Annotated in this window: 51 protein-coding genes and 12 pseudogenes (2 of these 63 cut by a window edge); 37 read left to right on the forward strand and 26 right to left on the reverse strand. The window is 55.1% G+C overall.

Annotation, left to right across the window (positions count from 1 at the left end; genetic code table 11):
• From KVH01_RS22100 to KVH01_RS22115, 4 genes are all read left to right on the forward strand, one after another.
• On the forward strand, positions 1-36 hold the final stretch of the coding sequence (locus tag KVH01_RS22100) for a helix-turn-helix transcriptional regulator (protein WP_217882902.1). The gene continues 681 nt to the left of window position 1, outside the view; 36 of the gene's 717 nt are visible here — the last part of the coding sequence; its start codon lies off the left edge, out of view; its stop codon occupies positions 34-36.
• Positions 37-89: 53 nt separating this feature from the next.
• Entirely contained in the window at positions 90-425 is a 336-nt protein-coding gene (locus KVH01_RS22105; protein ID WP_217882903.1) for a nuclear transport factor 2 family protein, read from the forward strand.
• Positions 426-440: 15 nt separating this feature from the next.
• Positions 441-1,547 carry a cell division protein ZapE gene (gene zapE / locus KVH01_RS22110; protein WP_217882904.1) on the forward strand — a complete coding sequence of 369 codons (1,107 nt, stop codon included), beginning with the start codon at positions 441-443 and terminating at the stop codon, positions 1,545-1,547.
• A 165-nt stretch (positions 1,548-1,712) separates the two neighbouring features.
• Complete coding sequence (locus tag KVH01_RS22115) at positions 1,713-2,204, forward strand: GNAT family N-acetyltransferase (protein ID WP_043051614.1); 492 nt, start codon at positions 1,713-1,715, stop codon at positions 2,202-2,204.
• A 100-nt stretch (positions 2,205-2,304) separates the two neighbouring features.
• On the opposite strand, the gene KVH01_RS22120 is transcribed toward KVH01_RS22115, so the two are convergent.
• The 3 genes from KVH01_RS22120 to KVH01_RS22130 form a co-directional block, all read right to left on the reverse strand.
• On the reverse strand, positions 2,305-2,517 hold the full coding sequence (locus KVH01_RS22120; RefSeq protein ID WP_217882905.1) for a hypothetical protein: 213 nt from the start codon (positions 2,515-2,517) through the stop codon (positions 2,305-2,307).
• 228 nt (positions 2,518-2,745) lie between these two features.
• A complete protein-coding gene (locus tag KVH01_RS22125) occupies positions 2,746-4,488 on the reverse strand; it encodes a phosphoethanolamine transferase CptA (protein WP_217882906.1) in 1,743 nt (580 codons plus the stop codon).
• A gap of 154 nt (positions 4,489-4,642) precedes the next feature.
• A complete protein-coding gene (locus tag KVH01_RS22130) occupies positions 4,643-4,819 on the reverse strand; it encodes a DUF6026 family protein (RefSeq protein WP_156382907.1) in 177 nt (58 codons plus the stop codon).
• 259 nt (positions 4,820-5,078) lie between these two features.
• Between KVH01_RS22130 and gnd the strand changes: the two genes are divergently transcribed.
• From gnd to KVH01_RS22145, 3 genes are read left to right on the forward strand one after another with little or no spacing between them, the layout of a single operon-like run.
• Positions 5,079-6,062: a phosphogluconate dehydrogenase (NAD(+)-dependent, decarboxylating) gene (gnd, locus tag KVH01_RS22135; protein ID WP_217882907.1), complete on the forward strand. Its 984-nt coding sequence runs from the start codon at positions 5,079-5,081 to the stop codon at positions 6,060-6,062.
• Complete coding sequence (zwf, locus tag KVH01_RS22140; RefSeq protein ID WP_043051610.1) at positions 6,059-7,582, forward strand: glucose-6-phosphate dehydrogenase; 1,524 nt, start codon at positions 6,059-6,061, stop codon at positions 7,580-7,582. The genes gnd and zwf overlap by 4 nt, the downstream gene beginning before the upstream one ends.
• Positions 7,579-8,403, forward strand: coding sequence for an HAD family hydrolase (locus KVH01_RS22145; RefSeq protein ID WP_217882908.1), 825 nt, complete (start codon positions 7,579-7,581; stop codon positions 8,401-8,403). Before zwf ends, KVH01_RS22145 begins: the two co-directional genes overlap by 4 nt.
• A gap of 65 nt (positions 8,404-8,468) precedes the next feature.
• Here KVH01_RS22145 and KVH01_RS22150 read toward each other — a convergent pair whose 3' ends face one another.
• Positions 8,469-8,729 (reverse strand): hypothetical protein, encoded by a 261-nt coding sequence (locus KVH01_RS22150; RefSeq protein ID WP_043051608.1) that lies wholly within the window; start codon positions 8,727-8,729, stop codon positions 8,469-8,471.
• Between the two features lie 334 nt (positions 8,730-9,063).
• Between KVH01_RS22150 and KVH01_RS22155 the strand changes: the two genes are divergently transcribed.
• Positions 9,064-10,386 (forward strand): sigma-54 dependent transcriptional regulator, encoded by a 1,323-nt coding sequence (locus KVH01_RS22155; protein WP_217882909.1) that lies wholly within the window; start codon positions 9,064-9,066, stop codon positions 10,384-10,386.
• A gap of 269 nt (positions 10,387-10,655) precedes the next feature.
• Here KVH01_RS22155 and KVH01_RS22160 read toward each other — a convergent pair whose 3' ends face one another.
• From KVH01_RS22160 to KVH01_RS22190, 7 genes are all read right to left on the reverse strand, one after another.
• The gene (locus KVH01_RS22160) at positions 10,656-11,954 is read right to left on the reverse strand and encodes an autotransporter outer membrane beta-barrel domain-containing protein (RefSeq protein ID WP_217882910.1); all 1,299 of its coding nucleotides are present in this window, start codon (positions 11,952-11,954) and stop codon (positions 10,656-10,658) included.
• 50 nt (positions 11,955-12,004) lie between these two features.
• Complete coding sequence (locus KVH01_RS22165) at positions 12,005-12,748, reverse strand: hypothetical protein (protein WP_217882911.1); 744 nt, start codon at positions 12,746-12,748, stop codon at positions 12,005-12,007.
• 37 nt (positions 12,749-12,785) lie between these two features.
• Positions 12,786-13,466 (reverse strand): C39 family peptidase, encoded by a 681-nt coding sequence (locus tag KVH01_RS22170; protein WP_217882912.1) that lies wholly within the window; start codon positions 13,464-13,466, stop codon positions 12,786-12,788.
• A gap of 61 nt (positions 13,467-13,527) precedes the next feature.
• Positions 13,528-14,265: a hypothetical protein gene (locus KVH01_RS22175; RefSeq protein WP_217882913.1), complete on the reverse strand. Its 738-nt coding sequence runs from the start codon at positions 14,263-14,265 to the stop codon at positions 13,528-13,530.
• A gap of 68 nt (positions 14,266-14,333) precedes the next feature.
• Positions 14,334-14,885, reverse strand: a complete 552-nt coding sequence (locus KVH01_RS22180; protein ID WP_217882914.1) for an adhesin — start codon at positions 14,883-14,885, stop codon at positions 14,334-14,336.
• The gene (locus tag KVH01_RS22185) at positions 14,885-15,313 is read right to left on the reverse strand and encodes a hypothetical protein (protein WP_225924321.1); all 429 of its coding nucleotides are present in this window, start codon (positions 15,311-15,313) and stop codon (positions 14,885-14,887) included. The genes KVH01_RS22180 and KVH01_RS22185 overlap by 1 nt, the downstream gene beginning before the upstream one ends.
• Positions 15,314-15,651: 338 nt before the next feature.
• Positions 15,652-16,647, reverse strand: coding sequence for a FecR family protein (locus KVH01_RS22190; protein WP_217882916.1), 996 nt, complete (start codon positions 16,645-16,647; stop codon positions 15,652-15,654).
• 152 nt (positions 16,648-16,799) lie between these two features.
• Between KVH01_RS22190 and KVH01_RS22195 the strand changes: the two genes are divergently transcribed.
• Positions 16,800-17,069: a PepSY domain-containing protein gene (locus tag KVH01_RS22195; RefSeq protein WP_043050707.1), complete on the forward strand. Its 270-nt coding sequence runs from the start codon at positions 16,800-16,802 to the stop codon at positions 17,067-17,069.
• 19 nt (positions 17,070-17,088) lie between these two features.
• Here KVH01_RS22195 and KVH01_RS22200 read toward each other — a convergent pair whose 3' ends face one another.
• The gene (locus tag KVH01_RS22200) at positions 17,089-22,227 is read right to left on the reverse strand and encodes a dermonecrotic toxin domain-containing protein (protein WP_217882917.1); all 5,139 of its coding nucleotides are present in this window, start codon (positions 22,225-22,227) and stop codon (positions 17,089-17,091) included.
• 170 nt (positions 22,228-22,397) lie between these two features.
• Between KVH01_RS22200 and KVH01_RS22205 the strand changes: the two genes are divergently transcribed.
• Entirely contained in the window at positions 22,398-23,432 is a 1,035-nt protein-coding gene (locus KVH01_RS22205; protein WP_217882918.1) for an Ldh family oxidoreductase, read from the forward strand.
• A gap of 39 nt (positions 23,433-23,471) precedes the next feature.
• On the opposite strand, the gene KVH01_RS22210 is transcribed toward KVH01_RS22205, so the two are convergent.
• Positions 23,472-23,792 carry a DUF883 family protein gene (locus tag KVH01_RS22210; RefSeq protein WP_043050710.1) on the reverse strand — a complete coding sequence of 107 codons (321 nt, stop codon included), beginning with the start codon at positions 23,790-23,792 and terminating at the stop codon, positions 23,472-23,474.
• 164 nt (positions 23,793-23,956) lie between these two features.
• Between KVH01_RS22210 and KVH01_RS22215 the strand changes: the two genes are divergently transcribed.
• Positions 23,957-24,211, forward strand: a complete 255-nt coding sequence (locus tag KVH01_RS22215; RefSeq protein ID WP_003190904.1) for a hypothetical protein — start codon at positions 23,957-23,959, stop codon at positions 24,209-24,211.
• Here KVH01_RS22215 and KVH01_RS22220 read toward each other — a convergent pair.
• Entirely contained in the window at positions 24,183-25,061 is an 879-nt protein-coding gene (locus KVH01_RS22220; RefSeq protein WP_217882919.1) for a LysR family transcriptional regulator, read from the reverse strand. The two genes, KVH01_RS22215 and KVH01_RS22220, sit on opposite strands and share 29 nt — an antisense overlap.
• A gap of 748 nt (positions 25,062-25,809) precedes the next feature.
• On the opposite strand from KVH01_RS22220, the gene KVH01_RS22225 reads away from it, so the two are divergent.
• From KVH01_RS22225 to KVH01_RS22240, 4 genes are read left to right on the forward strand one after another with little or no spacing between them, the layout of a single operon-like run.
• Positions 25,810-26,448 (forward strand): hypothetical protein, encoded by a 639-nt coding sequence (locus tag KVH01_RS22225; RefSeq protein WP_217882920.1) that lies wholly within the window; start codon positions 25,810-25,812, stop codon positions 26,446-26,448.
• On the forward strand, positions 26,445-28,310 hold the full coding sequence (locus tag KVH01_RS22230) for a Mu transposase C-terminal domain-containing protein (RefSeq protein WP_217882921.1): 1,866 nt from the start codon (positions 26,445-26,447) through the stop codon (positions 28,308-28,310). Before KVH01_RS22225 ends, KVH01_RS22230 begins: the two co-directional genes overlap by 4 nt.
• The gene (locus KVH01_RS22235) at positions 28,307-29,269 is read left to right on the forward strand and encodes an AAA family ATPase (protein WP_217882922.1); all 963 of its coding nucleotides are present in this window, start codon (positions 28,307-28,309) and stop codon (positions 29,267-29,269) included. The genes KVH01_RS22230 and KVH01_RS22235 overlap by 4 nt, the downstream gene beginning before the upstream one ends.
• A 10-nt stretch (positions 29,270-29,279) precedes the next feature.
• Entirely contained in the window at positions 29,280-30,671 is a 1,392-nt protein-coding gene (locus KVH01_RS22240) for a hypothetical protein (RefSeq protein WP_217882923.1), read from the forward strand.
• A gap of 185 nt (positions 30,672-30,856) precedes the next feature.
• Here the strand turns inward: KVH01_RS22240 and KVH01_RS22245 are convergent, their stop codons facing one another.
• Positions 30,857-32,002, reverse strand: coding sequence for a site-specific integrase (locus KVH01_RS22245; RefSeq protein ID WP_217882924.1), 1,146 nt, complete (start codon positions 32,000-32,002; stop codon positions 30,857-30,859).
• Positions 32,003-32,080: 78 nt separating this feature from the next.
• Here KVH01_RS22245 and KVH01_RS22250 point away from each other — a divergent pair, with 78 nt between their 5' ends.
• Positions 32,081-32,986 (forward strand): DNA-binding protein, encoded by a 906-nt coding sequence (locus KVH01_RS22250; RefSeq protein ID WP_217882925.1) that lies wholly within the window; start codon positions 32,081-32,083, stop codon positions 32,984-32,986.
• Between the two features lie 231 nt (positions 32,987-33,217).
• Positions 33,218-34,065 (forward strand): annotated as a pseudogene (locus KVH01_RS22255) (IS5 family transposase).
• Here the strand turns inward: KVH01_RS22255 and KVH01_RS22260 are convergent.
• Positions 34,062-34,823 (reverse strand): annotated as a pseudogene (locus KVH01_RS22260) (IS5 family transposase); the annotation flags it as partial. The pseudogenes KVH01_RS22255 and KVH01_RS22260 overlap by 4 nt on opposite strands.
• 218 nt (positions 34,824-35,041) lie before the next feature.
• Positions 35,042-35,233, reverse strand: coding sequence for an IS66 family insertion sequence element accessory protein TnpB (tnpB, locus tag KVH01_RS22265; protein WP_318836584.1), 192 nt, complete (start codon positions 35,231-35,233; stop codon positions 35,042-35,044).
• A gap of 77 nt (positions 35,234-35,310) precedes the next feature.
• On the opposite strand from tnpB (KVH01_RS22265), the pseudogene KVH01_RS22270 reads away from it, so the two are divergent.
• A pseudogene (locus tag KVH01_RS22270) lies at positions 35,311-35,454 on the forward strand (IS5/IS1182 family transposase); the annotation flags it as partial.
• 6 nt (positions 35,455-35,460) lie between these two features.
• On the opposite strand, the gene KVH01_RS22275 reads toward KVH01_RS22270, so the two are convergent.
• Positions 35,461-36,258 (reverse strand): hypothetical protein, encoded by a 798-nt coding sequence (locus KVH01_RS22275; protein ID WP_217882926.1) that lies wholly within the window; start codon positions 36,256-36,258, stop codon positions 35,461-35,463.
• A gap of 498 nt (positions 36,259-36,756) precedes the next feature.
• Between KVH01_RS22275 and KVH01_RS22280 the strand changes: the two are divergent.
• A pseudogene (locus KVH01_RS22280) lies at positions 36,757-37,915 on the forward strand (transposase); the annotation flags it as partial.
• 118 nt (positions 37,916-38,033) lie between these two features.
• Here KVH01_RS22280 and KVH01_RS22285 read toward each other — a convergent pair.
• Together KVH01_RS22285 and KVH01_RS22290 are read right to left on the reverse strand one after the other, a co-directional pair.
• A pseudogene (locus tag KVH01_RS22285) lies at positions 38,034-38,586 on the reverse strand (IS91 family transposase); the annotation flags it as partial.
• 135 nt (positions 38,587-38,721) lie between these two features.
• Positions 38,722-39,027: a hypothetical protein gene (locus KVH01_RS22290; protein WP_217882927.1), complete on the reverse strand. Its 306-nt coding sequence runs from the start codon at positions 39,025-39,027 to the stop codon at positions 38,722-38,724.
• Between the two features lie 120 nt (positions 39,028-39,147).
• On the opposite strand from KVH01_RS22290, the pseudogene KVH01_RS30855 reads away from it, so the two are divergent.
• The 4 genes and pseudogenes from KVH01_RS30855 (at position 39,148) to KVH01_RS30345 (ending at position 40,252) form a co-directional block, all read left to right on the forward strand.
• A pseudogene (locus KVH01_RS30855) lies at positions 39,148-39,565 on the forward strand (DMT family transporter).
• Positions 39,489-39,662, forward strand: a complete 174-nt coding sequence (locus KVH01_RS30700) for a hypothetical protein (RefSeq protein ID WP_217882929.1) — start codon at positions 39,489-39,491, stop codon at positions 39,660-39,662. Before KVH01_RS30855 ends, KVH01_RS30700 begins: the two are co-directional and overlap by 77 nt.
• Positions 39,650-39,928, forward strand: a complete 279-nt coding sequence (locus KVH01_RS30705; RefSeq protein ID WP_404822083.1) for an EamA family transporter — start codon at positions 39,650-39,652, stop codon at positions 39,926-39,928. Before KVH01_RS30700 ends, KVH01_RS30705 begins: the two co-directional genes overlap by 13 nt.
• 117 nt (positions 39,929-40,045) lie before the next feature.
• The gene (locus tag KVH01_RS30345) at positions 40,046-40,252 is read left to right on the forward strand and encodes a chorismate mutase family protein (RefSeq protein ID WP_217882931.1); all 207 of its coding nucleotides are present in this window, start codon (positions 40,046-40,048) and stop codon (positions 40,250-40,252) included.
• Positions 40,253-40,287: 35 nt separating this feature from the next.
• On the opposite strand, the pseudogene KVH01_RS30030 reads toward KVH01_RS30345, so the two are convergent.
• Positions 40,288-40,412, reverse strand: a pseudogene (locus KVH01_RS30030) (lysis protein); the annotation flags it as partial.
• A 329-nt stretch (positions 40,413-40,741) separates the two neighbouring features.
• Between KVH01_RS30030 and KVH01_RS22320 the strand changes: the two are divergent.
• Positions 40,742-40,987 carry a hypothetical protein gene (locus KVH01_RS22320; RefSeq protein WP_217882933.1) on the forward strand — a complete coding sequence of 82 codons (246 nt, stop codon included), beginning with the start codon at positions 40,742-40,744 and terminating at the stop codon, positions 40,985-40,987.
• Positions 40,988-41,170: 183 nt separating this feature from the next.
• Positions 41,171-41,490, forward strand: a pseudogene (locus KVH01_RS22325) (transposase); the annotation flags it as partial.
• A gap of 187 nt (positions 41,491-41,677) precedes the next feature.
• Here the strand turns inward: KVH01_RS22325 and tnpC are convergent.
• Both tnpC and tnpB (KVH01_RS22335) read right to left on the reverse strand, forming a co-directional pair.
• Positions 41,678-43,222, reverse strand: coding sequence for an IS66 family transposase (tnpC, locus tag KVH01_RS22330; protein ID WP_217882934.1), 1,545 nt, complete (start codon positions 43,220-43,222; stop codon positions 41,678-41,680).
• A 17-nt stretch (positions 43,223-43,239) separates the two neighbouring features.
• Complete coding sequence (gene tnpB / locus KVH01_RS22335) at positions 43,240-43,599, reverse strand: IS66 family insertion sequence element accessory protein TnpB (protein WP_225924317.1); 360 nt, start codon at positions 43,597-43,599, stop codon at positions 43,240-43,242.
• 81 nt (positions 43,600-43,680) lie between these two features.
• Between tnpB (KVH01_RS22335) and KVH01_RS22340 the strand changes: the two are divergent.
• Positions 43,681-44,373: pseudogene (locus KVH01_RS22340) on the forward strand (IS3 family transposase); the annotation flags it as partial.
• A 39-nt stretch (positions 44,374-44,412) separates the two neighbouring features.
• Here the strand turns inward: KVH01_RS22340 and KVH01_RS30860 are convergent.
• Positions 44,413-44,634 (reverse strand): annotated as a pseudogene (locus KVH01_RS30860) (integrase core domain-containing protein); the annotation flags it as partial.
• Positions 44,635-44,743: 109 nt separating this feature from the next.
• Here KVH01_RS30860 and KVH01_RS22350 point away from each other — a divergent pair.
• Positions 44,744-46,118, forward strand: a pseudogene (locus tag KVH01_RS22350) (IS30 family transposase).
• On the opposite strand, the gene KVH01_RS22355 reads toward KVH01_RS22350, so the two are convergent.
• Complete coding sequence (locus tag KVH01_RS22355; protein ID WP_217882961.1) at positions 46,021-46,704, reverse strand: IS3 family transposase; 684 nt, start codon at positions 46,702-46,704, stop codon at positions 46,021-46,023. The pseudogene KVH01_RS22350 and the gene KVH01_RS22355 overlap by 98 nt on opposite strands.
• Positions 46,701-46,841 carry a hypothetical protein gene (locus KVH01_RS22360; RefSeq protein WP_217882936.1) on the reverse strand — a complete coding sequence of 47 codons (141 nt, stop codon included), beginning with the start codon at positions 46,839-46,841 and terminating at the stop codon, positions 46,701-46,703. The genes KVH01_RS22355 and KVH01_RS22360 overlap by 4 nt, the downstream gene beginning before the upstream one ends.
• 312 nt (positions 46,842-47,153) lie before the next feature.
• Here KVH01_RS22360 and KVH01_RS30035 point away from each other — a divergent pair.
• The 10 genes and pseudogenes from KVH01_RS30035 to KVH01_RS22405 all read left to right on the forward strand — a co-directional run.
• A pseudogene (locus tag KVH01_RS30035) lies at positions 47,154-47,327 on the forward strand (IS110 family transposase); the annotation flags it as partial.
• Between the two features lie 1,283 nt (positions 47,328-48,610).
• Positions 48,611-49,195 carry a hypothetical protein gene (locus KVH01_RS22365; RefSeq protein ID WP_217882937.1) on the forward strand — a complete coding sequence of 195 codons (585 nt, stop codon included), beginning with the start codon at positions 48,611-48,613 and terminating at the stop codon, positions 49,193-49,195.
• Positions 49,196-49,239: 44 nt separating this feature from the next.
• Positions 49,240-50,430 carry a hypothetical protein gene (locus KVH01_RS22370; protein WP_217882938.1) on the forward strand — a complete coding sequence of 397 codons (1,191 nt, stop codon included), beginning with the start codon at positions 49,240-49,242 and terminating at the stop codon, positions 50,428-50,430.
• A 138-nt stretch (positions 50,431-50,568) separates the two neighbouring features.
• Entirely contained in the window at positions 50,569-51,027 is a 459-nt protein-coding gene (locus KVH01_RS22375) for a phage tail protein (RefSeq protein WP_217882939.1), read from the forward strand.
• A 53-nt stretch (positions 51,028-51,080) separates the two neighbouring features.
• Positions 51,081-52,298 carry a phage tail sheath family protein gene (locus tag KVH01_RS22380; RefSeq protein ID WP_217882940.1) on the forward strand — a complete coding sequence of 406 codons (1,218 nt, stop codon included), beginning with the start codon at positions 51,081-51,083 and terminating at the stop codon, positions 52,296-52,298.
• Positions 52,299-52,398: 100 nt separating this feature from the next.
• On the forward strand, positions 52,399-54,054 hold the full coding sequence (locus KVH01_RS22385) for a phage tail sheath family protein (RefSeq protein WP_217882941.1): 1,656 nt from the start codon (positions 52,399-52,401) through the stop codon (positions 54,052-54,054).
• 120 nt (positions 54,055-54,174) lie between these two features.
• Positions 54,175-55,515, forward strand: a complete 1,341-nt coding sequence (locus KVH01_RS22390; protein WP_217882942.1) for a hypothetical protein — start codon at positions 54,175-54,177, stop codon at positions 55,513-55,515.
• A gap of 2 nt (positions 55,516-55,517) precedes the next feature.
• Positions 55,518-56,048 (forward strand): phage tail protein, encoded by a 531-nt coding sequence (locus KVH01_RS22395; protein ID WP_217882943.1) that lies wholly within the window; start codon positions 55,518-55,520, stop codon positions 56,046-56,048.
• Positions 56,045-56,236, forward strand: coding sequence for a DUF5908 family protein (locus KVH01_RS22400; RefSeq protein ID WP_217882944.1), 192 nt, complete (start codon positions 56,045-56,047; stop codon positions 56,234-56,236). The genes KVH01_RS22395 and KVH01_RS22400 overlap by 4 nt, the downstream gene beginning before the upstream one ends.
• Positions 56,233-56,353 carry the 5' end (the start) of a CIS tube protein gene (locus KVH01_RS22405; protein WP_217882945.1) on the forward strand. 458 nt of this gene lie beyond the right edge of the window, so the window shows 121 of its 579 coding nt (coding positions 1-121); it begins with the start codon at positions 56,233-56,235; its stop codon lies off the right edge, out of view. Before KVH01_RS22400 ends, KVH01_RS22405 begins: the two co-directional genes overlap by 4 nt.

Genomic DNA, 56,353 nt, shown 5'->3' on the forward strand with positions numbered 1-56,353 from the left:
CAAGAGTCCGCGCCGTTTACTCCTGACAAAAACTGACACACCCGTGGCTTAGCATGGCATCACAAATCATCCAGGCAAGGAGTTGTGCCATGTCTTTTCCCGAGCTGGCCCCGGCCATCGTGGCTTATATTGCAGCAACCAATACCGGCGACATTACCGCGATCGACCGGTGTTTCGCCGACGACGCCAATGTATTCGATGAAGGCGAACATCAGGTGGGTACGGCCGCCATTGCACGCTGGATGGAAGATACCGGCCGCCGCTACCAGCCACGGGTCGAGGTGCTTAGCGTGCAGCAACGCACCGGCAAAGTGCTGGTCAGCAATATCGTCTCCGGTAATTTCCCCGGCAGTCCGCTGGAGCTGCGCTACACTTTTCGGCTGAACGAACAGGGCAAGATTTCACGGCTGGATATCTGCGCGTAAGTCATACTGACGGGCATGACTTTCGACTCGCCGCTCGCCGCTTACCAACATGCCATCACCCAGCAAGGTTTCGTTCACGACGACGCCCAGCGCCGGGCGGTGCAAGCCTTGCAAGCTTGCCACGAGGCATTGGACCAACGCCGCTCGCCGGTGACCGGGGTTTACCTGTGGGGGCCGGTAGGCCGCGGCAAGACCTGGCTGATGGACCAGTTCTACCAAAGCCTGCGTGTGCCTGCGCGGCGCCAGCATTTTCATCACTTCATGGGGTGGGTGCACCAACGTTTGTTCCAGCTCACAGGAACCCATGATCCGTTGCAGGCGCTGGCCCGGGAGTTGAGCCGGGAGGTGCGGGTGCTGTGCTTCGATGAGCTGTTTGTGAATGACATCGGTGACGCGATCATCCTCGGCCGCCTGTTCCAGGTGATGTTCGAGGAGGGCGTGGTGATGGTGTGCACCTCCAACCAGCCGCCCGACCAGCTGTACGCCGATGGCTTCAATCGCGAGCGTTTCCTGCCGGGCATCGTTGCACTCCAGCGGCACATGCAGGTGGTGGCAGTGGACGGAGGCGAGGACCATCGCTTGCATCCCGGTGCTGGCATGCAGCGATACTGGGTGAACCAACCCGCTGCGCTGGCTGCGGTGTTCAAGCAATTAAGCCTGGGCCAGCGTGTGGTCAGCGGGGCAGTGAGCGTAGGTCACCGCTCCATTGTGGCTGTACAGGCCAGTGACAGGGTGCTCTGGTGTCGTTATGCCGAACTGTGCGAGCAACCCCTGGCCGCCATGGACTTCATGCTGCTGTGTGACCGCTACCAGGCCATCCTGTTGGGTGACGTCCCCAACCTCAGCGCACAGAGGCGTGCCGGGCGGATTGCCCGTGGCACCGAGGACGGCGTCGAACGTGTAGTGGCGGGGGACCGCGAATTGCCGCAGCTGTCGGTGCACGATGACAGCGTGCGGCGCTTTATCGCGTTGGTGGACGAATGCTACGACCGTAAGGTGCCGCTCTTTATCGATGCCGCGGTGCCATTGGATAGCCTTTACACCGAAGGCTATCTGGAATTTCCTTTTCGTCGCACCCTGAGCCGTTTGCAGGCGATGCAGTTACAACGCTTCGCCACCTAGGAAAAATCGTCGTTTCAGGGGTGTTTGCGGGTTTTGATGCGTTCAACCTTCGCGATTTCTGTCGGGCATTTGTAGTTAATCTCCTTCATCTGTTGCCGACTCCGCGCTTACAATCGCAGCTCTCAAAGGGAAACGAATCCCTGGTTGTCGTTATCGAGGAAGGAAATGGACACCCCAGACATCCTGGTGCTGCAAGCCAGCTACACCAACGCCGTGCATGCCGATGCCATCGGCCTGTTGCTCAATCACTATGCTGAAGATCCGATGGGCGGCGGCCACACCTTGGCGGCTGATCTTTTGCAGCAGTTGCCTGCCGAGTTGGCCAAGCGCCCACACGCGTTCAGCGTACTGGCGTTTGTCGGTGGCGAGCCGGCGGGGTTGGTCAATTGTTTTGAAGGTTTCTCAACCTTTGCCTGCCGCCCGTTGGTCAACGTCCACGACGTGGTGGTGATGGATAGGTTTCGTGGCTTGGGGTTGAGTCAGAAAATGCTGCAGAAGGTCGAGGAAATCGCTCGGCAGCGCGGCTGCTGCAAAATCACCCTGGAAGTGCTTGAAGGTAATGAACTGGCACAGTCGGCGTACCGAAAGTATGGTTTCGATGATTCAGTTTTTGATCCGGATCATGGGCGTATGTTGTTCTGGAGCAAGTCGCTTTAATAAATACCGTGCAAAAAAAGGGCGCCATTAAATGGCGCCCAATACACTTTGCCAACGGAGCAGGATGGCGCAGGGTGTTGCAGATTAAATAAACATTAAATCAACTGTTCGGTTGTTCCTCGTTGACGGTGTCGACCTTCAAGGTCTTGCCGTCGGCGGAAGCCATTCGCTGCTCAGCTGCGCCATGAGTTTGTTGCTGAATGAAGCTGAAGTTCTGGTAGAACTCCTTTGAGCGCTCTGAACCGCCCTCTGCAAAGGCCGCGGCGGAGGTCAGTGACATGAGGCTGGCAAACATCAAGGTTGAGAGTTTCATCGCAGTATTCCCATTAAGAGTGATAGGTGTCTGGCCGTTCCTTGATCAGAATCATGGAGCGACTATGGCCGTATCGTATTAAGTGGGAGTTAACGCAAAGTGCCTGCGAAGTTAACACTTTCGTTAACTTCGCAGGCACTTTGCGGGGCAGAGTTCAAACACGCCAGGGGATGAAGAACGTCAGGCCAGGACGAGAATGATTGTATCGTTCTGTCGCCTGACCCAGGTTTACTTCAGTACCACTTCACTGCTATCGACCTTCTTCGGCTTGATCAGGCTGAAGTCGATCAACGCCTTCTGCTTGGTTTCGTAAGGGTTGCCGATCAACAATGGACGCGGTTTGAAGCTGTCGCTGACCAGGCTCTTGCTATGGTCCAGCTCGTCAAAACTCAAGCCGGCCATGTCGGCCCAGGTGTGGATCAGCTGTGAGCTGCTGTAAGGCCGCTGCAGGTCTGCGGCGAAGCTCCAGTCGTGGCTTTCGCGCCACTTCGGTGAGGCGTAGGCCATGAACGGGATAGTGTACATCGGCGCAGTCGGCTTGCCTTCGTTGCGGCCCAGGGTGTCGTGGCCGGCAGAATCGAACACGTCTTCGCCATGGTCCGAGAGGTACAGCAGGAAACCGTTGGGGTCGGTCTTGGCGTAGTCCTTGATCAGGCTGGAGACCACGAAGTCGTTATACAGCACGGCGTTGTCATAGCTGTTGTAGGTCGGCAACTGCGCATCGCTGACACCCGCGGGCACGCCCTGGCGGTCAGTGAACTTGTCGAAGGTCGGTGGGTAGCGGTACTGATAGCTCATGTGAGTGCCCAGCAGGTGTACCACGATGAACTTGCGCTCAGCGGTATCGGCCAGGGCCTTGGAGAACGGCGCCAGCACATCGCCGTCGTACTGACGGGCGTTCTGGTTGCGGTTGTTGTTCAAGTACACCTGCTCGTCAGCCTGTTCGGAAAAGGTCGTGAGCATGGTGTTGCGCTTGGTCATGGTCTGCTGGTTGGTGATCCAGAAGGTCTTGTAGCCAGCCTGTTTCATTACGCTGACGATCGACGGCGTCTTGAGGTACAGGTCCGGGTTTTCTTCGTCGGCAAAGGTCAGCACCTGTTGCAGCGCTTCAATAGTGTAGGGGCGCGGGGTGATGACGTTATCGAACACGGCCAGTTGGTCGCGCAGCTTGTCCAGTTCCGGCGTGGTATTGCGCGGGTAACCGTAGAGGCTCATGCGCTGGCGGTTGGTGGATTCGCCGATCACCAGCACCAGGGTGGACGGCTGGCCGGCCATGCTGTCCTTGAGGTTTTTCAATGGCGGGATCTGGCTGGCACTGGTCAGCATGCCTTGCATATTGTCCAGCTGTTCGGTGTAGCGACGGTAGGCGACGATCATCTGCCAAGGCACAGCCGGTTCGATACGGGTCTCGAAACGGTCGATGGCCAATTCCATGGTTTCGCTGGTAGCGATCTGCTTGACCAGCGGGTAGCCCACAACAGCCAGGACGATGGCCACCGCTGCCACGATCGACTGGCCGCGCGGCAGGTATACAGGGCGCAGGCGCGTCCAGAGGAAAATGGCGAAGGCGGTGTGGGCAATAAATGCCAGCACGATCCACCAGGCAAAATATTGGGTCGCGTATTCGCCGGCTTCAGAGATGTTCGATTCGAACATGATGAAGATGACGCTCTGGGAAAATTCCTGCTGATATATGAAGAAATAACCCAGGCTCGCCATGGAGCAGGCCCACAGCACCACGCCGATCAGTGCGGCGAGCAAACGCGTACGGCGCGGGAACAGCAACATCGGTGCCAGCCACAGCGCACTCATGAAGAAGGCTTGGCGGAACCCACTGAAACCGGAGGTGCCGGTCAATTGGATAAGAAGCTGGGTGATACCCGAGAAGTACCAGAAAAACAGGAATAGCCAACCCAGGCCGGCCCAATCAAAACCTTTCGCAGTCGTCGTGCTGCGTTTGAACATCGCCATCCAGCGCCCCATCAGAGAATGATTGTCGCGCGTAGGCGCACGACATCGGGCCGCTCAGGGAGTGAGCGGCATCGCGGGCGGGAGTATCGGGATAGGCGTGTGAAAACTTTGTGAGTTTTCTGTAAGTATTGCCTTACAAACTAACCAGAGGCGTTCAGCAAAGCGCAGGCTTGGCGTCAGACGGCAATTCGAGCTGGCTTTGAAGGTACGAGCGCAGGCGCAGGACTTCCTGCTGCAACTGATCGCGCTCATCTTTCAACTGACGCAATTCATCGCGGCGGATGCTGACGTAGAGGGTCTGTGGCGGGCGGGTCATCTGTGCTGTGCTCATTGCTTACCTCGCAAATAGCCGGTAGATCGCGGTGCCGGAACAGGTTTCCAGCAACAGTCGGAAGCAAGTTTGAATTCTTTTTCGAGACAAGGGAACTTTTTTATTTTTCGCGGTCGTGTGACTTTTCCGAGGGTGATGGTGAAACGATGGCAATTTTTTTGTCATGAAACTACACGGATCCGCTCTGGACTAACCCTCATTAGCCTCATTGCGCTATAAACTATGTCACACATTTTTTAGCAGTTAGGAGCATCAGCACATGCAACTGGGGATTATCGGACTAGGCCGCATGGGCGGTAACATTGCGCGGCGCCTGATGCTCAATGGGCATACCACCGTTGTATACGACCGTAACAAAGCCTTTGTCAAAGCCCTGAGCGAAGAGGGCGCTACCGGCGTCGCCGACTTGAATGCCCTGGTGGCCGGCCTGCAAAAGCCACGTGCCGTCTGGGTAATGCTGCCGGCGGGCGCGCCCACTGAAGACACCATCAATGCGCTGAGCGAGCTGCTGGAAGACGGCGACGTAATCATCGACGGCGGCAACACCAACTACAAGGACGACGTGCGTCGCGGCAAGGCCCTGGCGGAAAAGGGCCTGCACTATGTCGATGTCGGCACCTCGGGCGGCGTCTGGGGCCTGGAGCGCGGCTACTGCATGATGATCGGCGGCGACGTCGAGACCGTGCAGCGCCTGGACCCGATCTTCAAGAGCCTGGCGCCGGGCCTGGGCAACATCCCGCGCACCAAGGACCGTTCGCCTTCTGCCGACCCGCGTGCCGAGCACGGTTATATCCATGCCGGCCCAGCGGGCTCCGGTCACTTCGTCAAGATGATCCATAACGGCATCGAGTACGGAATGATGCAGGCGTTTGCCGAAGGTTTTGACATCCTCAAGACCAAGAACTCAGAAAACCTGCCGGAAGACCAGCGTTTCGACCTCAACGTTGCCGATATCGCCGAAGTCTGGCGCCGTGGCAGCGTGGTCTCGTCCTGGCTGCTGGACCTGACCGCCGACGCCCTGGCCACCGATCCGAAGCTCGATGGCTACTCCGGTTCCGTGGCCGACAGCGGTGAAGGTCGCTGGACCATCGAAGCGGCCATGGAACAGGCGGTGCCGGTGCCGGTGCTGTCGACGTCGCTGTTTGCGCGTTTCCGTTCCCGCCAGCAGAGCACCTACGGTGACAAAATGCTGTCTGCCATGCGCTTCGGCTTTGGTGGCCATGTGGAGACTTCAAAAAAATGACCGCCAACGGCAAGAAACCCAAGGCCGAACCCGCTCCACCTACCACGTTGTTTCTGTTTGGCGCCCATGGCGACCTGGTCAAACGCCTGCTCATGCCGGCGCTGTATAACCTGAGCCGCGACGGGCTGCTGGGCGATGGCCTGCGCATTGTCGGCGTTGATCACAACGCCATCAGCGACGCCGACTTCGCCAAGAAGCTTGAGGACTTCATTCGCACCGAGGCCGCCAGCAAGGTGCGCGGCAATGCGGAAAATGCCCTCGACCCGGCGATGTGGGCAAAATTGGCCAAGGGCATCAGCTACGTCGAGGGCGACTTCCTCGACGACAGCACCTACGCGGATATCGCGCAGAAGATCGCCGACAGCGGCACCGCCAACGCGGTGTTCTACCTGGCCACGGCACCGCGCTTCTTCAGTGAAGTGGTGCAGCGCCTGGGCAGTGCCGGGCTGCTGAACGAAACGGATGAGGGCTTTCGGCGCGTGGTCATCGAGAAGCCGTTCGGCTCCGACCTGGCCACCGCCGAGGCGCTGAATGCGTGCCTGCTCAAGGTGATGAGCGAGAAGCAGATCTATCGCATAGACCATTACCTGGGCAAGGAAACGGTGCAGAACATCTTGATCAGCCGTTTCTCCAACGTGCTGTTCGAAGCGTTCTGGAACAACCACTACATCGACCACGTGCAAATCACCGCTGCCGAAACGGTCGGTGTGGAAACCCGGGGCAATTTCTTCGAGAAAACCGGCACCCTGCGCGACATGGTGCCCAATCACCTGTTCCAGTTGCTGGCGATGGTCGCCATGGAACCGCCGGCTGCCTTTGGCGCCGATGCGGTGCGTGGCGAGAAGGCCAAGGTGGTCGGTGCGATTCGCCCCTGGTCTTTGGAGGATGCCCGAGCCAACTCGGTTCGCGGTCAGTACACCGCCGGCGAAATCGCCGGCAAGGCGCTGCCAGGCTATCGCGAGGAAGCCAACGTTGCGCCTGACAGCAGCACCGAGACCTTCGTCGCCCTCAAGGTGATGATCGACAACTGGCGCTGGGTTGGCGTGCCGTTCTACCTGCGTACCGGCAAACGCATGAGCATTCGCGATACCGAGATCGTCATCTGCTTCAAGCACGCGCCCTATGCACAGTTCCGCGACACCGAAGTCGATGAGCTCAAACCCACCTACCTGAAAATCCAGATCCAGCCGAACGAAGGCATGTGGTTCGACCTGCTGGCCAAGAAGCCTGGGCCGACCCTGGAGATGGCCAATATCGAGCTGGGTTTTGACTACAAGGATTTCTTCGAGATGCAACCGTCGACGGGGTACGAAACCCTGATCTACGACTGCATGACCGGCGACCAGACCTTGTTCCAGCGTGCCGACAATATCGAGAACGGTTGGCGTGCGGTGCAGCCATTCCTCGATGCCTGGAAGGAAGATGACGGCATCCAGGCGTACAAGGCCGGTGAAGATGGCCCCGCGGCGGCAGACGCGCTGCTGGCCCGTGATGGCCGCACCTGGCATAGCCTCGGATGAGTGACGCGGCGATTCATCCCATCCGATTTGTTCTCAGTGATGTGGACGGGACTTTATTGCATCCCGACCACAGCCTCAGCCAGCGTACCGCCGACGCGATTTGTGCGATGCGTGAAGCTGGAGTGCTATTCAGCCTGGCCAGCGGGCGTCCGCCCAAGGCCATGCTGCATCTGATCGAGACGTTTGGCATCGATGTGCCGGTGGCCGGTTTCAATGGCGGTACGCTGGTCAACCCCGATGGCAGCATCCTGGTTGCACACCACCTGCCGGCAGAGGCGGCGCTGGTCACCCTGGCGCTGTTTTCGGCCGAACCGGACGTGGAAGTCTGGGTGTTTGCCGACGGCGACTGGCTGCGCCGTGACCCGCCGGGGCCGATGGTGCAGCGCGAAGCCGATGGCTTAGGATACGGGCCAGGGGTGGTGGAGAATTTCGAGCCCTACCTGGATCGCGTCGACAAGATCGTAGCTGCCAGTAACAACACACAGTTGCTGGTGGAGCTGGAGGCGCAATTGCAGCCGAAGGTGCAAGGGTTGGCCCAGGTGTCACGTTCGCAACCGGTGTACCTGGACGTGACGGCGATGCTGGCCAATAAAGGCGAAGCCTTGAAGACCCTGGCAGCGCACCTTGGGGTGCCGCTTGAACAGACCGCAGCCATCGGCGACGGCGGTAATGACCCGGCCATGTTTAAAGTGGCCGGATTATCCATCGCCATGGGCCAGGCCGAAGAAACCGTCAAGCGCCAGGCCAATGTGGTCACCGGCAGTAATATCGAAGACGGCGCTGCCGAGGCGTTCGAACGGTTTATTCTCGCGGCACGTTAAACCTGAAGTCTTGCTGCACAACTTCCAGCCAATGTTTCCAAAGGGCTGGAAGTTGTTGTAGTGAATTATTTCGGCATTGCCCAGTGCTGCAACTGGTAGCCATCTTTATCGAGCTCGGCGCGAGCCTGCAACAACAGGTTTTCCAATTGCGCTGGATCGGTATAAGTCTTCGATGACAGCTGTTTGCTGCCGATACGGGTATTGGTACGGTCGATGACGCTCAGGCTGAGGGCGCCATTGCCATCGTGCCAGGCCACGCACTGGAAGGGTTGGAAGGCACGGTCTGCAATCAAAAGAGCTTCGTTGATGCGCAGCGGAGCGTTCATTTGGGTCTTCTCTCTGTATGCCCATTCAAGTGAGTACCGGCGGTTGGGCTGACCGTACGGTGGGTTACTTGTACTGATGCACGATGATGGGGTGCGGGTCACATGTTAGAGCAAGAAATTTTAACTTTCCCTGATTGACGTCATTTAAGCGCCTGTTTTGATAGCTGAATAAAAGTTCCGGCCGCCGGCAACTTGCTAGACCCACATGGCTTTTTGCCCGTACTTATAGCGAAATGGTACAAGCCAGGCGTCAATATCTTGCTAGGGTTACCGGCAGGCGTCACAAACCCTTGTTTATAAATAACTTTAATAATTCTGGCGCCAAGGAATCGTCATGATTGTGACACCCGTCCAGCGTCGCTTGCTGGTAGTCGACCCCTGTGATGACTGCCACGACTTATTACCCGGCTTGCGCACAGCCGGCTGGGAAGTGGACAGTTGTGCCTTGCAGGCGGTAGGTGAGCGCTCCTGCGACGTGGGCCTGCTGCGCTTGCAGCCCAGCCATCTGGAGCGCCCCGAAGCGGTCAAGGCGTTGATTGGCCGTAGCGGCACCGAGTGGATTGCGGTCCTAAGCCCAGATGTATTACGCCTGCAGAACGTCGGTGATTTTGTCTGCGAATGGTTCTTTGACTTCCATACCTTGCCGTTCGACGTGTCCCGGGTCCAGGTGACCATCGGGCGTGCGTTTGGCATGGCGCGATTGCGTGGCAAGGGTTACGCGCCTGTGGATGAGCCCCACGAGCTGTTGGGCGATAGCCGCCCCATTCGCGAACTGCGCAAATTGTTGGCCAAGTTGGCCCCCACTGAATCCCCTGTGTTGATCCGCGGCGACAGCGGCACCGGTAAAGAGCTGGTAGCCAAGACCTTGCACCGCCAATCCCAACGGCACGCCAAACCCTTCGTGGCGATCAATTGCGGCGCCATCCCTGAACACCTGATCCAATCCGAACTGTTCGGCCACGAAAAAGGTGCGTTCACCGGCGCTCATCAGCGCAAGGTGGGGCGCATTGAGGCCGCCAACGGTGGCACGCTGTTCCTGGATGAAATCGGTGACCTACCGTTGGAGCTGCAAGCCAACCTTTTGCGTTTCCTGCAGGAAAAACACATTGAGCGCGTCGGTGGCAGTCAGCCGATCCCGGTGGATGTGCGGGTGCTTGCCGCGACCCATGTCAATCTTGAAGCTGCGGTGGAAACGGGCGCCTTTCGCGAAGACCTGTATTACCGCCTGAATGTCCTGCAAGTGGTCACCGCGCCTTTGCGCGAGCGCCATGGCGACGTGGCGATGCTGGCCAACCACTTTTCGCGTTTCTACAGTCGGGAAACCGGCCGGCGCCCGCGCAGTTTCAGCGAGCACGCGCTGGTGGCGATGGGGCAACACCCTTGGCCGGGCAATGTGCGCGAACTGGCCAACCGCGTGCGCCGCGGCCTGGTGTTGGCAGAAGGCCGCCAGATTGAAGCCGTGGATCTGGGGTTGCAAAGCCAGCAGGCCCTTTCGGCGCCGATGGCGACACTTGAAGATTACAAGCACCGCGCCGAGCGCCAGGCGCTGTGCGATGTGCTCGACCGGCACAGCGACAACCTGAGTGTCGCCGCCCGTGTGCTGGGCATTTCCCGGCCGACGTTCTACCGGTTGCTGCACAAACACCAGATTCGCTAGGGCGGGTTGTGGAAGGGCTCGCTCCCGATGGAGGTGTGTCAGCTATAGATAAGTGAATGACACACTGCTATCGGGAGCAAGCCCCCTCCCACATTTTGATATGTGTCAGTCTGCTGGGTTTGGTAGTTGCGAGCCGCCGCAAAGGTTCGGAAGTCTGGCGCGCAAGTGTTCAACTGAAGGAATGTTGCCCAAATGTGGGAGGGGGCTTGCTCCCGATAGCAGTGTGTCAGTCACTTACCTGCAGCTGAGCCACCGCTATCGGGGTGTAGTCAGAAGTAATACGGAAATTTCAGGCTGAACGTAAAGTCCGGTGCATCATCGGTCATGCCGATCGCCAGGTTCGGCACGATGGTCAGGTTATCCGAGGCGGCAATGGTCATGCCCACGTTGAAATAGCCCGCATTGGCATCGCTGGAGACCACCGATTGCCAGTCGCCGCCGTCCGGCTTGAGCTTGCTCTTGCGCTGCACCAGGTCGGAGACCGAGAACGACATGCTCATCTTTTCGTTGAGCGCGAAGGCCACGCCGACACCGAACTGGAAACTGTCGCCCAGGCGCACCTTGCCTCCGACCTTTTGATTGATGTCACTGCTGATGTCATCGAACGAGTCTTCAAAATTGTGGGTATACGACAGTGAACCAAACAGCACCGCCGGGTCGAAGGTCTTGACCAGGGAAATGCCCGGTGTGACCGACCAGACCCCGTTGCCCGTCGGCAGGCTTTCCGGCAGATAGAGGTTGTCGTTATTGGGTTGCCTGACCAGCTTGATGCCGAAAGGCTCTTTACCCGTGGGCGCCTTGACCCGTACAGACACCACCGCATCCGGCATGGTCGGGGTTTCGTCGAGAAACTTGTAGGCCACGCCAAAGTTGACATCGCCAATGGTTGGGTCGCGGGTCACCGAGCCTTCCGAGGTGGCGGTGGCATCGTTGCCGGCGCCGGCCGACTGGTAGGTCGAGTCGCGGTACACCACCGGTACGTTCAGGTCGAACTGCCAACGGTTGTCGACGTTGTAGCGCCCGGTGAGGTCCAGGGTCCAGCTGTCGGACTTGATCCGGTCCAGGTTGATGTTGCCGAGGAAGATCGAGTCCAGTGCGAGGAAGCCATTGAGGGTCAATTGGCGCGCGTCATAACGGGCATAGGTGATGCCGGTTTCAACGCTGAACTTGCCGTTGCCGAAGAAGCCGCTGGCTTCGTTGTAGAGGTTGCTCACACTTTGCGCGGGGGCCGAGTCGTCCTTGAGGGACTGGCCGTAGGAACTGCCTGCACCACCTGAGGCGGCTGCGGCTCCAGCCCCCGAGGCCGCGACAGCGTTACCGCCATTCTTGAAGTCGGCAGGTGATTTGGCCAGGCGCCTGGGGGCGGGCGTCGCCGGTTGATCCTCGACTTGGCGCACACGTTGCTCCAGAACCGCCAAGGCTTTTTGCTGCACGTCATAACGTTGCTTGAGTTCCAGGAGTTCCTTCTTCAGGGTTTCGATGTCGGCGTCTGGCGCGGCATACAACAGGGATGCGGGCAAGAGCGTACTTAAACAAACCACCGCACGTAGCGATAACGATCGATGCATGAAATAAGCCGTCCTTTACTAATGCGTAAGTGTCGAAGGGTCAGCGTAGTTCAATAACCGAGCGTACGTAGGCCTTTGAGCTGATCCAAATTGCAATTCAACGCGGCGTTATTCAAGCCGTTATTGTTCATCACCACGTTGATCTGAGTGATATTTCTGACAAGGTTGGTATTGCCGGTCAGCACCGTGCCCTGCAGCACGTTGCCGCCGCCGATCTGCTGCAGGCTACTGCCTTGGTTGTGGTTGGCCTGGATCGCCATCTGCACGCCGCCATTGTTGGCCGATACGCTGACGCGGCCCGCTGCGCTGTCACCGCTCACGGTACCGCCGGCCATCAGCACCTGCCCGGATTGGAGGTTGTCGGCGGGGGCACCGCCGTTCTCGACATTGATGCCGACATTGTTGTAGGCGGTGTTGCCATCGCCGGCCGTGCGCACACTTTGGGTCACGCCCTGGCCGCTGCCCAGGCCCGCCCCGCCGATCACGTTGCCGGTGCCGGAGGTTGGAGGCGTGCCGGTGCCGGCCGAACCGGTGGTTTGCACATAGAACTGCGGGGTGATAGTAGTCTTGTCGATCTGCATGTTCGCCGTGCCGGTGATACTGTCACCGACGGCATTGGTCCAGGTGCTGCTCATGACGATGCCGAAGCTGATGATGCGCCCCGGCATCACATAGCGGCCACGCAGCTCGGCCATTTCTGCGTCCTTGAGTTCGATGGGCTTGAACCCCGATGACGCATAAGCGGGCATTGAGGCTGCCACGCACAACAGCGTCAGCCAACGGCGAGTATTCATCTGTGGCTCCTGGGGCGTCCTGCCCCTTATTGCGCTTCTAGAAGAAGTCGCTCTGGATAAAACCGAAATCCATCAGCTCTGCATCGCCCACCGGCTTGAACTCATTCATCTGGCTCTTGGCGGTCAGCGGCATGGGCGGATCGAGCAAGACATTGGCCTTGTCGTAACCCTCACCCAGTACGGCGAAAACAATGCCATTCCAGCCTTTGACGAAATCGTCACGGGAATAGCGCTTGTGGCCCAGTACCGGGTCGCCGATATACACCCAGTCCTTGTCGGCCCGCTGCATCACCACGAAGTGCTTGTAGCCACGGATTTCCAGCAGCACCACCACCGGGATCTTCACGGTCAGCAAGGTATCCGGCGCGATCTTGTAGCCGCGGGCACGCATGCCGATGCTTTCGAGGTAGCGCTTCATGTCCAGCATGGAAAAGCCCTGGGTGCGCACCAGATCCTGGTCGGCGGTCACCAGCATCCCTTTGATGATGTGGTCTTCGTCGACGTCCAGCCAATAGGCCTGGCGCAGAATGGTGGCGAGCGCTGCCGCACCGCAGCTGAAATCGGTTTTCTGTTCCACCAGGTTGGCGAAGCGGCGCTCGCGGATGCTCTCGACCTTTTTGTAGATCACCGCGCCGCCGGGCATGGCGGAGATCGCCATGGTGCCTGCCCAGGTCGTGCCGGTGAGCAACATCAGGAGGGTGAAGGTCGCAAGGCGCATGATCGATTCACCTGCTGGACACTGGAATAAGAAAGGGCCTTGTTGCCAAGGCCCCGTTGGATCAGAAGCGCACGCTGCTGCTGCAGACGCTGCAACCCTGGCCGATCGACAGGCTGTTGCTGCCTTGGTTGCCTGCACCGGATTGCAGGTTGACGCCTACGTTGCCGGAGTTGCGGTTAACCGAGTTGTCGAGGCTTGCGTTGTTCGACACGTATTGCGGCTTGCCACCATAACCATGGCTGCTGGCGGCCGCATTGAGGTAGCTGTTGTTAAGCGAGTTTTGCTCGGTGTTGGAGGCCGCTGCGATGTTCTTGCCATCGGCAGTAGTGATTGCCAGGTTGTTTTTACCTTGGTTGCCTTGCCCGGCTTGGCCGTTGTAACCCACGTTGCCGGAGTTACCAGTGATGGACCCGTCAAGAGAGGCGTTGTTTTGCGTGCCTTTGTTGACGAAGTTATTACCTGAACTGCCTTGATCAACATCGATCACCGCAAACACAGTGGCAAAGTCACCTTTTGCACTGGAAATGGCACCGGCATTGTCGGCTTGGTTACCGGATCCCGATTGCCCGTTGACGCCGACGTTACCGCTGTTGTTGTTGAGCGAATTATCGGCCGAGGCGTTGTTTTCGGTGTTGGTGTCGTCGAATTTGTTGTGTTCACTTTTTTGTACGTCAGTGACGACAGCGGCAACAGTACCGGTGGGTTGAGGGGTTGGATGCCAGCCACCCGCTTGAGCAGCAGCAGCCATGAGCGCGGCGAGAGCAAAGACCAGTGGTTTGAGCGCCATTTGAGGTTTCATGGTGTTTCTCCTTGCTTCTGATTAGTTGGTTAAGTGTTGGTACGGCCTAACGAACGTCTATCAAGCGGTCACTTGATAGTGATGCCCAGGGTGTTAGCCACTCGGTTCCCCACCCCGGCACTCTGGTTCACCTGAATCACACCTCGGCTGCCGGTGAAGGCCTGGTCGCTGGTAACGACCTGGCGGCTGCCAGTGGTGGGGGTGAGCCCTGAGTCAGTTGCCAGCGTCGTCGTGTTCTGTTGCAACAGGACGCTGTCATCGATGCTTTGCGGGCCAGGGTTGAGGCTGATCCGCACCGCGTTGATCGATTGGTTATTGGCCCCGGCCGACTGGTTGATGCCCAGTACACCGTTGCCATTGGTAAAAGAAGTGCCCTGGATCACCGCCTTGGCGTTCAGGGCCGGGTCGACCTTGCCATTGAGGTTCTGGATGTCGACGGTGGTGGCCTGGCCATCGAGCGCAATGGCGCGGCTGTTGGACGTTTGTTGCTGGGTGCCGGCTGCCTGGTTGATCGACAACACACCTTCATACTGCTGGCCGCTGTTGTTGATCACCGCGGTGTTGTCGGCCATGGCCGAGGCGCTGCCCAGCAGGGCACCTATCAGTAGGGCGCACTTCATCACTTGCCCCCCATCATGCTGCCGAGGTTATTCAAAGGCGCCATGCCGCGCTGGATCGAGTCGCTGATCTGCCCGCCCATGCTGCTGCCCGCACCATGGCCGGCGGCTGCGCCAGTACCCAGTGTCGACATGCCGTGCTGTGTGGTGCCAAGGCCGGACAAACTGGCATTGGGCTGGATGGAGCGGGCGAGGCTTGCGCCGCTGCTGATACCGCCAATATCCGCGTCGCTGAGTTCGCCGGACAGGGCGTTGATAATCTCTTTGCTGGGGTTGGCGTTGGCGGTAGTGGGGTAGGGGTCGGGGCCGAAGGCCGGGCGGCCAACCATATGGCCCTGCACATTGCGGCCCGTGACGATAACGCCGTCACCCGCAAAGCTCGGAATACTGATACAGGCGCTGAGTACACAGCTGACCAGCAGTACGGTCATCGAACCTTGAGCAAGTGTGTTCACGGCGGCATTCCTTATGCTTCACGCTGACCCTAAACAGCGTTGTCAGGGAAAGAGCAGGAGCCGTGCCGCTTTTGATTTTTTGTTGATTTACAGATGGTTATGTTTAAAGCCAGGCAAAGTGATGGCAATGCTGTTTCAACGTTGAAACAGTCCCCCGGCGCTTGAGACAGGCCCATCCTCACCTCGCACTGTCTCAGCGATGTAACACCGCCCATGACAAATGGATGAAACCGCACAAAGCGGGCGATCCAGGGGCAGGAGGTGTTTCAAAACTGAGACTGCGGGCGTGAGCGAACCCACTCCCGCATGGGGGCTCAGCCCTTGGGGGTTTTGCCTGGGATGGAATTGAGTACGGGGTTGCCGTCCTGGTTCTGGGTCAGGTAGACCGGCAGCACCTTGGGCAGGGAGGGAACGAGGTTGCTGACTTCGTTGATATTGTAGATACCGCCGATGCGGATCTTGCCGGTACCGGCGTCTGCCAGCATGACCGGCGTTTTCAGGTAACGGTTGATCAGCGGCAGCGCATCCGCCAGGGGCAGGTTGTCGAGCACCAGTTTGCCGTGGCGCCATGCCAGCGCGCTGTCATCAGGGCTGATGGCGGCGACTTGCGGTGTGTCGTCACCCTGGCGAAAGCTGGCCTGCATGCCTGGGCTCAGCGGTACACTGGCGTGCTCCGCGTCGCTGGAAACCTGCACCGAGCCTTCCAGCAATATCACCCGCACCTGTTCGTCGTATTCCCAGACGTTGAACTGGGTACCGGTTACCCGCACCAGGCCTTCGCCGGCCCGCACAATAAACGGGTGTTCGCGGTCGTGGGTCACTTTGAAGAACGCTTCGCCCTTTTTCAAGGTGACCCGGCGCTGGTCCTTGTAGTGGCTGTAGACCAATTCGGTGCCCAGGTTCAACTCCACTTGGCTGCCATCGCCGAGGGTGATTTTTTCCAGGCCATTGGTAGCTTCGAAATGTTCATAAGAACTGGGCAACCAACCGGCTTCCCAGCCGGTAAAGGCCGCAAGCGGCAATGCGGCAAGGCAGACGGCTGCGGCCACTGCGTAGTTGCGTAACCGGCTGCGTGGCTTGACGTGGGGCACCCTCGGGGCAGGTGGGGGGCGGGGCAGGTGATCGGCCACCTCCCAGATTTCCAGCATGGCCGCATATTCGAAGGCGTGCAGCGGATGGGCATCGTGCCATTGGGTGAAGGCCTGACGTTCCTCCGCCGTGCAATCGGCAGCATGCAGGCGCATGCACCAATGCGCAGCGGCATCGGTGATCGCATCGTATTCGGCTTCTGGAACGGGCTTTTCGCTCATTGACTCATCCTGGTTTGCCGCATTCTAACCCCCCGAGGCAGGCGGCGAGAACCGCCATCATGGCGATTGCACATCAATTGGAACTTATTCTTATTTGGTAATACCTAAAATATCAGGACAAGTGTCCGGCATTCCCACAATGGAGTACGAATATGTTGAAGAAAACCTTAGTCGCCCTGTGTGCAACCTCTGCGCTGCTCAGCGCCGGCGCCGCCCTGGCCGATAAGCCGGGCGCCGGCTGGATCCCTATCGAGAAGGCCATTGAAGTGGCGAAGACCAAGGCCGGATATATCGAGGTTTACTCGGCTGAAGCCGACAACGACGGTTACTGGGAAGTCAAAGGGCGCAAATCCGACGGCACTGTTTATGAAGCCCGTATCGACGGCGCCTCCGGCAATGTCCTGCGCGACCAGAAAGACTGATTCGCCCGCTGGGGGCCGCTCAGGCCCCCGCATCCAGCATGCGCCCCAAGTGTGTGACCAGGTAGGCGACTGAATCGGCGTTGGAGAGAATGACGTCGATGCGTTTATCGATATTACTCATGAAGACCTGCCGCGCCTCCGCCAGGGTCTTGGCCCCGGTAGCACTCAAGACTTTACGCTTGAGGTAATGGGTCGTGGTGAAAAAACCGTAATCCTCCCAGGTGTTCGAAATGTCATCCCAGGTCTTGAACAGTATCCGTTCGGGCGTCAGGGTGGACAGTGCCGTGGTTTGCAAATCATCCTGGCGGGTCTTCACCGCCTGGGCGCCGGGTTTGGCCGTGTCGATCAGGTCGCGAAATGGTTCTACGCAGCGTAGGTAGGCGATGTCCGCGGTTTTGAACCGCAGGTGCGTCAGTTCATGGATCAGCGTAGAGGCCCTGGCGTGGGCCACCATATCGAAGGGCACGCTGAGCCTGTTCACGTAATCGGTCAGGTTTGGATCGAAGAAGCGGTCGAACAGATACACTTTGCGTTCGCTGTCGTTGACCAGCACCATGGCGTATTCATTGGTGGGGTCGGCCAGGCTGTCGCCGATGATAAAGCGCATCGAGTCAGGGCCGGTCAACGTGGGGTCGCTTAACTCATCGAGTATCCCGTCGATGATGGTGTCGATTTTCTTGACGTGGTCCGGGCTCAGGTTGAGAGCGCCGAACAGCTCGCACAGAAACAGGCCAACCCGGCTATCAGGGGAACGCAGGGTGGCAAACAGCTGGAGGTTGCGCTTGCAGTTAACGGCGTAGTACGTCGCCACATTCAATGCTTCGTCGATGGCCTGGGCTTTCCAGCTGGACACGGCGGCAATCTCACGCATGCCTCGTGCTTGAATGTTGATGTCGCGTCTTTCGGCCCGTAGTGTTTTATGCTGCGTCCAGGCTTGGCCGAAGCGCGGTTTATGCACGCTCAGGTCCAACACCCATCTGCCCTCCGAGTTACGGCCTACATAGGGGCCGTGTTGATCGTCGCTGTCCAGACGCCACTGGTCTTTGGTTTTCTTTACCGGGTAGACCTTGCCGGCCAGCGGTACATAGCCTTGGACGCTGGTCTTGTCCGTGTAGACATGGGTGGACGTGTCCAGCGCAAGGTCCTGCAGGGCGACGTCGTGGGTCTCAAAAGGCTGCAACCGCGTACGTGAAGCGGCGGTGATGTCCAGGGTGTCGTGGGTGGTGGCCGCCGGCAGTTTGCCCTCCGGCAGGTCGACCACGTCTGCCTCATCGGGTGGCGGGGTTTCGCTGCCGTCAAGCTCGCTGTACAGCGAGGCCATCTGCACCACGGCCAGGATGAAGCTCTTCATCGCGGCTTTCCATTGGTGCAATTGCAGCGCTTCCATTGAGCGCTTGACCAGTTTGTAGCTGCGCCACACCACCAGCGGATAGGCGAGTTTGCCTGCCATGAAGTGCACTGCCGTGGGAATACCCTTGCCGAGCAGAGCGACCACCTTATCCCAGAGCAACTGGGCACCGTGTTCGAATTGGCCGGCGAGCATCTTGAGCAGGATCAGGGTGTTTTCACTGAATAGGTAGTGCAGCAGGTTACCGGTAACTGGAGAGGTAGCCAGTTGGATATCTGATGGGCGATAACGGTGGTTGTGCAGCAAGTTGCGGTAAACGGCCTGGTGTGGGTCTTCCAAGTGCTGGAGGACCCAGTCCTGCAGTTCGCCCGGTCGCTCCAATTCATCCAGCAGCGCTTGTTCGCTGGCGTATTGCTTGAGCACATGGTGTTCGCTGTAGGGCGCATACAGCACCACGGGGCCGGCCTGCTGGCTGTCGGCGTTGATCAGGTACATGCCCAGTACCTTGGCGGCAGTGGCACCTTCGGTCGCGACCAGTTCCACGGGCCGGATCAGCGCCGAGGCACCCTCCAGTGCCGCGCGGGCCAGGGCGTCAGGCATATCGAATACCTGCCGGACCCAGCCCAGTGCCTGGGCCGACAAGCGTTCTTGCAACTGTTGTTCGTGGGCGTACTGCAACACCTGCCATGGCAGTTGTCGGCAGAACCGGCGCCGGCGTGTGCGGGCGGCCTCGGTGCGGGTGTCCAGCGCGGTTTGTAATTGCTTCTGGTAGACCGATTTCAAGTCCAGCTGCCGAACCATCTGGATCACTGCGGTGGCATCGAGTGTGTCTGGCAACGCAGTGGCGGTGCGCGAGCGCGGGCGGATAATCTGGCTGTTCAGGTCGGGCCAGTGGCGCAAGGCAAAGTCGGTCAGGCTGTAGTCGTGGATATCGAGGGCCTGGTGCACGGGAATCAGCACGTTATCGGGGCTGATGGTCTGTTTGGGAAAGCGTGCCTGGAGCAGCTCCAGCAGGGCAGCGAAGGTATGTTCGCGAATGGTGGTGATGCCATGCAGGTAGTCTTCTTCCTGCGGGGCGCTGTTGTGGTATTGCTCCAGCAGTTCGGCATGGTGGATCTGCTCCTTGGCCGGCGTCATTGCCAGCCAGACGGGCAGGGCCTGCTGGGTGATCATGGCTTCGGCCAGCGCCTTGGCGCGCGCCAGGTTGGTGGGCGCCGGAGTCTCCAGCAGCGCATCCAGGCGGTCCTGCACCGCGCGCGCCGGCAGGTCCATGGCCAGCAGATGATCCACCGCGTCCATGACATAGTCGCCGTAGCTGTCCAGGCGATTGTCCAGCAGGTTATCGTCAATGCGTTGCAGTGGCCCCAGCCGGTATTCCCGGTGAGGCACGCGTTGGGAAAACGACAGGTTCTCCAGCAGCGATAGGCGTTTGACCGGGTGCGCCAGGCGCCGGGTGAGTGCCTCGCGCAGGGCTGTGACCGATGGAAATACCTCATGGCCACGCCGGGGCGTCCACAGGGTTGCCTGGCCCGAGTGCCTCGGGTCCAGGCCGCCACGTTCGGTCAGCACAAACAGGTTGGGCAGTGGCAGCAGCGCCTCGGACGTGCCCTGTTGCAAGGCCAGTGCAAAGGCATCCGGGAGAAAGCCGTTGATCCCGTGACGGGTCAGGCGCACCAGGCTGTCGGTGCGCAACACCGTATCGAGAATGGCGTGGCTGCGCGCCGGCAGGAATTTACCCAGCAGCCGCAGTTCGGCCTCGCTGCGCAGGCCAAGCAGCATTGAGTGCGTGTGTTTATCCCGGATGTTTTCCAGGAACAGGCGCGGCAGCTCGCGCATCTCGTGACCGGCAAAGACCTTCAACACCTGTTCGATGAGGTTGTTAAACACCTTCAGACTGATGCTATTGAGCTGTTCGGCCACACCCTGGTCGTGTTTTTTGTAGAAACCGGTCCTGGAAGACACCGGCAGCGGACCATATTCCTCGCCCAGGCGTTCGATGAAGTGCTCAACCATGCTCAAGGACGAAAGGGGCATGCGTTCTTCGCGCTGCTGGGCGCGAGAGGCATAGGTATTGACATAAACCTCATCGGCCTTAAGGTCCAGGTGTCGCTTTTGCAGTTCCGTGTCCAGGGCCAGGGCCACCATGCTGCGCAATGTCGGGTGCCGGGCGCGTTCGATGTCCAACCCTTGCTCGGCAGCTTGCAGGCGTTGCAGGTGCAGCTTGGCCCGTTCGGCCTGCACGGTCGAAGGGCGGCCATTACCGCTGGTCACGGGGTGCACGCTCCAGCGCCCGTCGGTTTCCAGGTCGGCCAGGCGATTGTCGAGCATGCTGCGCACGTCCAGGGCGTAATCGAGCAAGGCATCCGCGTCCACCTGGCCGGCGCTGCTGCGGTAGAGGCCCAGGGCATGGTCCATATTACTGATCTGCTTGGCGGCGATGTCTTCGATCATGCCGGTGAACACATGCCCGGTAACGGGATGCGCGGCAATATTGATCTGGTCAAGACCGATAAAGGTGTTGCGCTCGTCCAGGGACAGGAAATTGAGCAATTCATCTTCGTGCCCGGCCGCCTTGAGCATGCTCAATAAAGTGTCTTTGAGGTCATCCAGGTCTTCGAGTACCTGCAGGCCACGGGACTGGGTGTAAAGGTAGGCGTGGTTTTCATGCAGCATCAGCGTGCTGGCCAGTTCCACGTAGTGCTGGTAGGGCGCGTAGACACGCACTTTTTCCACGCTCAGGTTGGCGGCGTAGGCGCTGCGAGCACCCTGGTCGCTGAGGAACATGGCCTGGAGCATGTGACTCTCGTCGGCGCTGAGGATGCCGGCCTGGCGCTTGAGCAGTACATCGAGGCGAAATTTGTCTACCATGACTTGCGCAAATAGTTCCAGACGCGAGGTGCCGCCGCCGATGTCTTCGTTCCAGTAGGTCTGCAGCAGGCTGTCGAGCAGTTTGGACAGCGTGCCGGAGGTCTGTTCGACGAGGTGCTCCCAGCGCTCGCGGTCTTGTTGCAACTGGGCTGTGGTGAAGTCGGTGGTGACATGTTTGGGGTTGAAGAACTCGCGGGTTTGCCCCGGGGGCCAGGCATGCTTCACATAGAACAGCAGGAGCGCTTCACGTAGCGGCAGGGAGTCGGTCCAGTGCCGCTCGGCATCCGTGGGGCTTTGCATGAAGCAGTTGACCCGCGTATCACGTTGATCCAGGCCAGGGAAATACGGGTGGGCCATGATACCGAGCAGGGTGTCGAGCATACCGGACAGGCTGGGGGTTTTCTGCAAGTGCGCCAGCATGGCGTGTACGTTGGCCTGCTGGCAGGCCTGCAGGGTTTGTTCCTGGTCTTCCATGACGGCACCTTCGACCAATGTGGTCGTCAGCGTCATGGCCGTGCCCACCGGCAGGCTGTTGCGCTGGGCAACCGACAGAAAACAGAGCAAGTCGACACGCTGCACCGGGTCGGCCAGTGCCTGGCTGACCTCGGCGAGCAGCGTGGCATGGCTGTCAAACACCTGGATACCGCCGTAAGGGGTGTACAGCAGGGCCTTGTTACCGTCCGGGCTGGAGCTCATCAGGAACGCACCGGCCAGCGGGATCGCGGTTTTGCCCGTGACCTTGATCAGCAGCTTTTCGACACGCATGGGGGGGCTTTGCAGGCGTGTATCCTGGCGGCCGGCATCGCTGGCGTAATACACCCCGTGCAGCCATTCCAGATCCTTGACCGTCAGCCCCAGGGCGCGTTCGCGCTCGCTCAGTGTCGAGCGATTGACGGGTTGCAGGAATTCATCGAAAAAATACGGCGGGGTGACGCGGGTCATGGCCTGGCTCCAGCGTGAATAAGGAAAACCAGGGTAGGCAGCGCGTTGTGCCAGGCGGGGGTAACTATTGAGTCACGCCGTAAGTTGACAGCGAGCGCCGTGCGTGGTGTTTAATCGACGGCCTGGATGTCCATTCGTTGCCCCCTCCAATCATAAAAACGGAGCTTCAAATGTCTGCACAGTCTCCGACAGTTGCCACGGCTTCAACCTCGATCCCGTTCACCGAGCTGGTGACCTTGCTGCAACAGGTGTTTGTCCGCCATGGCACGTCGCCCGAGGTGGCTTTAGTGCTCGCGCACAATTGCGCCAGCGCCGAACGTGACGGTGCCCATAGCCACGGGGTGTTCCGAATTCCCGGGTATGTCTCAACCCTCGGCAGCGGCTGGGTCAACGGCAAGGCGGTGCCGGTGGTAGAGGATATCGCCTCCGGATTTGTACGGGTGGATGCCAATAACGGCTTCGCCCAACCGGCCCTGGCGGCGGCGCGCAGCCTGTTGGTAGAGAAGGCCCGCAGCGCCGGGATCGCCTTGCTGGCGATTCGCAACTCCCACCACTTCGCCGCGCTGTGGCCGGATGTGGAGCCATTCGCCGAAGAAGGCCTGGTGGCCCTCAGCGTGGTCAACAGCATGACCTGCGTGGTGCCCCACGGCGCGGATCGGCCGCTGTTCGGTACCAACCCGATCGCGTTTGCCGCGCCCCGCGCCGATGGCCCGCCGATTGTGTTTGACCTGGCCACCAGCGCCATCGCCCATGGCGATGTGCAGATTGCCGCACGCAAGGGCGAGCGCTTGCCCCTGGGCACCGGGGTCGACAGCCTGGGCCAGCCGACCCAGGACCCCAAGGCCATCCTGGAAGGTGGCGCGCTGCTGCCGTTCGGCGGGCACAAGGGCTCGGCCTTGTCGATGATGGTCGAACTGCTGGCGGCGGCGCTGACTGGTGGCAACTTTTCCTTTGAGTTCGATTGGTCCAACCACCCCGGCGCCCGCACACCCTGGACCGGCCAGTTGCTGATCGTCATCGATCCGGCCAAAACGGCAGGGCAGGGCTTCGCCGAGCGTAGCCAGGAACTGGTGCGGCAGATGCATGCGGCGGGACTGCGGCGGTTGCCGGGAGACCGGCGGCATCGCACGCGGAAGAAGTCGTTGCAGGAGGGGATTATGTTGGAGGTGGAGGTGCTGCAGCAGTTGCGCGAGCTGGCGGGTTGAAACAAGGGCGTGGCAGCGGAAGGCCGCTGCCGCCATGGATCAGTTGCGGCGACCCAGCAACAGGCCGACCACCAGGCCGAAACCGGCGGAAATCGCCACGGTCTGCCATGGGTGGCCACCGATATAAGTCTCGGTGGCATCGACCACCGGCTTGCTGCGTTCACGCACGCTGGACAGCGAGTCCAGGGCTTGCTTGAGCTTGATGGCAACCTGCTCGCGCAGGGTTTCACCTTCTTCGCCCACCAGGGAAGCGCTGCTTTTGAGCAACTTGTCCGACTCTTCGATCAGCGCGGTCAATTCGCTGAAGGCTTGGTCCTTGATTTGTTCTTCGACAGCTTGGGCGGCGGTTTTGCGGGCCATTGGGGTGACTCCTTGCAGGTGAATGTGACAGTGAACAATGGAGTGTCGGGCAGCGGCAAAAGTTGCAGTTATTTTCCCGGGCGTTCATCTGCGGCAAAATCCGGATCGGGAACCTTAGACCTACAGTGTAAGATGTCACTTATTTGTGCAGCAGGTAATTCAATATGAGCTTCAATCTCGCCAACAAGACCCTCGCCGAACGCGCCGAGCTGGAAGATGAAAAGTCCCGCCTCTACGACCTGTGGCAAACCAACCTGGGCAAGGCCAAGGGCGAAGCCGCGCGGTTGTTCGGCGAGCGCGCCAAGCGCAAGGGCAAATGGGCCGAATGGGTGCGTGCCGAACTGGACGGCATGTCGCCGCCGGAGTTTTCCAACATGGTGCGCAGTGAAGTCAACAAGCTGATGGCAGCGGCGAAGTAAAGCACGCCACAACCGCCTCGCGCACCTTGAGCAACAGCGGATCAAGCTGGGCCTGGGTGCGCCAGCCCAGCTCCATCGGGTAGCGCGGCAACGCCAGAGGGCAGGGCAGTACGCGCAGGCCGGTCATCTGTGCAATGGCTTGGGCCGCATGCCCAGGAATCGTCGCCACCGCCGAACTGCCCTTGAGCAGATACGGCAGCGCGGCGAAGTGGCTGGTAGACGCGCACACCTGGCGGCTCAAGCCCAGCGCTGCCAAGCCTTCGTCGGTTATGCCGATAAACCCGCCTGACGACACCAGCACATGTTCCCGCGAGACGAACTCCTCAAGGTCGATACGTTGCTGGTCAGGTGCCAGGCTGGGCGGGTCTACCAGGCAGCGATAATCACCTTCTCCCAATACCTGTCGGCTCAGCCTGCGCTCGGCAAAGCCGCCGGCGGTGATGGCCAGGTCCAGGTTGCGGTCAAGCAGGGCGTCGGCGACGATCTGGCTGTGGGTCTGGCGAAAGATCACCCGCAGTTTCGGCAGGCGCTGGGCCATGGCGTCCATCAGTCGACGGCCGTAGGCAATCTCGAAGTCGTCGGACAGCCCCAGGACCACCGAACGCCCCTCGTAGTGCGGGTTATCCGGGTTGATCATCGCCAGGCTCTGCCGACAGCGATCCAGCGCCTCGCTGATCACCGGTTTCAACTGATTGGCGCGCAACGTCGGGGCCAGGCCGCGCCCGGTGCGGATGAACAACGGATCGCCATACAACTCACGCAAACGCCGCAAGCCGGCACTGATCGCCGATTGCGTCACCCCCAGGCGCAGCGCTGCGCGGCTGGCGCTGGACTCGTCCCGCACCGACAAAAATCCTGGACTTTTAACCTATGGACTTTACGAATAAAAGTGCCTTTATTTGATATAAGGATTATCCAGTTCCTAACTGAAAGTTACAAAAAAACTGATTTTTTGTTTTTTTTGTTACAAAAAGTCCATGATGGATAAACCTGTCGCGACAAAATATGTGGACAATTAATCGTAAAGACACAAACCATGTACTTTTAATCGTACGCAGTTCGTACGGATTAGTTGACTGATTTTAAAGAAAATTTTATTTTTATATAGGTGTTTTCTTTCGGGCGTAAAGGTTTGAAAGATAAAAATAATTATCGGTTCGGCATGCGGCTTGATAGCGTCGTAATTAATGTTCGTGAGGGTGCCCCCAGGACATCTAAGAGGATATGGCACTCCTTACTTTCCGAAGAATTCGTTCTTGGAGGTAAGGTGTGCTTTTTTTTTACCCAACTCATTTTTTCGTATTTATTGGCGAATGCGGCTTCGCACGCTATACGCTATCACCTGATCAACCCTTCTTTCCTCGGTTAACCATTCTGATTGATTCAGCTACATCTACTTTATTTTGCTCAGTGCCTGAATTGGAATCTTGGGCTGAAACCTCGATATATAAAGGCCGTAGGCACTATTTTAATCAATCAGCCTTTATAGGATGCGAAATTCTTTCGCGGTTATCGCCGCAGCCGATAACTGTTAATTTTAGTGTCAGCTTAATCTACTTCCGTGATGTATTTCCTATCGTTTTTTGGAGGGTATCGCTATGAGCGATGAAAACGTCGGTTTAATTGACATGACTCGGCCTAAGGGGGCTCATCTATTTCGTGTGTACAGTATGAAAAATCGAGAGCGATTTGAGTTTTATTATCGAACGCAGTTAATAGAATGGGTACGTTTGGAGTTTGATGCTGGGCTTATAAGGTTTGTACCTGTCAATAAGGTGTTTAAGACCGCTGAGGGGCGCTTATTTGTTGCTTTCAAACTCGTTTATTTGAATTCGGAGACTTTAGTGTATTTCGCAGAGCCGGGAACGGATAGGGTAGTACAGGCGTTCGAGGAATATTGCTCGGCATTAGGGATGCTTAGTAAGATTTTAGGTCGAGAAATCATAAATGATGAGAGATTCGAAGTATGGAACCGATTTAAGATTCTATCTTTCATAGTTCGATGGAAGGACGAAATTACCGATGCGAATCTTAAGCTTTTTGTTTTTAGCTTAAGTCATTCCGCCTCATGCGCTCTTAGCAATTTTGATCGCCTTGATGGATTCGGCGATGGCAGGGGGTTAGCTTTCGCGCTTGAATTGGTTCGGATTGGGAAATTCAACCTGCCATCACTACGAGAGCAGTTAATTGGCGGCAGTACGATAGTTGTATGCTCCTCAAAAGGAGATGCTATATGAATGAGAAGCAGCGTTTTTCTAGAACAAGGATATTACAAGAAGGTGTGAAGCTATCGGATTGGAAGATACCTGACTTGAGAGCATTACCTGAGGAAGTTAGAGAAAAAACAGAAAATCGAATATCCGCATTGAAAGCTTTTTTTATTCAGGGGGCCAGCTGTGAAGAAATACAAAATCGGTACGGTGTTGCCAAATCATCCTTGTATCTGATGATCGAAAAAGCGATTCAATTTGATTCGCGAGGCGAATATATCGGTTATCGGGCGGCTATTTTGCAGTTTCGAGTGAAGCCCAATGAACGTCACGTAAACTCGACTGACCAGCAGCCAGGTGATGCGAATGACTTTTCACAATTGCTGAATCAGCATCCTGAACTAGATAGATTGATACGGCGTTATGCCAGTCTGTATAAGTCTCGTAAAGAGGGCGGAACTAGAAGGTTAGTGGATTATCATGCTGAATTTTTGAAGAAGTGCGGAGAGCTAGGAATATCCACTCCCTCTTACCCGTTTGCACTACAAGACAAAGCTTTACGAAGTTTTTCTAGGCATTTGCACAAGAAGGCGGAAGAAATAGCCCAAGAAAAACGCGCGCATGTCAGGAGCGCCGAAGACCTTGCCATCTTATCCCCTATAGAACCTCTACAGGAAGTGGAAGTAGACGGCCATAGCCTAGATTTACGCTTAACGGTACAGGAGGTAGACACTTATGGATTAACCTGTGTGACAGAAATTCTTACTGTGTGGGTTATTTTGGTGATCGATGTATTTACTCGGTGCGTGCTTGGTTACAGCTTGGCATTGGGTAAAAACTATGATCAGACAGATCTTCTAATTGCGATCCATAATTCGTTAGCTCCTCATAGGAAACCTAAATCCGTAATTTCTGGACTCTTTTATAAGGCAAGTGGTGGTTTTCCGAGTGAAAGAAATCCTGAGTTGGCTTGGTGCTGCGGATTGTTATATAAGCTCGATAATGCCATGTCCCATTTGGCTAAAGATGTAGAATTGAAGCTTCGTAATGTTGTAGGTTGTATAGATGACTTTGGTCCGCCTCACAAACCTAACGAAAGGTCGATAGTTGAAACGTTTTTCCGTTATTTGGTGGATAACTTTTCTCATCGGATAATAGGCACTACGGGGGCGCAGCCAAAGGATGAAATCATCAAGCGTCTTTCGCCAAAAGGGGGCGATTTTTCCATCTTGCTGACTATGGAGGAAATGCATCAGGCTTTAGATGTAGTGATATCTGACTATAACGGGCGACCACACACAGGCATTACTCCTCACAGCCCACTCGAACTATTTTTACGCTCGGTAGAAGAGCGGAAACTTATATTCCCTAAGTTGCGCGCTGAGAATCGAGATTTACGTAAGTTCACCTGCCGTACTGACCTGGTTACTGTCCACCAAGATGGGCCGCAAAGCGCTTTTGTAAATTTCAAAGGCGCCAGATACAGAAATCTGCCAGTACTGAGTTTCGCGGTAGGGGGTAAAGTGATGATCGAATGGGACCCGATGAATATTTCTTATTTAAGAGTTTATGATTTAAAAGGTGCATACTTAGGAGATATTTTTCCGCCAAGTCTTTGGTCTTCCCCTCACAGTGAAAAATTACGACTAAGATTGCAGCGTAGCCTTAAGATTGGGCAAATAGCGTATAGGGAAGGTGATTCTATTCCCGATTTATTACGTTCACTGCAGCTTTCAGAGGGTTGGAAAGAGCGAGAATCAGCAACTTATAACTTAAAGCATCTAGGTGCTGCTACGTTGAGACAGAATACTGCGACGCTGCTTAAACCCGCCAATAAACCGACTGAGCGCCTAACTATAGGATATATCCTGGCGGAGGATAAGGGATGAAAGAGTTAGAAACTAATTTTATCAGGCCTAAAGCGATTGAAGAGCACCCACTGTGTTCGCAAAACTACCTCGTACCTACCGATTCGATATCCATGGCGTGGGAACATCTAGATAAAACCCTTCGTCGCCGTTCGGGTGGCTTTATTATGTGGGGGCGCTGGCGTATAGGAAAGTCTAGAGCTATTAAATATTTAAGAATGGTCGCGCAAAATAAATACAAAGGCCTGTACACGGTTATTCTGGACGCAGAAACTAAATTATATATATCGGAGCGTGACTTTTTTGCTGACCTGTGTAAGGAGTTAGGGGTTAGCGCCAATGGCTCGTCTGGAGAGTGCAAAAGGCGAGCAGTCGATCGCATGATTTCGATGGGCGAGCGAAATGCAAAGCGTTTATTTTTGATGTTCGTAGATGAGCCTCAAAAATGGACCGATTTGCAACTGAATTGGGTGTGTGAAATTTACGATAGGCTAGAACGACATAACATTCGACTTATTTCTGTGATGGTCGGTCAAAGTATTCTTGTTGCGTTCCGACAAAATTATATTGATCGTGGTAATGGTGTGTTGATTGATCGCTTGATGAGAGAGGCTGTCGAATTTCATAGTATTAGAGATCGTGAGGAGTTAAAGGTGGTTTTAGCCGGTTACGACACTATTGAGTCGGAATCGGGGTGGCCATTTACTCGATTTTTCTTTCCTCAGGCTTATTCATCTGGCTTTCGCCTGCAAGAGGCTACTGAGATAATCTGGGAAGTATTTGTAGAAGCTATTGATTCTAATGGAAAGCTTTTAGAATATTGGATTCCGATGAAGTATCTCGCAATGTTGGTCGAAACATTGTTTCAAGAATATTACTTTAGGGATGCGCCTGATTTTGAAATTGATAAAGATCTTGTCGCTTCTTTATTGACGGAGTGTAATTTTTATATTTATTTAGCGGTGCTTTCCAAATCGTAGAGGTCTGCTTATGGAGTTTAATAATTCTTATGGTCTAATCAATTCTTACAGTAGGCCTCAGTTGAGCGGGCTGAGTTATTCATCGGGTGGCGCCGTTGACCGTTATGAGTCAGTTTATGCCGCATTGTCTCGCTTTACTCTTGCGAACACATTGACAAAACGTGAGTTGGTGGATCTTTTCAAGGTTGGAATGTTAAGGGATTCTTCTGGATCGCAAAATCTTGGAAATATGGGTCTGATTAATGCTAAGCAGATGATGAACTGTTTGGCGATCAGTAGCTCGCAACTCGGTGAGATGTTTTTCTCGTGGCGCTCTAAAATTAAAGCTTCATTCTATTGTCCCTATTTTCGATATTGCTCAATTTGCGCCAGTGCGCATAGGCATTACACAGTATTTCAAGCCGAGGGTCTTAGTAAGTGTCCCTTTCATTCTCTCCCCCTTAAAGCTAGTTGTGATTATTGTGGTGAATCCATGTTATATAAGTGGAGTGGTCCACTTTTGAGTCACCCTTTTCGCTGTGCTTATTGTCTGGGGCCTTTGGGGAGCCGAAAAGGAAGCATTGTCTTTTTTGACCTTCATACAATCACACGATCCTACCGTATGGCGCGGGCGAATGGACAGCGGAACCTGGAGCAAACGTTAAACAATGGCCCGGTAGAGGAGTGCCCCGGCTACATTGTTTGCGGTTCCCGTACTGGTGACTTCGATCAATGGCGTGCCATGAATAATTTGCCACTTTACGGGCATGAATGGAATGATAGAAATTGGAGCAGCCGTGCTGGCTATATTCAGATAAGAGGAGCGCGTGTCAAATCGCTCGGCAAACGTGGTGTGATTAATAAACAGAATGTCCATCCGCAAATCGCAACTAACCTGATGCTGTGCCTGAAATCAATTTTGCGTCATCTACGTAAGCGCTGGCGTATTGCATGTATATCTTCTAATATACCAGACGGATTTCAAAAGCAGCGCCTAGAGGCCTATTACCTTCTCTTAAGGCATTGGTATGGGAACTCAAGTAATCTGCGTGCTCGGGGTAAGAGAGGGACATGCAACCACACAATTTCGGTAATTAACGCGTGGCTCCGCTGCGCTATAAATAATGCTGATGCGTATGCGGTACCTTTGAACGTCTCCTCTTGGTTTTTGGCGCACCAGTTCTGCGACTGGGTGGTTGAGTCTATTGCGACGACCGCTCGCATAGTAGAGTTACCCGACCTGATACCTGGTGCCTACCTGCTGGAGCAATTACAGTGCCCACAAAAACCACTTTGGTTAGTGGCGTTCATTGAACCTGCATCGTATATTTCATACCGGGTACTCCATTACTACCGCTACTCTGCTTATCTTTCCTCGGAAGAGGCTTGGTTTGGCTCATCTGTTGAGGTGGGAGTCTGTTAGTGCTCATACCAATCCGCGGTTCACGCTCCTAGTCAGGTGGCTTTTTTTATCTTGGCCGTTAGCGTTTACAAGACGCGGATTTCATTGGTTAAGTTTGAAGAGGGCTAAGGCGGCACGTACCTAACAACGCCTCATTTAACAGAGCCCCCTCAATCCAGTAAGGGGATCTCATGACTTTTTCGTTCTTACGTCATGACTTCGTAGTTGTGGTGCGTTTTTTGTTCTGGGCTGTCCGGTTCTCTTTGCCTTGGGTCTTCAGGAAAAGGCATCAGGGAGGTGGCACGGCTATTTAGGAGGGAGCCTGTTTGAAAGTAGCCCATGACGGTGTTGATGCTGCGGTGTTCGGTCATGGACATGACGTCACCGAGCGGTACGCCCTGACGGCCGGCTTCGGTAACAAAACCCGAACGCAGGCTGTGCGCAGCCCAATCACCCTCGAGGCCGGCCAGTTTGGCTCGGCGTTGCACTATGCGCGCCACTTGATCGCTGGACAGTCCATCAGCGCTGACCCTCCCGCCTCTATGCAGACGTCGAAACAGTGGTCCGTCAGCGATCGGTGCAGCCTCCAGCCAGGCAGACAAGGCGTGGGCGGCGGGGCCGCGCAACGGCTTCTCCCTGCGTACACCGCCGGTATTGGTCTTAGTGACACCCAACGCATAGACCCACGTGTCGGCATCCAGCTGGCGCACATCGTTGACCCTCAGCCCTACCACTTCCGAGCGCCGCCGGCCGCCGCCGCTCCAAGCAAGCAAGAGCAGGGCGCGATCGCGGACGCCACGTACACCGTCTGTACAGGTGGCCAAAAGCGCCTGCAGCGATTCGAGCACTGCCGCAGTCTTTTTGCGTACTTGAATCCCCTGACGGCTTTGTGCCTTGCGCGCTTCGTGCAACAGGGTTTTCACCGGCGCTGCTTCGGTCGGGCTGATCCAGCCATTGAGCTGGTGCCATTTGCTCAGTACTGCAAGACGGTGGCTGACGGTGTTGATGGCCAGGGCGCCGGTTTTGGCCTTGACGCCGGAGCTCACAAGCGCGGCATCCATCGCAGGCGGCAGTAGGTGAACCCAAGTATTGTCTTCTCGCGGACACGCCAGATGATCGAGGATGAATTGCAGAGCGACAGGAGTGGGTAGCGCAGTGTCGGCAAGCGTCAGGCCATATCGGAGTTTTAACCAGGCTGACCAGTAGGTGAGGGCGCTTTGGTAACTGCGTAGGGTGTTGGCCGCTGTGCCTGCTGCGACAAACGCTGCTGCAGCTTCCTGAGCGTTTAGCGCGAGAAAATGTATGTCAAGCGGTGATTCATTTACGAGGACAAGGCGCTCTGTAACGTTCAACGTAGGTAAATTCCAGCTTGTTTAAAATAACATCGGATAATCTTTCATTATCAGACCTAATATAGCCCGAGGTGAACCATGACGATAGGCGTGCCGGAAAATGAAGTGTTTGCGGCCGCGGACGCGGTGTTGGCGCGCGGCGAGCGGCCGACAGTGGAGAGAGTGCGCCTGGAACTGGGTCGGGGTAGCCCAGCGCGAGTTGGTGGCTTGCTCGATCAATGGTGGGTGCGCTTAGCTGAAAGGCTAAACGGCGCGACCCGATTACCGACACTGCCGACCGAGGTAGCGGAAGCGTTTGTCGCTGTGTGGCAACAGTCGATCTATCTTGCCCGGTGCGTCGCCGAACAGGCACTAACTGAGCAACGGCAAGTTATGATTGCCGAGCATGAGCGAGTGGCCGCTAGAGAGGAGCAGGCGCGAGAGGATGCAGGACTGGCGCGGCAACTTGCGACGACCGCGCAGGCCGCCCAGCAAGTTAGCGAGACTCGCTTGACGGACCTAGAATTGTTGCTTGAACAGCGCGTGAAGCAGATTCAAGACCTTCAACATCAGCGCGATAGCATACTGCGGGAGCGCGGTGACACGCAGCAGCGGAACCAGATATTGCACCGGGAACTGCGAGAATTGCAGCTCAACACCCAACAGGAACTGCAGGCGCTACGACTCAAGGCCGAGGAGGAACGTGTCGCGCAGGAAGTCTACGTGCGTAGTGTCGAGGATCGTGCTCATCGTGAAGTTGATCGTGCCCGAGAGGAGGGCAAGCGCACGATCACGCAACTGAAGATAGTCGGCAACCAACTTGAGCAGTTGCAGCAAAGGATTGAAGAACTCCAAACTGCGCTAGGCCAAGCTCTGCAGAACTCCGCTGCACAGCAAGCACGTGGCGATACGCTGGAGCAGCAGCTTGCGCAACTCCGTTCATCGCCGTTCAGCGAACGTCAGACGCGCGCGAAAAAAAAGCGCGAGTCCAAGCCATCGAAGTAAGACCGACAGGGTACAATTAAAGGATACGTCACCTACGCTTCAATAGCTGGGCACAATAGGATTCGGGAAATGAACGAAACAGTTGCGCGAAACGTAGCGGAATATTCAACGGCGTGATCGCGTACACATCGCCGCCCTTGTGTCGTCGCTCAGGTAGTTGTCACTTGTTAGGGTTTGTCTGAAAAGTCGCCTCGGCTAAAATGACGCGCTCTGGTTGCCGGGAGGGCCGTCATGACAGGTCGATATGATATTTCATCTGAGCGCTGGGCAATGATCGAAGCCATCGTTTCCTTTCCTCAACGCATGGGGCGCCCAAGGTGGGATGATCGTCAGATGCTCAACGGCATCTTCTGGATCTTGTGCTCAGGCGCCAAATGACGTGATCTTCCAGAACGCTTTGGGCGTTGGAAAACCGTTTACCAGCGCTTCTGACAATGGCGTGACAACGGTACTTTCGAGCAGGTTTTGCGCCATTTACACCTTCGTTCGCGTGAAGACGGCTTCATCGACCTGGATACCTGGATGGTCGATTCGACATCCATCCGAGCTACCCGAGCAGCCAGCGGTGCTGGAAAAAAAGGGGCCCGCAGGAACCCCATCACCACTGCCTCGTCCGTAGCCGAGGCGGATTGATCACCAAGACTCATCTCGCCTGTGATAGCAATGGCTTCTCGCTGACGGTCATGCTGTCGCCCGGTGAAGAAACCGACTCGCGCTACTTCATGCCGCTAGTGGAGCAGATTAGCCTGCCAGGGGGGCGTCCGCGTAAGCGCTGCCGGCATGTACTGGCCGACAAGGGTTATTACAGCCAGATGCTGCGTCAATACTGTGATCGCTATGGCGTGCGGCCGATCATTCCCTTGCGCAAGATGCATCGCAAGCCTCGGCCAGGCCTGCCTCGACTATTCGACAGGCCGCAATATAAAAAGCGCAACGTAATCGAGCGGCTGTTCAGTTGGCTCAAGGAAAAACGTCGACTCTGTACGCGATACGACAAGCTGGCGAGCAGCTTCAAAGCCATGGTCACGCTGGCCTGCATCGAGAAGTGTTTGCGGGCTGACTTTTCAGACAAACCCTAGGCTCTGTACGAAAAGTATTGCCTTATACACCGCATGGCACAGGCCAATGAGGCTATTGCCCCAAAACTTTTCGCGAGCTTGTCGAAACGCGTAACGATGCGGCGGCTCTCCTTCAGCCATCCGAACATGCGCTCAATGACGTTGCGCTGCCGATATTTGGGGCGGTCGAACAGTCTGGGCAAGCCCGGCTTGGATTTGCGCTTCATGCTTCGCAACGGAATCACTGGCGGCATACGATACCGATCACAGTACCGGCGCAGAGCATCAGCGTCGTAGCCCTTGTCAGCCAACAGCCATCGGCAGCGTTTGCGAGGGCGGCCACGAAAACTTGGGATGCAAGCCTCATCCAGTTAAGGTTGAGCATAGGCAATATCGCTGGCTTGCCCGCCTGATAGCAGGAAACGCAGCGGCACGCCATTGGCGTCGCATAGCATATGGATTTTTGGTTGTCAGGCCGCCCCGGCTGCGTCCGACCACATGATCTTGCGGTTCTTCAGGCCCCCTTTTTTCCCGGCGCCTGATGAGGCTCGGGTTGCTCGTACGGCAGTGGAGTCGAACATCCATGTTTCCAGGTCGATCAACCCCTGCTCGTTTAATCGGATATGAAGCCGCTTGAGCTTCTGATCAAACGCTCCGCTATTACGCCAGTCACGAAACCGTTGATAGACCGTTGACCAAAGACCGAATCGCTCGCGCATATCTCGCCAAGCCGCGCCAGAGCAGAGTACCCAGAGGATGCCGTTAAGCATCTGCGCGTCCCGCTCGTTATGGCGAAGTACGAGACTTGCTGGATGTGGCTAATGCGTCAGACAAGGTTTATTACTCTGAGCAGAGAGCTCCACTCACTAGCGAAATGACTCCTGAAGAGGCAGTTTCAACTCTTATTAACTTAGGTTCTATCCAGCCGTTGAGGTTGAGTCCAGAGCTGAATGCTTTTTTATGTATAGTAATTTTACAGAGGACGAGTAGTTGAAAATTATTCGACTCGGGAGATGACCCGGTTATGGGTTTTATTGAGAAAAACGAAAAGCTCCGGGTCGAACACGGCGACTTTGATATCCAGCTTAACCAGAGTGGTCAGGCCATCAATGGATTTTCGGAAGTCCGCGGATTTGGGATAAAGGTACACTTTTTCAACTTCGGTGTCGGGTCGCATCATGGCGGACATGCTCCAGAAAGAATTCAGGAGCACAGCGTCGACCTTCGGTTATTCGCTTGGGATGTGGCTTTTATGGATCGCACTCCAAGCGGTGGGTTGTTGAGCGAACTCATGCTTGGAATGGGAGAGGGCGGTGGCTAATCATGCACCACGATCGACTGCTCGCTGTGAGTGAGGCGTGGGTGTGGTTGGCCGAGGCGCGCATACTCGTGCGTCGACTCACGACATGATTTTGTCTACACCCTCCTAGCGTCCTCGTCCTTCATAATTTGCTTATGTGACAGAGACATAATTATCGCAACAATAGAGTCTGCGTTAGTCATGATAATTTTATTTTTTTGTTCATTTCCAATACCATCCTCAATGCACAGAGACCTCAAAAATTCATCTTCAGCGGATCTGGCGCGAAGTTTAGACCATATAGCTTTATTTTTACCATCAGGCTCGTTTACGTATGACATTTCAGCAAAAGTAACCCTATCATGTATCTCAAAATAATTTGATTTTGGTTTTTGGCGTTCGTACATGGCGTAATTATTATACCAATAATCTTTGGTGCGTAAAAAATGATGCGACAATTCATGAATAACCGTCGTGGCAATGCTTGGCACTGACAATTTCAATAAGTCATTTGTGAGAAATAATCGCCTATACTTAGAGTCCAGTGCACCTACAACCAATGCCAATGCTGAGCCTTCCTCGCTAGGAAATTTATCACGTATTTTCGCAAACTGATTTTCTCTGGGAATACCTTTACAATATTGTCCAATCTGAGCCTTCATCTCCTCTAGTTTCTGAAGTATATCTGGAAGAATCTTGCTGAGATCTTCTTTCGTCTTAATTGCAAAATGCAAAGACAAAATATCAACTAGGTACTCGGCATTTTCTGTCTTTAATGCGGTGATCGCGGAAGTTATAATATGCATAGAAAAGTTTAGCGATGCATCTAGTTTTTCTTGATGTTCAATTGAAAATTTTGAGCGCCCCCTTGCGCCAATTAAAATAGCGAGAAGCAACATGCTTTTCGATTTCATCGTCTACTTCATCTTCCGAGTACTCGGGAGTGCGGGAGTATTTTTCTTTTGCTTGTTCGAAAGTGCTCGCATTCGTTTGACTAGAACAGTACATTTGTATATTCCGCTTTCAGTGTGGTATGAGCATTACAATTAATTTTCCATTCGCTTTTAAGTATCCTAGCAGATCACAGCCGACTGCCCCGGCTTTACCGAATCGCTTTGCATTGGCCGGGCGGTTGCCCTCGAATTAGTGCTGCCGATCTTTACAGCGCCTCGCTCGCATGTGGTGAAGCCTTGGGATTCTCCGAACAAAGTGCGCAAACAGCTTACTCACCCGACTGCGCAACCGAAGCCGTTCGACATCCGGCGCTTGAGCGCCGGGCGTAATAACTTGAGCGGTTGATATCAAACACTTTGCACAGCCAATCAACCGGCTCGTGGACGTTTAACTAGACAAAATCGTGTAGTAATCCGGACGTTGGCCGGAGGATCCTATCGAGCGCGTCTACAGCAGTCTTGGTGCCATCCCTGCACGCCGCCGCGCGGCAACTGGAAGATCTCCCTGTCAGCTTGGCGACGCTCTACGACAAGATCAGTCGTACCGAACCCGCGCTGTTGCGTGCTCTGGTCACCGGTTGTGCGCAACGACTGACTCCAACCATCAAAGAACTGGGTTACACGACGATGCTGCCGGACTGGCAGGTTCGAGTGGTAGATGGCAATTATTTGGCATCCACTGAGAAGCGTCTGGGGGCTTTACGCCAGGAGCGAGGTGCGGTTCGTCCCGGTTTTTCGGTAGTGGTCTACGATCCTGATCTCGATCAGGTCATCGACCTCCAGGCATGTGAGGATGCCTATGCCAGCGCGTGTTTGCGTGTTGCCTCTGTTGGCTAATGCTGAACCGGGCCAGGTGTGGCTGGCTGACCGGCTCTACTGCACGCTCCCGGTAATGGAAGCTTGTGAGCAGGTCCAGAGGTCCTTTGTCATTCGCCAGCAAGCCAAACATCCACGCCTGATTCAAGAGGGTGAGTGGCAAGAACCCGTGCCTGTGGAAACAGGCACTATGCGTGAGCAGATCATCCAAGTCAGAGGCGGTTACCAATGTCGGCGTGTCGAACTGACGCTTCATTCGCCAACAGACTCGGGTGACAGAAGCTTGATGTTCTGGAGCAATCTGCCTGAAAGCGTCAGCGCTCAGCAGATCGCGCAACTCTATCGCCGCCGCTGGAGCATTGAAGGCATGTTCCAGCAACTGGAAACGATCTTGGAAAGTGAAATCGAAACTCTCGGCAGTCCAAAGGCCGCCTTGCTCGGGTTTACTACGGCAGTGTTGGCCTACAACGTCCTGGCCGTACTCAAGCGAAGCGCGGAGCAAGCCCATCGGGAGACCCAGCCTGACGGCTGGGAAGGCTCGATCTATCACTTGGCGGTCCAGATCAGGAGTGGTTATGAGGGAATGCAGATTGCACTGCCCTCGGAATATCTTCCCGCCATTCCTGTGGAAAAGTTGGCCCAGCGTTTGTTGGAGCTGGCCAGAAACATCCAACCCAAACAAGTTGCGAAAAGCCCCCGCGGCCCCAAGGTGCCTAAACCTAAGACATGGGTGCAAGGCACGGCGGTGAATGCTCATGTTTCAACGGACAGGGTAATCAAGGCTGCCAAAACGAAAAGTCCTTGGAAGGGAAGGGTTTTACAGCGCAGATGCAAGTACCACTCGATTGTTAGAATCATTACGATTGCGGCACGTATAAGTGGGTGGCCCTCTACAATCAAAACATTTTGCATTTTATTCAACGCTGACGCAGGGCTGTTTTATAGAAGTCGATGTCTTTCCAGACACCCAGCTCATCAATCCCCCCGCCAGTGACGGAGACATGCACATGGGGGTGCCAGTTAAGACGCCGGCCGTAAGTGTGGATGGCGCAGAAGATACCCACTTCAAGCCCACGCTTTCGTGCCGCGTAGGGCAGATTATCGACGACCAAGCGGCAGACGTCATTGAGTAAACGGCGGTTGTGAAAGAAGAGCGGCCAGAGGGTCGGGCAGGGTGAACGCTAGATGCTGCCAGGCACAATCGGGCAGGGGTTATATGGGTTAGCGATCCACTGATCGGTGGCCTTTTTGCCATAGGAAGGGCAAACCCGGCAGTGCAGGTGTTGTAGAAGTATTTGGCGTGGTGGCAGCTACACATATACTGCTTAACAGAATAGACGTGCCACGGGCGAGCATTTTGGTCACGACTTCGATTTTGATATCGCGCAGACCACCGGTCTCGAGCAAGGCTGGCCAGCACTGGTTGGGGGTGAACAGGTTTTTCAGTGGTCGGGCTTTGTAGGCAGGCAACATGTGCAGTCACCGGTTGAAGGGGCATTTGCCTCATCATGATCGTTTATCGCGGTCATGACAAAGCAACCCTCCCTCTCCTCTACGGACAATGCTACGGAGGAGGCGTCCAAGAACATATCGCTCAGGTCCATGGGCTCAAACCGATGTCATCGTAGCTGACATGGTTGGCTGCTGCTCGCTGAATCCGGGTGTGTTGGGCTTTGACTTTGGCGCGCTGGGCGCGTCTTTGCTGCTTATTGAGTGATGCCATCGAGACAGCTCCTTGCTCCTGCTGCGCTCATTGGGTTTTCCTGATGCTACCCGATTTTGAACATGGATGATTTGCAGCCGTAGGCTGCCCTGTTCCTGCAAGAGCCTGAGTAATTCCTTGTTCTTTTTATCCAGCATATCAACGTACCTTATTTGGAGAATTTTCTTCTGTAAAAACAGCATAAAAAACAATATTTTTCTCCAGGCAAAGGGTAAATTAATTTCTTTTCCGGAGAGCATCGTATGCGTAGAGTGACAGTATTAGTGTTGTTCGTGCTGATTGCGCTGACCTGGGGCACGACGTGGCTAGCCATGCGGATTGCCGTGGAAACAATCCCTCCTATATTTGCAACCGGGATGGGATTTATGTTTGCTGCACCATTATTAATCAGTATTGCGTATTTAAGAAAAACGCTGATTTTGTTTCCGCCCGGGCAACGCCTATGTCAGCTCTGGACTTGCCTCCATTTTATTTGCAAATATGCCGCTAGCTGTTTTGATAGCATCAGTGTGTTTTTTGAATATAAAAACGAATATTGTGCAAGTAACTGGCATAACTATGGCGATAGTGGCGCTGACTGGCATCCTCTACGAGGAAGCGAATACAAATATAAATGCCGGGGGGGCACTGGCAGGGAATAATTGCGCTTATTGTGGCCGTAGTTATTCATGCCATAGTTTATGCTCAATGCAAGAAAAGAGGCTGCAATGTTTCAGTCATAACATTTAATACACTTTCGTGCTTTTTAGCAGGCTTGATAATTTCTACTGTCGGATGGCTCTTTGAGCCTCCCCCCAAATATCAAACTTTTCAGTGCGCTCGGTAATGGCGACATTATATCTCGGGGCTTTTGCTGGGGTGTTCGGGATTCTTTGCTATTTTGGGTTTCAGCAAAAGGCTAGTGCCTTCCAGGATTCACTTGTATTTCTCATCTTTCCTCTGATTGCGGTAAGTCTGGAAAGCTATATTTATGGATATGCGATATCAATACATTCAATATTGCTTGTTATACCGCTAGCTAGTTGGATATTTATTGCTCTTGCCTCCAAAATATTTTCACTAGGTGGCCGACGATTGGGCAGTTCTTCATAGATGAAAGATCGTATACCATCAGGGTAGGGATGTCTTGCAGGTGTGATATCTTAGAAGTACCACATAAAAAATGTCCATCGCTCGTGCTGCACGAGCGATGGATGTCAAAGGACTATTATGAAAAACCGACTCCGTTTAATGGTATTAACCCTGACTGTTGCGAGTTTTACCGCCACGGCGGCATACGCTGCAAGTGTTGGCAGTCTGATTAATGAACGTTTATCGTACATGAAAGACGTTGCTGATGATAAGGCACAACACCATCAGGCGGTCGAAGATCTGGTGCAGGAAAAAATTGCTGGAAAAAGCCGTTGCGGAGACTGATGGGCTGGGAATAAAAGGTGAAACGGTGAAGCCTTTTATTCAGGCTCAAATGGATGCGGCGAAAGCAATCCAGTACCGACATACGCCTGGCACGCCGCCGCGCGATCAAACCTTGGTCGCCGGCATCGGTGATGGCGAAAATTCGTTCCGCATGCGCTGGGGTTGAGTTGGATTCTCGTTTCTGCCCATACTCGTCAGATAAAGATCACCTGACCTCTGCCAGAGAAGCAGTCATGTCCCTCACCAAACCAAACCGGCAGTTACGTAGCGAGTTAATAGACCTAGGGTGTTCTCTTGAGCAAACCGCAAGCGATGTACTCTGTATCACCAAGTATTGCAAAGATATCGATGTGAAAGCCGTCCCGAGGCTGATAGCGAAGCTCTACGAAGATGCTGATCGGCTTAAGGCGCTGGCCGATGAGATCAGGGATGGCAAAGTGACGCGAGTCAAGCCTGAGTAGGCTCAACACGAATTCGAAAGGACACTACATGACACTCAGCAAGCCAAACCAAGACCTCAAGCGCGACCTGCAAGGCATCGCCTCCGACCTCAAATGGTCAGCTGTTGAGCTGATGAGGATCGCGGAGCGGCTGAGCCTTGCAGGCAATGAGGCAGACGCCCAGGCGGTGCTAAGGATGCTCACCGTATTTCATGCGGACGAGAATAGGCTGGCGGGGTATGCCGATGAAGTGAAGGTCGGCCGGATAAGTCGAGCTGCGGAACAGCGAGAATGACTGCATAGCGAGAGCAGAGCTTTTGGAGCAAGCTTGAGGGGGGGGCCGCTCACGTACTCATGGTCACTCCTAGAGCTTCCGACGCGGGATGGATGGGTGGTGCCTCATCCAATCGCAGGTGTAGTGGTCTAATGAAACCGGACACCCATTTAGGCGAGAATGCTCGCCAGATCGAGGTGTCAGATGACCAAACAACGCCGCTCCTTTACTCCTGAATTCAAGCGCGAGGCTGCCGACCTCGTGCTCAAGCAAAACTACAGCTACATCGAAGCCAGCCGTTCACTCGGCATTGGTGAGTCGGCATTGCGCCGCTGGGTTGACCAGATTCAGAAAGAACATAAAGGCTTCACCCCGCAGAACAAAGCACTGACTCCTGAGCAGCAAAAAATTCAGGAGTTGGAAGCCCGGATCGCTCGGCTTGAGCGAGAGAAATCCATACTAAAAAAGGCTACCGCGCTCTTGATGTCGGAAGATCACGAGCGTTCGCGCTGATTGACCAATTGTAAGGGATCCATGATCCCCACATTCAAAGATCAGAATTGATCGCCGATGCTGTACTCCCGATTCTTTTCAGGAGCCAGCATCCCATGATGCGACCCGACGCCAAAGTCGAAAAAGTCTACCTCTACCCCAAGCCTGTGGACTGTAAGCGATCCACGAACTACACCTACCTCCAGATGAGGCAGTCGTTTACCGTGACATCTCTGGCGAGCAGTTCCATGGCAGCAAGGCTTCGTAGTCCCCAACCGATTGTGCCGGCGGCAGTCTTTCCAGTACGTGGCGCAGCCACGTATAAGGCTCCTGGCCGTTGACCTTGGCGGTCTCGACCAAACTGTAGATCTGCGCACTGGCGGTGGCACCCTTGGGCGTGTCGCTGAACAGCCATGCCTTGCGCCCGATTACAAACGGCTTTATCGCGCGCTCCGCCGCGTTGTTGTCGATCGGTAAAAAACCGGCCTCCACGTATCGCTCCAGACGGCTCCAGTTGTTGGCCAAATAATTCACGGCTTTACCCAACACACTTTGCGGCGTCACTTGGGACTGTGTTTTATCCAGCCAGCTTTTCAACTGCCCCAGGATCGGCAGGCTCTTCTCCTGACGACCGATAAAACGCTGTTCATCGCTGACGTCCTTGAGTTCACACTCGATGCCGTACAGCTTATTGATCATTGTCAGCGCGATATCGGCACGCCCGGTTTTGCCCTTGGGCTGCACTTTCTGCGCGTCGACAAACTTACGACGCGCATGAGTCATGCACGCCAATCGCTCAACACCGGGCTGCAACGCCAACGCGTTGTAACCCGCGTAATTGTCGGTCATCACGTAGCCGCGATAACTTTCCAGCAGGCGTAGAGGCACTTCCTGCGCACGGCTGGTGGTGTAGTCAAATAGCACAACTTTTCGATCCGGCGGCCCGCTGGCCTGCACCCACATCCACGATTGGCTGGTGGGGCCTCGATCCGGCTCTTTCAGTACCTGGACTCTTGTTTCATCGCAGTGGATGACCGGACTTTCCAGTAATCGGTCGCGCATTAAATTCAGCAAGGGCTGGAAGTGTTCGCTGCACTGGATGACCCAGCGCGCCAGTGTTTGCCTTGGAATATCCACACCGTGTCGACTCAGCACGGTTTCGAAACGATGCAACGGCAGGCCATCGACGTACTTGGTGGTTAAGAGCATGGCCAATACGCTGGGGCTGGCCATGCTCTTTTCGATCATCTGAGCGGGTTTGTCTGCGGTGACCGGCGCGGTTTCACAACCGCGGCAACCGTAAACTTTGCGGATGTGTTTGAGTACGCGAATCTGCATCGGCACGATCTCCAGCTGTTCGCTGGTTTCTTCACCGATGACATGTTTGCGGCAGCCGCAAGCGCAGGTCAGTTCGTGCTCGGGCAGTTCGTGGGTCACTTCGACGCGTGGCAGATCAGCCGGCAGTGGCTTGCGTTTGCCGCGACGCGGCGTCGAAGCAACCGCTTCTTCGTCAGCGTCGCCGACTGGAAGCATCGGCTCGCTTTCGGGCTCATTGAACAACGCCAGTTGCGGCGTGTTGGGCTCGATGGTCTGCTCGGATTTTCGACCGAACAAACGGTCGCGCAGCAGTTTGATCTGTTCTTTCAAATCGACGATATGAGTCTGGTATGCCTCAGTCGTTACTTGCTGACGACTGAGTGCCTCAAGCAACATTTGCTTGAGCAAAACAGGATCATCGGGAAGGTCTTCGGGTATCAAATTCATACCGGGGATTATACCCGTCAGGCGACGAATCTTGGCGTTAAAACCTTATGAGGACGATTGCGCCAGAGATCAAAGCCATCCAGTAACCAGTTCAATTCCTGGACAGTCAGCACGATCGCCTCGTCGACCTCATCAGGGGAAAGTTTGAAACGTTCAGACTCCAGGCGCTTGAGCCAAAGGCAGAAGCCGTTGCGCTCCCAGTACAACACTTTGACGCGGTTGCGGTGGCGATTTAGAAAGACGAAAAGCACCGGGTCGAACACCGCAACTTTGATGTCCAGTTCGACCAATGCAGCCAGGCCGTCGATGGACTTTCGAAAATCTACAGGCTTCGGGTAGAGGTACACTTTTTCAACGCTGGCATTGGGACGCATCATGGTGATGGGCTTCTGATGGAAATCGGGAGCACAGCATCAGCCGTCAGCTATCCGCTTGGAATGTGGCGCTCATGGAGCGGATACGACCAATTGAGCGCCCATGAGCCGGTTGATTGGCTGTGCAAAGTGTTTGGCGTCACTCGCTCGTGTTACTACGCCCAGCGCCTGCGGCGCCGCACACCAGATGTTGAACGGCTTCGATTGCGTAGTCGCGTTAGTGAGCTGTTCTCGCAAAGTCGCAGTTCTGCGGGCAGCCGCAGCATCCTGTCGCTGATGCGTGAAGACGGTGAGCAACTCGGTCGATACAAAGTGCGTAGCTTGATGCGCGAGCTTGATTTAGTCAGCAAACAACCCGGCTTCCATGCCTACAAACGAGCAACAGTAGAAAAACTGGATATCCCGAACACATTGAACCGCGAGTTCGACGTGCCAGCGCCCAATCAAGTCTGGTGCGGCGATATCACCTACATTTGGGCGCAAGGAAAATGGCATTACCTGGGTGTCGTCCTGGATCTGTGCACTAGGCGGATAGTGGGCTGGGCACTGTCGGAAAAGCCGAATGCCGAACTGGTGATCAAGGCGCTGGATATGGCCTACGAGCAGCGTGGCAGGCCTTCGGATCTGCTATTCCACTCGGACCAGGGATCGCAATATGCAAGCCGACTCTTTCGCCAACGGTTGTGGCGATACCGCATGCGCCAGAGCATGAGTCGACGAGGAAACTGCTGGGATAACGCACCGATGGAGCGCGTATTTCGCAGCTTGAAAACGGAATTGTTCTGGTCAAGTTTTTCCGGACGCCGATTACGGTGGTCAAGCCGCCTGCTGCTCCATGGCTATTGGAGACAGGTAGTTATTGTAGCTGTGGAGCCTAATTCGGTTATGCCGCACGAAGAAGCTGGTCATATCCTGCCTGGCTTCTTCAACTGTCGTATAACCCTTGGTGGGCACCCGCTCTGACTTGAGTGTCCCGAAGAAACGCTCTGTTGGCGCGTTGTCCCAGCACTGTCCTCTGCGGCTCATGCTTTGCGTTATCCCATGTTCCAGCAGCTCGGACTGAAAGCGCTGACTGGTGTATTGGGCGGATTCAACCGGTCGTCGCAACACCTTGATCGAGGTGTTTATGGGACGACCCGCAGGATGGATGCAAAAATTGACGGGCCGGGGAGCGATGCGTTCTCCAGGTGCACCCTCACTTCGTAATGAGATCGAGCGGCTATTTTGGGTGCAGATTGCGACAGGCATCACAAGCGAAAAGGCAGCACATGCCGTTGGCGTATCAACAGCGGTAGGTACACGCTGGTTTCGTCATCGAGGCGGGATGCCATTATTCATGTCGAATCACATATCAGGACGATACTTATCGTTTGCAGAGCGAGAAGAGATTGGGCTGCTTCGAGCGCAAAGTGTTGGCGTTCGTGAGATAGCCCGTCGCCTTGGACGAAGCCCATCGACAATTTCACGGGAGCTGACACGAAATGCTGCTACCCGTTGCGGTCGGCTTGAATATCGAGCGTCAGTAGCACAATGGAAGGCAGAACTGGTGGCGAAGAGGCCGAAACCAGCGAAGCTGGTCATTAACCCGCGACTGCCAGTACGTACGCGACCGCCTTGAGGGCAAGGTTCAAGACGCCGATGGTCGTGAGATTTCTGGGCCTCGGCAAGCGCCCTTCAAAGGTCGAAATAAACCGCATCGCAGTGACCGTAAATGGGTCAATGGCTGGTCGCCTGAACAGATCGCCAACAGGCTCCAGATCGATTTTCCGGATGATGAATCCATGCGCATCTCTCATGAAGCCATATATCAGGCGCTCTATATTCAGGGTCGAGGAGCTCTCAAGCGCGAACTGGTGAGCTGCCTGCGCTCAGGACGAGCATTGCGCGTGCCGAGAGCCAGAGCGCAGGCCAAAGCGTGGGCACACGTCAGCGAGGACGTCATGATCTCCAGTCGCCCTGCTGAGGTAGAAGATCGGGCTGTACCCGGGCATTGGGAGGGCGACCTGATCATCGGTCTGAACCGGTCAGCGATTGGAACTCTGGTCGAGCGCTCAACTCGATTTACCATGCTCGTCCATCTGCCTCGCGAGAAAGGTTATGGGCTAATTCCTCGCACGAAGAACGGCCCGGCGCTGGCTGGCTATGGGGCTGTTAGTATGGCCAACGCATTGAAGAAGACGGTGACTGATCTTCCCATCGAGCTATGGCGATCTTTGACCTGGGATCGTGGAAAGGAGCTGTCGGATCACGCTCGATTTACCATCGAGTCCGGAGTAAAGGTTTTCTTTGCTGATCCACATAGTCCATGGCAGCGCGGCACAAACGAAAATACGAACGGCCTTCTACGGCAATATTTCCCGAAAGGCACTGACCTCTCTCGTTGGAGTGCCCAAGAAATACAGGCGGTAGCTCACGTACTTAACATTAGACCTCGAAAAACACTCGGCTGGAAAACACCTGCCGAAGCACTGAATGAGTATCTAAAGTCTGTACAACAATCCAGTGTTGCGACGACCGGTTGAATCCGCCTTGGCAGCCTTGATCCGAATGAAACATCAAGCCCCCATGTTTGCCTCGAACCTCCACCGCCATTCTTACCGCCTTGCTAACCAGGTTGGCGTCGTTGATCAGGGAAAACGCCCAACCAATGATTCGGCGGGCGAACAGATCAATGACCGCTGCCAAGTGATACCAGCGTTTCCCAACCATCAGGCTAGTAACATCGCCGCACCAGACCTGATTGATTGCGGTTGGCTCAAAGTTACGCTCAAGCAGGTTCTTGGCCACAAATGCTTCGACGCCTCTAGAGCGATATTGATGGCGGCGGCGCTGCCTGCTGGCCAGATTTGCCTCCGCCATGAGTTTTCCGGCCAAATGCCGTCCCACCTTGACCTGCTGGGCCTTCAAGTGCTGAGAGATCATCCGCGCGCCTGCACTTCCCCGGCTTTCGTCATGCAGTTGCACGACTTTTGCTCTGAGCGCGTCACGCTTGGTATTGGGCGCTGAGCGACGCTTAAGCCAGTCGTAAAACGCGCTACGGGAAACGCCCAACGCACTGCAAAGCAGGCAGGTCGGATATGAACTCGACTCCCTCAGCTCCTCGATCAGGAAAAACGATCGGGATCCGACATCAAGAGAGCCGTAGCCTTTTTTAAGATTTCAGCCTCGGTCTCCAGACGCTTGACCTTGGCTCGCAGCTGCTGCAGCTCTCGCTGTTCTTCGCTGATTGCCTTGGTACCGGCCACTGGCTGCCCTTTCTGACGCTCTTTACGAACCTGATCAAGCCGTAGGGCCAACCTCTATCGATACACAGACGTCGGGAACTGAGCAGTTATCATCAAGAACCATGCTTGCAGCACCTTGCTTGAACTCGCGGGTAAAGGTTTTTCGTTCTTGCATGGAACCTCCTGAATGGGCGAATCATATCGCCCTTAAGAGGTGTCCGGGATCATTAGGCCAGTTCAGGGCCAGACCCTTTGTTCGATGGTTTCTCAGGCACTACGGACGTATCGCTGGGATCGGATAGATGACTTCGCTCGACGCTTACGGATGGTCGAGCGCTGCGCATCCTCAAGGTTTGCCGCAAAACAGCGTTCCAGGCTCGCCGCGTGACATTGCAGCTTATCCGGAACACGTTCGTCAGCGCAGAAAATGAATTTCGTGAGTAATTACGCAGGTTGATGCGATTGCAGTTGATTCGGATGCTGGCCGCGTGGCGTCCAGATCGTAGCGACGGCTCTTTAAGGTGAGAAGGCCCAGTGTCTCGTTGCTCAGGGCGGTGCTATTGACCCTGTCTAAATCGCCGTCTACAGCATCATTCCTTCAGTATTCCCGTACAACGAGCAGTTAAACTGGGACTTCAGCAAAAAAAATTCACACACTCCCGTTTCTTCTACTAGACTCCAAACGCAAGCCCGTCGAGCACTTGTATGGAAAGGGTCTATTAGATCGATTTCAGTGCTTATAGCGACGCTTAGATTGCGCGATTCAGGTAGGTGGATACATCGATGCCCGCTTCCGTAATCAGATTGATCGAGAGAAATTTCTTCCTCCTGTGGAGAGCATTCAGCGTCAGAAGAAACCTAAGTTTTCATAGCATGACGAACGCAGAAAATAAAAATGGATGCAATACGGTTGAAGGGGGTACATCGTGCCGCAAGGTCATGGTTATTTACGCAGGCTCACCCAGTCGTTCGATGGGGCAATAATTCCCCAGAGCACAGCTAAAGCGCCCGCCGACGAGGCGGGCAACGCTTCGCTTTGGCTGGATGGCGAAATTCTTTGCAAGCTTGTGGGTGTCCATCCTACAGCGTTGAAATATCGGAAATTTGTTGACCGGCCTGCATGCCCTAACCCTTCGGTGGGCAGGTCGATGAAATGGAGCGGTTCCGATACCGTTGACTTGGTGGTCAACGTTGTGTCACTGCCGTTGAGTTCGCCCAGCCGGCGCAGCGACCTTTTCGAGGCGATTGATGCGGCCCGGGCTTCTCATGCCGCGGGATATGCGGTCCAGGCATCTAAACTCTTTCGTCGGGCAGCGGCGTACGCACCACGTGCTGAGAAATCTGACTCCTGCGCCCCTCTCCGTAATGTTTGTTCCTCAGGTAGCCTATACGGGGCAAGGTCGCTGGCAGGGCGCAACAATAAAACCAGTTCGAATTCTCTTTCACTTCTGTCTCTGTTGGGTCGAAGTTTGCTCATTTATCGCTGTCGTCGCCAAACCGCCAAGTAGGTGCTAAAAGAGGGCGGTTGCCATGCCAACCTCGGTCACGCCCGATTACTTTATCAGTGTTTTCGTTATCTCGAGTTGGACGACGTAAGCGCACGATAGTGCTAAGTATTATCATGGCTTTTCAGTATTTGGAATTCGTTCAACTTCGTCCAGATAAGTATGTGTGATTGTCTTATATCTGCGCCAGTAAAGTGGCGGTATTCGAGCATCAGCGAAGCGCGTTGGTAATAGTCGCAGCGGTATGAGATCGATGATCTGTGTATTCTAAGTATCGGAGTAATAATGATGTCACCTCAAAAAAAATCTGCGCCCGCCCCAGCTAAACTGGACGAGGAAAATTGGAGGACCCACTTTCAGGCATGGCGGGTGCCGCGGGCTGCGGATTTTCAAGCGTTGATTTCGCTGGCGGAAGTTGGGCGACAGGCGGTGGGGTTGGGCGAGGACTTGGCAGTAAGCGGCGATGTGCCGACTGGGCTAAGCGTTGCGGGTGAAGGCCTGCCGCTCCAGGTGGTGCCGGCGGCGGGCCTTCACATTACTTCGGGTGTGGGGCTTAAGGTAGGTGCAGGTCTCAAGGTGGCGTCGGATGGGCTATCACTTCAATTGCAAGGCGGTTTAGCGATACTCAATAAGGATGTAACAGTGGCCGCAAGGCTGCCACTGTCGCAAGAGAATGATGCGCTGACCATTAAATCTGGAAATGGGGTGGCTGTTCGTGATGATCATGGACTTTCGCTAAAGCTTGCGCCAACCTCGCCATGTCTTACGTTGAGTGACGGCGGGTTGTCGGTTTGCTGCGCGCCGAATGGCGGGCTGACGGTAATAGATGGGAAGTTGACACTTGATCTTGAGTGGCTGATGGATCAATAGTTGCTTAGGGAATGGTGCAGTTTAACTTTTACAAGCAGGGCTGTGTGAAAGAGATTATGAAAAAAGAAGACTTGTTGGTCAAAAAAATGTCGTTAGCCCAACTCCGAAGCGCCTTTGAAACCGGAGCTATTCCAACGGACAGCGATTATGCAGCGCTTATTGCGCGAGCCGATATAGGCCGTCAAGCAGTCGGATTAAGTGAGGATTTGAAAACCGTTACGGAGAATCAAACAGGACTGAGTTGGACCGCGAATGGACCCTTGACAATCAAGTTGGCAGCGGACGCGGATGATAAGAGTGGGCTGAAGCTTACGACGGAAGGTGTTGGGGTTAAAGCTGGGGCGGGCATTCAAGTCGATAAGCAGGGGGTGGCGGTGCGTGCAGTTGGCGCACTCAGTGCTGATGAGCAAGGTCTGCATTTAAAACTGGGCCCTGGCTTGGAGTTGGCAGATAATAAGGTTACTTTAAATTTAAAAGATGGATCTGGTTTGGTCTTGGAAGAAAGCGGATTGGCTGTTAAGTTGGCTGAAATGTCAGGTATGAGTACCGAAAAAGGCCTTAGTCTAATTGTTGACCAAACGTTTCTGGTGCAAAAGACAACAGGTCTGTCCTTAGTCGCGGAGGTGGTTAAAGAAGCAGTTGATAAAATCGGCGGCGCTTTACAAAAAGCTATCAGCTTGGTGACGACTTATACTATCGATGCTTCACATCCAACGCCTGAAAAAATTGCTGAATCAACGGTCGCAACCAGATTGCAGAAAACTTTTAGTAATGCGTTGAGGTTGGCTAAAGAAACTCACATTACGTCAAGTCTCAAAGGATGGGCTGGCAGCATGCAAGCCGAGCTCACTCTGGCCCACTCCTCAGGGCAGTCGGCAATGGTCGATTCGCTGGTGGATGATGCGGAAGCGCGAAAAAGCATAGAAGATCGGCATATTTATGAAGCGGACGAGGGCAAAGGTTTATTTTTAGCGGTTCGTTCAATTAACGAAATGTCGAAGCCACGCCCAACTAACGCCACACTCATTGATGCTGGCGGCTGTATTGTCGCATTTAAAGATAGCACAGCGGCGGTAGCTAATAAGTTGTACGTGGGGTATGGCGGCTACTATTTGAATTTTGAGGAAGCCTTCCGTAATGTGACGGTGAATGTTACGGATATTAAATTCATATTAATGCCGGGCTGTAAAAATAGTAAAAGTGTACTGTTCAGATTCACGTTTCCACCTGCGTAATATTATACATCCATAGCGGTATGCTTCTAGCTTTTGTAGGCTGAAGATGATGGGTCGGTATGTTGCCGGCGAATTTTAGCGAACAGGCATGCAAGCAGGCAGGCTGCGCGCATAACCCTAAACCATGAGGTCAAAAATATGACAGCGGATACCAAAGCCAAGATCGCAGAGGTTTACCCTCTAGTCTCGCATCGATTCAAAGTTAAATTGGGCAAAGGAAAATTGGAGGGGCGCTTTAGTAGTGTATCCGGGCTCGAGGTGGGCGTGGAGCTCGTCAAGTATCAGAACGGTATGGGCGAGCGCTTTCAGCAGCCGGGACAAGAGGGGTTTCCGACGATCACCCTCAAGCGCGGCATTGTGCCTAAACAAAGCGAGCTGTGCGAGTGGATGGAGGGCGTCGTATTGGGACAGTTTGACAAGCAGGATTTGGATATTTCCCTGCTGGATGCCAAAGATAACGTGAAAGTTACCTGGACGGTGAAGAACGCCTTTCCAACAAAACTGACGGGGCCGAGCATGGATGCGACGGGTAATGAGGTCGCGTTTGAAGAACTGACCCTGGCCGGTGATGCGGTGTCGGTGCATTACGCGTCGTGATGCCGTGTGTTATGCGATGCGCATAGCTGCTTAACTTTAAAAAGGAGAGGACCATGGCCAATTACACCGTACCGGGTGTGTACGTAGAAGAGCCGTTCAAGCTGGCATTGTCGATTCCGTCGGGGGCGACGGCGGTGCCGGTGTTTGCACTGGACACGAAGAACTTCGTCACCACAGAGCCAATGCTTTCGTCTACTGACAAAATTATAAATTATTTCAATCTCGCTGCTGACGACGTTGCCGTATTCGATACCTGGCTAGATATTCAGGCAAAAATCGTAACCGCGCCTTTGCCCAACGAGGATGCGCAGACACATGCAAAGAGAGCGGAGGACGTGTTGAACCGCTGCCCACTTTACTTGGCGCTCAAAGCGTATTTCGATAATGGCGGCGGTCGATGCTATGTCGTGCCGGTCGGCAAGTTACTTGAAAAGGTGCCAGCATTGGATGACGCCACGCTAATCGTTCAAGCGGGTAGCGAGCATGCGGAGTTTGCCGGGCAAGTAAAAAGTCTTTGCAAGGTGGGCAACTCCTATTTTGCACTATATGACGGACCTAACGATGCCGCGCTGACTTCCACAACCGCGAACGATGCGGGGAGCCGATATGACGCTAATGCGTTCGCTGCAGTATATTACCCGTGGCTGCAAATGTCGGTGCCAAAGGTAGCCACAGCCGAAGGCAGCGATTGGGTGGATGTACCGCCCAGCGCCGTCATGGCCGGCATTTATTGCACGGTAGACCGTGATCGTGGCGTATGGAAGGCGCCGGCCAATGTGCAAATCGGTGGGGGGTTGCGACCGAAATATCAGGTGCCCGATGCGGTTGATGGGCCGCTCAATGCCCCCGGAGGTGGACATGCGATTAACGTTATTCGCTCCTTCCGCGGCGCGGGGACGCTAGTTTGGGGGGCACGTACTTTGAAATCCGACAGCGATACCTGGCGCTACGTCCCGGTGCGTCGGCTGTTTTGCGCCGCCGAGCGTGATATCCGCACGGCAATGAGCACAGCGCTGTTCGAGCCGAACAGCCAACCGACCTGGGAACAGGTGCGCAGCGCGGTGACCAGTTACCTGCATCGACTGTGGCAGCAAGGTGCATTGATGGGTGATACACCGCAGCAGGCGTATTTCGTACAAGTGGGGTTGGGTACGACCATGTCGGCAGACGATGTAAACCAGGGCAAGATGATTGTGAAGGTGGGAATGGCGGCGGTACGCCCGGCCGAGTTCATTATTTTGCAGCTAACCCAAGACGTTGCACCGGCTTAACCTGAACATGCGATCTAAAAAAATCACCGCGGCGGGGACGTGTGTGTTTTGAGCACGTGCTTGCCGAACGAGCGGCAGCCGTCCAACAAGAGGTTCCAAAATGAATTATCAGACTCCTGGAGTGTATGTCGAGGAATCCAATGCGTTGTCGCTGGGTATCCAGAGCGGTCAGACGGCGGTGCCAGTTTTTGTGGGGCATTTTGATGCGATAAAGAAAGACGGCACGCTAGACAAACAACCGCCGGTGCAATGCGTCCGTATCGATAGTTGGTTGAGCTTTACCCAGCAATTTGCATCTGATTCCAGCGCCACATTCTCTATCGGCCTTGATGGAAACAATAATGTAGTTACTCATGGTACTAATTTGGGTGCTGCAAGCGTACGAATGTTTATAGAAAATGGTGGCGGGATGTGTTACGTGCTGCCGGTTAATAACTTCAAAAAAGCTATATCACAAATCGTCCCTGCGATTGATTTATGCCCAGATATCACATTGCTTTGCTGGTGCGAGCATCGCTCGGAGAGCGATGACCAATCCGTCGTCACTGAGCTTGGAAAGTTAACTGGAAGCGAAAAGAGCGGCGGTATGCAGAGTCGCTTTTTGCTTATCGATGCGGCTTTAATAAACAGTATGATCGCCGTACCTATCGTGACAGACCCGCATCATGCGGCGGCGTATTTTCCGGCACTGCGTACGGCATATCGGCATACAGCCGATATTGAAGCAGTACCTCTTAAGGGCCTGAACAATGCCCCTTACAACCTCACCGGCGAATTTAATATAAAAAAATTGCGCGATAAGTGCGACGAGAACCTCAAAAAGCTGTCTGCCGCAGGGGAGCTCGTAAAGAAATCCGCAATGATTGTGAAGGCAGCTGCAGAAGTCGATAAAATAACTGTTAGCACTACGTCTTGGGAGAAAGTGTTTACCTTACTACACGCCATTAACGACAGCATGGATAAAAGTAATTCAGACGCTGCTGAGAAAGACTACAAAGCATTGGCGAGTATAATAACCATAGCAAGCGCTCCCAAAGCTTTCCCCACACTGGTAGATTTTAAGAGTAATATTGAAAACTATAAAACTCTCTACGAAGCGAGCCTTCCAGTCCAAAAGCTCCTGAAAACAGTCATAAAAGTAGCCAGCGAACCCGTAGTACTGCGTGCGAGTGTAGCTATGGCCGGTGTGTATGCGCGCACCGACCGGGAACGTGGGGTATGGAAGGCGCCTGCCAACGTGGAGTTAAGTAGCGTCGCTGGGCTCGTAGCAGTAGACCTAGGTGCCAATACGGTTTCGGATATTCGCATCGACGATGCTTTTAACAACACGCTGGTTGAGAACAAGGTCAATGCCATACGAGCCTTCAGCGGGCGTGGCCATTTGGTCTGGGGCGCACGTACCATGGCTGGGCCGAGCGAGACAGCGTGGCGTTATGTATCGGTGCGACGACTGTTCAGCACAGTGGAGCGCGATGTGCAGGATGCGTTGCGTGTCGCAATGTTTGAGCCCAACAGTCAGCCCACTTGGATGAGCGTGCGCTCGGCGATCAGCCATTATTTGCATCGTTTGTGGCAGGACGGGGCGTTGGCGGGTGCGACGCCGGCCGAAGCGTATTTTGTGCGCGTGGGGCTGCATGAAACGATGACCGAGGAGGATGTGAACAATGGCCGCATGCTGGTAAGTATCGGTTTGGCGGCGGTGCGGCCGGCGGAGTTCATTGTCCTGCAATTGACCCAGGACATGGGTGCAACTTAACCGGAGACGGCCGCGGGCCGTTGTATACGTGCCCGCCGTTCGAGTCTTCTCCGTTTAGGCCATTGTATAGCCTATCAGTTCAGGCTGTGACTTGATTGGTACGATTAAAGGAGTCGCAAGATGGTCCTGATGAACCAGGATGGAGCCGCTCTGCCGGGCATATCCATTATCGACCCGCAATTGGAAGTGGACGCCGAGCCTTGGCCGACCGCGGTGCCGGTATGGGTGGGGTTGCATGAGATGATGGGATGCACTGACATCGTGTGGCTTCCGGTGTCTTCGTGGGAGGACTATAAACAACTGGCATTTGGAACATCCGGGGAGTCCGAGAAGCCATGGTTCGGGGTATGCGAGTCGGTGCGGCTATATTTCATTAATGGCGGAGTTAGAGGGTACGTGATGTTATTGCCTGCTCCCCAGAGTTCGACGGACCTTAACATCGAAGCCAAAGTAAGTTGGCTCGAGAACCAGTTGGGGCAGGCTGGCGTGTGGGATCATGCTGTGCACGAAGACCAAGTTAGCCTGATCACACTGCCTGTATTACGGGAATGGCTAGAGCCTTTACCGTCGGTCATTTCAACACTAGGGACAGAAGGCACGCAGCAAAGTTTAGCCTCTGAGATCGCGCGAAATTATGTCAGGATTTGGGCGGCCGTAATGCGGGCAACCGCTGCGCGGTCGGATTGGTTTTTTGTTTTAGATACCCCTTTTGAACAGACCGCCATTAATGCCTGTATCGAATTACTGCACGCGTCGCCGCCATGGGGAGCGCGGGGCGGATACGTGGCGTTATATGGTCCTCATATTGAGTTGGAACTGGAGTTGGCGCTTGAGAAGCGTTATGCGCCACCCAGCGGCGCAGTATGTGGCGTAATGGCGCGCGTGGATGCCGCACAAGGAATCTGGAAGGCGCCAGCCAATGAACTTGTAGTGGGGGCTCAGGGGCTGGCGTATCGGGAAGGAATGCGTGGTGTTTCCGCCGCGAAGGGTGGGTCCGTTAACCTGATGCGTAATATGGCGGGGCATAGGGGGGAAGTGAAAGTTTGGGGCTGCCGGACGCTGGCATCGCGCGCGCAATCCCGCGATCACTATGTGCAGGTCCGCCGCACAACGACATGGATTGAGCGTCAATTATGTTCGATTTGCCAATTCGCAGTTTTCGAACCCAATACGCTGTTGACCTGGTTGCGATTGCGTACCTCGTGTGAGGCATGGTTGCGACGATTGTGGGAGGAGGGCGGCCTGAAGGGCGCTGAGGAGTCCCAGGCGTTCGTGGTGCAGATAGGGCATGGTGAGACAATGACAGCTGCCGAAGTAGCGGCAGGTGTAATCCGTGTCAGTGTGGGGCTCGCGCTACTGCAGGCGGCAGAGTTTATCGAGGTGCATTTGACGCTGAGGCATGAACAGTCTGTGACACGTAGTCTCCAGCGTGGGTATCAGAACTCCGAGGTGGAGCTATGAGCATGGCCCACGATCAGATGCTGCTGTCGCATCGGTTCCATGTGTATTTTGAATTACAGGTGCCTGGCACTTCATCCGGAACGGGTTCCTTTCTTTCCAAGATGGCCCCCTTGAGCCGTCTTCCTCTGGGATTCAGCCCTTTGGATATGCGTTTTCAACGCATCTCTGGCATCGGCAGCCAACTTGATGTGACGGCCTTGCGCCAAGGCGGTGAAAATGTGGGTGACATCCATCTGCCGGAGCATGTTTCCCATAAGCCCCTCGTACTGGAGCGCGGCGTTTTGTCTAAGTTGCCGAGTACGCCGATGTCTGGGTTATTTGAAAGTGGACTGGGATACTTTTTGAATGGCTATGCCGATATTCAAGTGGTGCTGATGGATAGCAGAGAGCGGCCGACGTGTTTGTGGTACATCCGCGATGCGATGCCGACCAGTTGGAGTTTGGGAGATTTGAGTGCAGCCGGCAGTAACGTATTGATCGAGAAGTTGGAGCTGTCGTATCGCTGGATTAAACAGGTGCCTGTCAAATTATGACCATCGAAATCAGAGAGTTAGTCATCGAGGCGCGCGTATTGGCTGATGGAGACGAGCGCGACGGATGTTCGGCATCGCAAGGTTCATCGTCTATGCAGCTTGATGCGGTTTCACAGCAGCGTCTTATTGCGCAGGTGGTCCAGAGAGTGCTCCGAGTCCTTGAAGATCGAGGGGAGAGGTTGCAATGAGCGTCTTAGGTGCATTCAGCGGTGCGAAAGAGGCGTTGGGTATCCGCTTGGAGAAGCTCACGATTCAACAAAAGACTCGCCCGCAGATCTCTATCAGGGCGATGTATAACCCGACAA

This window comes from Pseudomonas khavaziana (assembly GCF_019145205.1).
Classification (GTDB): Bacteria; Pseudomonadota; Gammaproteobacteria; order Pseudomonadales; family Pseudomonadaceae; genus Aquipseudomonas; species Aquipseudomonas khavaziana.

Bases quoted from the DNA above. Each gene is read 5' to 3' on its own strand.
- KVH01_RS22105 (WP_217882903.1), top strand. From the start codon at position 90: ATGTCTTTTCCCGAGCTGGCCCCGGCCATCGTGGCTTATATTGCAGCA.
- zapE (WP_217882904.1), top strand. From the start codon at position 441: ATGACTTTCGACTCGCCGCTCGCCGCTTACCAACATGCCATCACCCAG.
- KVH01_RS22115 (WP_043051614.1), top strand. From the start codon at position 1,713: ATGGACACCCCAGACATCCTGGTGCTGCAAGCCAGCTACACCAACGCC.
- KVH01_RS22120 (WP_217882905.1), bottom strand. From the start codon at position 2,517: ATGAAACTCTCAACCTTGATGTTTGCCAGCCTCATGTCACTGACCTCC.
- KVH01_RS22125 (WP_217882906.1), bottom strand. From the start codon at position 4,488: ATGGCGATGTTCAAACGCAGCACGACGACTGCGAAAGGTTTTGATTGG.
- KVH01_RS22130 (WP_156382907.1), bottom strand. From the start codon at position 4,819: ATGAGCACAGCACAGATGACCCGCCCGCCACAGACCCTCTACGTCAGC.
- gnd (WP_217882907.1), top strand. From the start codon at position 5,079: ATGCAACTGGGGATTATCGGACTAGGCCGCATGGGCGGTAACATTGCG.
- zwf (WP_043051610.1), top strand. From the start codon at position 6,059: ATGACCGCCAACGGCAAGAAACCCAAGGCCGAACCCGCTCCACCTACC.
- KVH01_RS22145 (WP_217882908.1), top strand. From the start codon at position 7,579: ATGAGTGACGCGGCGATTCATCCCATCCGATTTGTTCTCAGTGATGTG.
- KVH01_RS22150 (WP_043051608.1), bottom strand. From the start codon at position 8,729: ATGAACGCTCCGCTGCGCATCAACGAAGCTCTTTTGATTGCAGACCGT.
- KVH01_RS22155 (WP_217882909.1), top strand. From the start codon at position 9,064: ATGATTGTGACACCCGTCCAGCGTCGCTTGCTGGTAGTCGACCCCTGT.
- KVH01_RS22160 (WP_217882910.1), bottom strand. From the start codon at position 11,954: ATGCATCGATCGTTATCGCTACGTGCGGTGGTTTGTTTAAGTACGCTC.
- KVH01_RS22165 (WP_217882911.1), bottom strand. From the start codon at position 12,748: ATGAATACTCGCCGTTGGCTGACGCTGTTGTGCGTGGCAGCCTCAATG.
- KVH01_RS22170 (WP_217882912.1), bottom strand. From the start codon at position 13,466: ATGCGCCTTGCGACCTTCACCCTCCTGATGTTGCTCACCGGCACGACC.
- KVH01_RS22175 (WP_217882913.1), bottom strand. From the start codon at position 14,265: ATGAAACCTCAAATGGCGCTCAAACCACTGGTCTTTGCTCTCGCCGCG.
- KVH01_RS22180 (WP_217882914.1), bottom strand. From the start codon at position 14,885: ATGAAGTGCGCCCTACTGATAGGTGCCCTGCTGGGCAGCGCCTCGGCC.
- KVH01_RS22185 (WP_225924321.1), bottom strand. From the start codon at position 15,313: ATGACCGTACTGCTGGTCAGCTGTGTACTCAGCGCCTGTATCAGTATT.
- KVH01_RS22190 (WP_217882916.1), bottom strand. From the start codon at position 16,647: ATGAGCGAAAAGCCCGTTCCAGAAGCCGAATACGATGCGATCACCGAT.
- KVH01_RS22195 (WP_043050707.1), top strand. From the start codon at position 16,800: ATGTTGAAGAAAACCTTAGTCGCCCTGTGTGCAACCTCTGCGCTGCTC.
- KVH01_RS22200 (WP_217882917.1), bottom strand. From the start codon at position 22,227: ATGACCCGCGTCACCCCGCCGTATTTTTTCGATGAATTCCTGCAACCC.
- KVH01_RS22205 (WP_217882918.1), top strand. From the start codon at position 22,398: ATGTCTGCACAGTCTCCGACAGTTGCCACGGCTTCAACCTCGATCCCG.
- KVH01_RS22210 (WP_043050710.1), bottom strand. From the start codon at position 23,792: ATGGCCCGCAAAACCGCCGCCCAAGCTGTCGAAGAACAAATCAAGGAC.
- KVH01_RS22215 (WP_003190904.1), top strand. From the start codon at position 23,957: ATGAGCTTCAATCTCGCCAACAAGACCCTCGCCGAACGCGCCGAGCTG.
- KVH01_RS22225 (WP_217882920.1), top strand. From the start codon at position 25,810: ATGAGCGATGAAAACGTCGGTTTAATTGACATGACTCGGCCTAAGGGG.
- KVH01_RS22230 (WP_217882921.1), top strand. From the start codon at position 26,445: ATGAATGAGAAGCAGCGTTTTTCTAGAACAAGGATATTACAAGAAGGT.
- KVH01_RS22235 (WP_217882922.1), top strand. From the start codon at position 28,307: ATGAAAGAGTTAGAAACTAATTTTATCAGGCCTAAAGCGATTGAAGAG.
- KVH01_RS22240 (WP_217882923.1), top strand. From the start codon at position 29,280: ATGGAGTTTAATAATTCTTATGGTCTAATCAATTCTTACAGTAGGCCT.
- KVH01_RS22250 (WP_217882925.1), top strand. From the start codon at position 32,081: ATGACGATAGGCGTGCCGGAAAATGAAGTGTTTGCGGCCGCGGACGCG.
- tnpB (WP_318836584.1), bottom strand. From the start codon at position 35,233: ATGTCCGCCATGATGCGACCCGACACCGAAGTTGAAAAAGTGTACCTT.
- KVH01_RS22275 (WP_217882926.1), bottom strand. From the start codon at position 36,258: ATGAAATCGAAAAGCATGTTGCTTCTCGCTATTTTAATTGGCGCAAGG.
- KVH01_RS30345 (WP_217882931.1), top strand. From the start codon at position 40,046: ATGAAAAACCGACTCCGTTTAATGGTATTAACCCTGACTGTTGCGAGT.
- KVH01_RS22320 (WP_217882933.1), top strand. From the start codon at position 40,742: ATGACACTCAGCAAGCCAAACCAAGACCTCAAGCGCGACCTGCAAGGC.
- tnpC (WP_217882934.1), bottom strand. From the start codon at position 43,222: ATGAATTTGATACCCGAAGACCTTCCCGATGATCCTGTTTTGCTCAAG.
- tnpB (WP_225924317.1), bottom strand. From the start codon at position 43,599: ATGATGCGTCCCAATGCCAGCGTTGAAAAAGTGTACCTCTACCCGAAG.
- KVH01_RS22365 (WP_217882937.1), top strand. From the start codon at position 48,611: ATGATGTCACCTCAAAAAAAATCTGCGCCCGCCCCAGCTAAACTGGAC.
- KVH01_RS22375 (WP_217882939.1), top strand. From the start codon at position 50,569: ATGACAGCGGATACCAAAGCCAAGATCGCAGAGGTTTACCCTCTAGTC.
- KVH01_RS22380 (WP_217882940.1), top strand. From the start codon at position 51,081: ATGGCCAATTACACCGTACCGGGTGTGTACGTAGAAGAGCCGTTCAAG.
- KVH01_RS22385 (WP_217882941.1), top strand. From the start codon at position 52,399: ATGAATTATCAGACTCCTGGAGTGTATGTCGAGGAATCCAATGCGTTG.
- KVH01_RS22390 (WP_217882942.1), top strand. From the start codon at position 54,175: ATGGTCCTGATGAACCAGGATGGAGCCGCTCTGCCGGGCATATCCATT.
- KVH01_RS22395 (WP_217882943.1), top strand. From the start codon at position 55,518: ATGGCCCACGATCAGATGCTGCTGTCGCATCGGTTCCATGTGTATTTT.
- KVH01_RS22400 (WP_217882944.1), top strand. From the start codon at position 56,045: ATGACCATCGAAATCAGAGAGTTAGTCATCGAGGCGCGCGTATTGGCT.